This window comes from Colwellia sp. MEBiC06753, from assembly GCF_053470325.1.
Window position 1 is genome coordinate 173015 of sequence record NZ_JBQMTM010000001.1, and the last position, 57671, is coordinate 230685.

59 protein-coding genes and 2 pseudogenes (1 of these 61 cut by a window edge) are annotated in these 57671 nt (G+C 40.9%); 22 read left to right on the top strand and 39 right to left on the bottom strand.

The genetic code is table 11. The features are described from left to right. The first annotated feature begins 209 nt into the window (after positions 1–209). The 4 genes and pseudogenes from ACOB82_RS00825 (at position 210) to ACOB82_RS00840 (ending at position 5600) form a co-directional block, all read left to right on the top strand. Positions 210–1661, top strand: coding sequence for an endonuclease (locus ACOB82_RS00825; RefSeq protein ID WP_448211009.1), 1452 nt, complete (start codon positions 210–212; stop codon positions 1659–1661). An 18-nt stretch (positions 1662–1679) separates the two neighbouring features. Next, positions 1680–3854: pseudogene (locus ACOB82_RS00830) on the top strand (ExeM/NucH family extracellular endonuclease); the annotation flags it as partial. After that, positions 3852–4202, top strand: a complete 351-nt coding sequence (locus ACOB82_RS00835) for a PPC domain-containing protein (protein WP_448211237.1) — start codon at positions 3852–3854, stop codon at positions 4200–4202. The pseudogene ACOB82_RS00830 and the gene ACOB82_RS00835, both read left to right, overlap by 3 nt. 327 nt (positions 4203–4529) lie before the next feature. Further along, entirely contained in the window at positions 4530–5600 is a 1071-nt protein-coding gene (locus ACOB82_RS00840; RefSeq protein WP_448211010.1) for a diguanylate cyclase, read from the top strand. A gap of 236 nt (positions 5601–5836) precedes the next feature. On the opposite strand, the gene ACOB82_RS00845 is transcribed toward ACOB82_RS00840, so the two are convergent. The 7 genes from ACOB82_RS00845 to ACOB82_RS00875 all read right to left on the bottom strand — a co-directional run bounded on the left by ACOB82_RS00845 (position 5837) and on the right by ACOB82_RS00875 (position 11825). Beyond that, positions 5837–6052: a hypothetical protein gene (locus ACOB82_RS00845; protein WP_448211011.1), complete on the bottom strand. Its 216-nt coding sequence runs from the start codon at positions 6050–6052 to the stop codon at positions 5837–5839. A gap of 319 nt (positions 6053–6371) precedes the next feature. Continuing rightward, entirely contained in the window at positions 6372–6827 is a 456-nt protein-coding gene (locus ACOB82_RS00850; protein ID WP_448211012.1) for a PEP-CTERM sorting domain-containing protein, read from the bottom strand. Positions 6828–6940: 113 nt separating this feature from the next. Continuing rightward, entirely contained in the window at positions 6941–7345 is a 405-nt protein-coding gene (locus tag ACOB82_RS00855) for an ExbD/TolR family protein (RefSeq protein WP_448211013.1), read from the bottom strand. Between the two features lie 141 nt (positions 7346–7486). After that, positions 7487–8287: a YggN family protein gene (locus ACOB82_RS00860; protein ID WP_448211014.1), complete on the bottom strand. Its 801-nt coding sequence runs from the start codon at positions 8285–8287 to the stop codon at positions 7487–7489. 10 nt (positions 8288–8297) lie between these two features. Continuing rightward, positions 8298–9992 carry a DUF342 domain-containing protein gene (locus ACOB82_RS00865; RefSeq protein WP_448211015.1) on the bottom strand — a complete coding sequence of 565 codons (1695 nt, stop codon included), beginning with the start codon at positions 9990–9992 and terminating at the stop codon, positions 8298–8300. Positions 9993–10047: 55 nt separating this feature from the next. Further along, positions 10048–10374: a hypothetical protein gene (locus ACOB82_RS00870; protein ID WP_448211016.1), complete on the bottom strand. Its 327-nt coding sequence runs from the start codon at positions 10372–10374 to the stop codon at positions 10048–10050. A 164-nt stretch (positions 10375–10538) separates the two neighbouring features. Further along, a complete protein-coding gene (locus ACOB82_RS00875; protein ID WP_448211017.1) occupies positions 10539–11825 on the bottom strand; it encodes a CinA family nicotinamide mononucleotide deamidase-related protein in 1287 nt (428 codons plus the stop codon). A gap of 89 nt (positions 11826–11914) precedes the next feature. On the opposite strand from ACOB82_RS00875, the gene ACOB82_RS00880 reads away from it, so the two are divergent. The 4 genes from ACOB82_RS00880 to dapA all read left to right on the top strand — a co-directional run bounded on the left by ACOB82_RS00880 (position 11915) and on the right by dapA (position 14927). Then, complete coding sequence (locus tag ACOB82_RS00880) at positions 11915–12673, top strand: DUF4097 family beta strand repeat-containing protein (RefSeq protein ID WP_448211018.1); 759 nt, start codon at positions 11915–11917, stop codon at positions 12671–12673. A 141-nt stretch (positions 12674–12814) separates the two neighbouring features. Further along, the gene (locus ACOB82_RS00885) at positions 12815–13582 is read left to right on the top strand and encodes a hypothetical protein (RefSeq protein ID WP_448211019.1); all 768 of its coding nucleotides are present in this window, start codon (positions 12815–12817) and stop codon (positions 13580–13582) included. Next, on the top strand, positions 13579–13962 hold the full coding sequence (locus ACOB82_RS00890) for a hypothetical protein (RefSeq protein WP_448211020.1): 384 nt from the start codon (positions 13579–13581) through the stop codon (positions 13960–13962). The genes ACOB82_RS00885 and ACOB82_RS00890 overlap by 4 nt, the downstream gene beginning before the upstream one ends. A 56-nt stretch (positions 13963–14018) precedes the next feature. Then, positions 14019–14927, top strand: coding sequence for a 4-hydroxy-tetrahydrodipicolinate synthase (dapA, locus tag ACOB82_RS00895; protein WP_448211021.1), 909 nt, complete (start codon positions 14019–14021; stop codon positions 14925–14927). Positions 14928–14988: 61 nt separating this feature from the next. Here the strand turns inward: dapA and ACOB82_RS00900 are convergent, their stop codons facing one another. Continuing rightward, entirely contained in the window at positions 14989–15909 is a 921-nt protein-coding gene (locus ACOB82_RS00900; protein WP_448211022.1) for an RluA family pseudouridine synthase, read from the bottom strand. 91 nt (positions 15910–16000) lie between these two features. Between ACOB82_RS00900 and ACOB82_RS00905 the strand changes: the two genes are divergently transcribed. The 3 genes from ACOB82_RS00905 to ACOB82_RS00915 are packed head-to-tail and all read left to right on the top strand — an operon-like array spanning position 16001 to position 17227. Further along, complete coding sequence (locus tag ACOB82_RS00905; RefSeq protein WP_448211023.1) at positions 16001–16342, top strand: ribonuclease E inhibitor RraB; 342 nt, start codon at positions 16001–16003, stop codon at positions 16340–16342. Position 16343: 1 nt separating this feature from the next. Further along, a complete protein-coding gene (locus ACOB82_RS00910; protein ID WP_448211024.1) occupies positions 16344–16613 on the top strand; it encodes a hypothetical protein in 270 nt (89 codons plus the stop codon). Positions 16614–16621: 8 nt separating this feature from the next. After that, positions 16622–17227 (top strand): acyl carrier protein phosphodiesterase, encoded by a 606-nt coding sequence (locus tag ACOB82_RS00915; RefSeq protein ID WP_448211025.1) that lies wholly within the window; start codon positions 16622–16624, stop codon positions 17225–17227. A gap of 16 nt (positions 17228–17243) precedes the next feature. On the opposite strand, the gene ACOB82_RS00920 is transcribed toward ACOB82_RS00915, so the two are convergent. From ACOB82_RS00920 to ACOB82_RS00955, 8 genes are all read right to left on the bottom strand, one after another. Beyond that, the gene (locus tag ACOB82_RS00920; protein WP_448211238.1) at positions 17244–17918 is read right to left on the bottom strand and encodes a nitroreductase family protein; all 675 of its coding nucleotides are present in this window, start codon (positions 17916–17918) and stop codon (positions 17244–17246) included. 107 nt (positions 17919–18025) lie between these two features. Then, positions 18026–18469 (bottom strand): YaiI/YqxD family protein, encoded by a 444-nt coding sequence (locus tag ACOB82_RS00925; RefSeq protein ID WP_448211026.1) that lies wholly within the window; start codon positions 18467–18469, stop codon positions 18026–18028. A 24-nt stretch (positions 18470–18493) separates the two neighbouring features. Further along, positions 18494–18865, bottom strand: coding sequence for a DUF3224 domain-containing protein (locus ACOB82_RS00930; protein WP_448211027.1), 372 nt, complete (start codon positions 18863–18865; stop codon positions 18494–18496). A gap of 124 nt (positions 18866–18989) precedes the next feature. After that, positions 18990–19235, bottom strand: a complete 246-nt coding sequence (locus ACOB82_RS00935; RefSeq protein WP_448211028.1) for a DUF6868 family protein — start codon at positions 19233–19235, stop codon at positions 18990–18992. Positions 19236–19476: 241 nt separating this feature from the next. Beyond that, a complete protein-coding gene (locus ACOB82_RS00940; RefSeq protein ID WP_448211029.1) occupies positions 19477–19635 on the bottom strand; it encodes a DUF3012 domain-containing protein in 159 nt (52 codons plus the stop codon). 69 nt (positions 19636–19704) lie between these two features. Further along, on the bottom strand, positions 19705–20082 hold the full coding sequence (locus ACOB82_RS00945) for a VOC family protein (RefSeq protein WP_448211030.1): 378 nt from the start codon (positions 20080–20082) through the stop codon (positions 19705–19707). 24 nt (positions 20083–20106) lie between these two features. Next, entirely contained in the window at positions 20107–21501 is a 1395-nt protein-coding gene (locus tag ACOB82_RS00950; RefSeq protein WP_448211031.1) for a hypothetical protein, read from the bottom strand. A 43-nt stretch (positions 21502–21544) separates the two neighbouring features. Further along, positions 21545–21982, bottom strand: a complete 438-nt coding sequence (locus ACOB82_RS00955) for a hypothetical protein (RefSeq protein WP_448211032.1) — start codon at positions 21980–21982, stop codon at positions 21545–21547. Positions 21983–22195: 213 nt separating this feature from the next. On the opposite strand from ACOB82_RS00955, the gene ACOB82_RS00960 reads away from it, so the two are divergent. After that, the gene (locus ACOB82_RS00960; RefSeq protein ID WP_448211033.1) at positions 22196–22948 is read left to right on the top strand and encodes an EAL domain-containing protein; all 753 of its coding nucleotides are present in this window, start codon (positions 22196–22198) and stop codon (positions 22946–22948) included. Positions 22949–23034: 86 nt separating this feature from the next. Here ACOB82_RS00960 and ACOB82_RS00965 read toward each other — a convergent pair whose 3' ends face one another. Further along, positions 23035–23523: a hypothetical protein gene (locus tag ACOB82_RS00965; protein ID WP_448211034.1), complete on the bottom strand. Its 489-nt coding sequence runs from the start codon at positions 23521–23523 to the stop codon at positions 23035–23037. A 210-nt stretch (positions 23524–23733) separates the two neighbouring features. On the opposite strand from ACOB82_RS00965, the gene ACOB82_RS00970 reads away from it, so the two are divergent. Further along, a complete protein-coding gene (locus ACOB82_RS00970) occupies positions 23734–24978 on the top strand; it encodes a uracil-xanthine permease family protein (RefSeq protein WP_448211035.1) in 1245 nt (414 codons plus the stop codon). A gap of 82 nt (positions 24979–25060) precedes the next feature. On the opposite strand, the pseudogene ACOB82_RS00975 reads toward ACOB82_RS00970, so the two are convergent. The 4 genes and pseudogenes from ACOB82_RS00975 to purL form a co-directional block, all read right to left on the bottom strand. Beyond that, a pseudogene (locus ACOB82_RS00975) lies at positions 25061–25333 on the bottom strand (DUF4242 domain-containing protein). A 157-nt stretch (positions 25334–25490) separates the two neighbouring features. Beyond that, positions 25491–25868: a TonB-dependent receptor gene (locus ACOB82_RS00980; protein WP_448211036.1), complete on the bottom strand. Its 378-nt coding sequence runs from the start codon at positions 25866–25868 to the stop codon at positions 25491–25493. 73 nt (positions 25869–25941) lie between these two features. Then, positions 25942–26148, bottom strand: a complete 207-nt coding sequence (locus ACOB82_RS00985; protein WP_448211037.1) for a DUF1275 family protein — start codon at positions 26146–26148, stop codon at positions 25942–25944. Positions 26149–26228: 80 nt separating this feature from the next. Beyond that, entirely contained in the window at positions 26229–30155 is a 3927-nt protein-coding gene (purL, locus tag ACOB82_RS00990) for a phosphoribosylformylglycinamidine synthase (protein WP_448211038.1), read from the bottom strand. Positions 30156–30396: 241 nt separating this feature from the next. On the opposite strand from purL, the gene mltF reads away from it, so the two are divergent. Then, on the top strand, positions 30397–31803 hold the full coding sequence (gene mltF, locus ACOB82_RS00995) for a membrane-bound lytic murein transglycosylase MltF (protein ID WP_448211039.1): 1407 nt from the start codon (positions 30397–30399) through the stop codon (positions 31801–31803). Between the two features lie 392 nt (positions 31804–32195). Here the strand turns inward: mltF and ACOB82_RS01000 are convergent, their stop codons facing one another. The 5 genes from ACOB82_RS01000 to ACOB82_RS01020 all read right to left on the bottom strand — a co-directional run bounded on the left by ACOB82_RS01000 (position 32196) and on the right by ACOB82_RS01020 (position 35565). Further along, the gene (locus tag ACOB82_RS01000) at positions 32196–32543 is read right to left on the bottom strand and encodes a DUF1428 domain-containing protein (RefSeq protein WP_448211040.1); all 348 of its coding nucleotides are present in this window, start codon (positions 32541–32543) and stop codon (positions 32196–32198) included. An 89-nt stretch (positions 32544–32632) separates the two neighbouring features. After that, complete coding sequence (locus ACOB82_RS01005) at positions 32633–33163, bottom strand: transcriptional regulator ArgR (protein WP_448211041.1); 531 nt, start codon at positions 33161–33163, stop codon at positions 32633–32635. A 54-nt stretch (positions 33164–33217) separates the two neighbouring features. Next, positions 33218–33793, bottom strand: a complete 576-nt coding sequence (tadA, locus tag ACOB82_RS01010) for a tRNA adenosine(34) deaminase TadA (RefSeq protein WP_448211042.1) — start codon at positions 33791–33793, stop codon at positions 33218–33220. Next, positions 33793–34977, bottom strand: a complete 1185-nt coding sequence (gene hemW / locus ACOB82_RS01015) for a radical SAM family heme chaperone HemW (RefSeq protein ID WP_448211043.1) — start codon at positions 34975–34977, stop codon at positions 33793–33795. Before hemW ends, tadA begins: the two co-directional genes overlap by 1 nt. A 3-nt stretch (positions 34978–34980) precedes the next feature. Next, the gene (locus tag ACOB82_RS01020; RefSeq protein WP_448211044.1) at positions 34981–35565 is read right to left on the bottom strand and encodes an XTP/dITP diphosphatase; all 585 of its coding nucleotides are present in this window, start codon (positions 35563–35565) and stop codon (positions 34981–34983) included. A gap of 176 nt (positions 35566–35741) precedes the next feature. Here ACOB82_RS01020 and ACOB82_RS01025 point away from each other — a divergent pair, with 176 nt between their 5' ends. After that, entirely contained in the window at positions 35742–36653 is a 912-nt protein-coding gene (locus tag ACOB82_RS01025) for an EamA family transporter (protein ID WP_448211045.1), read from the top strand. Between the two features lie 286 nt (positions 36654–36939). Here the strand turns inward: ACOB82_RS01025 and ACOB82_RS01030 are convergent, their stop codons facing one another. The 4 genes from ACOB82_RS01030 to ACOB82_RS01045 form a co-directional block, all read right to left on the bottom strand. Next, positions 36940–37389, bottom strand: a complete 450-nt coding sequence (locus tag ACOB82_RS01030; protein WP_448211046.1) for a DUF4426 domain-containing protein — start codon at positions 37387–37389, stop codon at positions 36940–36942. A 96-nt stretch (positions 37390–37485) separates the two neighbouring features. Continuing rightward, positions 37486–38034, bottom strand: coding sequence for a YggT family protein (locus ACOB82_RS01035; protein WP_448211047.1), 549 nt, complete (start codon positions 38032–38034; stop codon positions 37486–37488). 82 nt (positions 38035–38116) lie between these two features. Further along, complete coding sequence (gene proC, locus ACOB82_RS01040) at positions 38117–38929, bottom strand: pyrroline-5-carboxylate reductase (protein ID WP_448211048.1); 813 nt, start codon at positions 38927–38929, stop codon at positions 38117–38119. Between the two features lie 101 nt (positions 38930–39030). After that, entirely contained in the window at positions 39031–39702 is a 672-nt protein-coding gene (locus ACOB82_RS01045; protein WP_448211049.1) for a YggS family pyridoxal phosphate-dependent enzyme, read from the bottom strand. A gap of 40 nt (positions 39703–39742) precedes the next feature. Between ACOB82_RS01045 and ACOB82_RS01050 the strand changes: the two genes are divergently transcribed. The 3 genes from ACOB82_RS01050 (at position 39743) to ACOB82_RS01060 (ending at position 42704) form a co-directional block, all read left to right on the top strand. Beyond that, positions 39743–40786: a type IV pilus twitching motility protein PilT gene (locus ACOB82_RS01050; RefSeq protein WP_448211050.1), complete on the top strand. Its 1044-nt coding sequence runs from the start codon at positions 39743–39745 to the stop codon at positions 40784–40786. Positions 40787–40846: 60 nt separating this feature from the next. After that, on the top strand, positions 40847–41983 hold the full coding sequence (locus tag ACOB82_RS01055) for a PilT/PilU family type 4a pilus ATPase (RefSeq protein ID WP_448211051.1): 1137 nt from the start codon (positions 40847–40849) through the stop codon (positions 41981–41983). 181 nt (positions 41984–42164) lie between these two features. Further along, positions 42165–42704, top strand: coding sequence for a DsrE family protein (locus ACOB82_RS01060; RefSeq protein ID WP_448211052.1), 540 nt, complete (start codon positions 42165–42167; stop codon positions 42702–42704). Positions 42705–42714: 10 nt separating this feature from the next. Here ACOB82_RS01060 and ACOB82_RS01065 read toward each other — a convergent pair whose 3' ends face one another. The 7 genes from ACOB82_RS01065 to ACOB82_RS01095 all read right to left on the bottom strand — a co-directional run bounded on the left by ACOB82_RS01065 (position 42715) and on the right by ACOB82_RS01095 (position 49749). Continuing rightward, a complete protein-coding gene (locus tag ACOB82_RS01065) occupies positions 42715–43659 on the bottom strand; it encodes an AEC family transporter (protein ID WP_448211053.1) in 945 nt (314 codons plus the stop codon). A 13-nt stretch (positions 43660–43672) separates the two neighbouring features. Next, positions 43673–44116 (bottom strand): Holliday junction resolvase RuvX, encoded by a 444-nt coding sequence (gene ruvX / locus ACOB82_RS01070; protein ID WP_448211054.1) that lies wholly within the window; start codon positions 44114–44116, stop codon positions 43673–43675. Between the two features lie 148 nt (positions 44117–44264). Beyond that, positions 44265–44819: a YqgE/AlgH family protein gene (locus tag ACOB82_RS01075; RefSeq protein ID WP_448211055.1), complete on the bottom strand. Its 555-nt coding sequence runs from the start codon at positions 44817–44819 to the stop codon at positions 44265–44267. 18 nt (positions 44820–44837) lie between these two features. Beyond that, positions 44838–45794 carry a glutathione synthase gene (gshB, locus tag ACOB82_RS01080; RefSeq protein WP_448211056.1) on the bottom strand — a complete coding sequence of 319 codons (957 nt, stop codon included), beginning with the start codon at positions 45792–45794 and terminating at the stop codon, positions 44838–44840. 129 nt (positions 45795–45923) lie between these two features. Then, the gene (gene rsmE, locus ACOB82_RS01085; protein ID WP_448211057.1) at positions 45924–46655 is read right to left on the bottom strand and encodes a 16S rRNA (uracil(1498)-N(3))-methyltransferase; all 732 of its coding nucleotides are present in this window, start codon (positions 46653–46655) and stop codon (positions 45924–45926) included. Positions 46656–46763: 108 nt separating this feature from the next. After that, the gene (locus ACOB82_RS01090) at positions 46764–48269 is read right to left on the bottom strand and encodes a sensor histidine kinase (protein WP_448211058.1); all 1506 of its coding nucleotides are present in this window, start codon (positions 48267–48269) and stop codon (positions 46764–46766) included. After that, a complete protein-coding gene (locus tag ACOB82_RS01095; RefSeq protein WP_448211059.1) occupies positions 48259–49749 on the bottom strand; it encodes a sigma-54-dependent transcriptional regulator in 1491 nt (496 codons plus the stop codon). Before ACOB82_RS01095 ends, ACOB82_RS01090 begins: the two co-directional genes overlap by 11 nt. A 285-nt stretch (positions 49750–50034) precedes the next feature. Here ACOB82_RS01095 and ACOB82_RS01100 point away from each other — a divergent pair, with 285 nt between their 5' ends. The 3 genes from ACOB82_RS01100 (at position 50035) to ACOB82_RS01110 (ending at position 54622) form a co-directional block, all read left to right on the top strand. Beyond that, positions 50035–51342, top strand: coding sequence for an efflux RND transporter periplasmic adaptor subunit (locus ACOB82_RS01100; protein WP_448211060.1), 1308 nt, complete (start codon positions 50035–50037; stop codon positions 51340–51342). Positions 51343–51407: 65 nt separating this feature from the next. Further along, a complete protein-coding gene (locus ACOB82_RS01105; protein ID WP_448211061.1) occupies positions 51408–52088 on the top strand; it encodes an ABC transporter ATP-binding protein in 681 nt (226 codons plus the stop codon). Between the two features lie 29 nt (positions 52089–52117). Further along, the gene (locus ACOB82_RS01110) at positions 52118–54622 is read left to right on the top strand and encodes an ABC transporter permease (RefSeq protein ID WP_448211062.1); all 2505 of its coding nucleotides are present in this window, start codon (positions 52118–52120) and stop codon (positions 54620–54622) included. 101 nt (positions 54623–54723) lie between these two features. Here the strand turns inward: ACOB82_RS01110 and metK are convergent, their stop codons facing one another. Both metK and murI read right to left on the bottom strand, forming a co-directional pair. Continuing rightward, complete coding sequence (metK, locus tag ACOB82_RS01115; protein WP_448211063.1) at positions 54724–55911, bottom strand: methionine adenosyltransferase; 1188 nt, start codon at positions 55909–55911, stop codon at positions 54724–54726. 203 nt (positions 55912–56114) lie between these two features. After that, a complete protein-coding gene (gene murI / locus ACOB82_RS01120; protein ID WP_448211064.1) occupies positions 56115–56963 on the bottom strand; it encodes a glutamate racemase in 849 nt (282 codons plus the stop codon). Between the two features lie 90 nt (positions 56964–57053). Here murI and ACOB82_RS01125 point away from each other — a divergent pair, with 90 nt between their 5' ends. Continuing rightward, a protein-coding gene (locus ACOB82_RS01125) for an MDR family MFS transporter (protein ID WP_448211065.1) crosses the window boundary here: on the top strand, positions 57054–57671 show its 5' end (the start). It continues 636 nt past the right edge of the window; 618 of the gene's 1254 nt are visible here — the first part of the coding sequence; it begins with the start codon at positions 57054–57056; its stop codon lies off the right edge, out of view.

Sequence of the window (57671 nt, forward strand, 5' to 3'; positions counted from 1 at the left end):
TAGTTAATTGTTGTTAACGAAACATTAACTTAATTGTTGTTATTTTTATTGGGTTAATTTAGTTTGTGAACGCTGTTTAAATTAGACCAATTGGTTAGCTTTTTTGGGAAAATTTAAAATATCGTCAATATGTCAACAATTTTTCATATAACCGTCACCTAATTTAATAATAATTTCCACGGTATAAAAACAACGATAAAGGACAGACTATGGAACTCAGGTACTGTGCGCTATCACTGGCTATACTCGCTAGTGCAACAAGTGCAGAAACAATAACAGAGGCATGTTTTAACTGCCCACCTTTAACAACTATCGCTGATGCAGGAAGTTTCGAAGATAATCTTTATTATTCAGAAGTATTTGCCGCAATTGATGCCGGCATGTCTGCCAGTGTAATCAAAGACACTCTTTCATCAACTATTCGTCAAAACCAAAAACGCCTAACTTATGCTGAAGTATGGACCGCGTTGACGGAAACCGATGAAGATCCAAATAATCCAAATAATGTTTTATTGATATACAAAGGTAATTCATTATCAAAATTTGCTAACGGAAGTGGTACACAAAGTTCCGATCCTGATAACTGGAACCGCGAGCATGTATGGGCAAAGAGTCATGGCTTTTCCAGTGATAGCTATGAAGCCTATACTGATATTCATCATTTACGCCCAGCCGATATCTCAGTGAATTCTTCGCGTGGTAATTTAGACTTTGATAACGGTGACTCGCCACTAACCGAAGCACCAACTAATCGTTTAGACAATGATTCATTTGAACCGCGTGACGCGGTAAAAGGTGATGTGGCTCGTATGCTGTTTTATATGGATACTCGCTACCAAGGGCTAGATATAACGCCAGACTTAACCTTAGTTGATCGAATTACCAACGTTGGTGAAGCTAATTTAGGCCGTTTGTGCCGCCTAATTGAATGGCACAATAATGATCCAATTGATAGCCAAGAAATAAATCGTAATAACCGTATTTATGAGTTTCAAGGAAACCGTAATCCATTTATCGATCATCCAGAATGGGTGTCGCTATTCTTTAGCGCCGATACTTGCAGCGATTCTGGTAATACAGATCCTGGCGATGGCGGTGACAATGGTGGTGATAACGGTGGAGATAATGGTGAAACACCGGTCAATAATGGCAATTCACTGTTTATTTCAGAATATGTCGAAGGCAGCAGCTATAACAAAGCGCTTGAATTTTATAACCCAAGTGCAGTAGCAATTGATTTAGCCGCTCAAAACTATGTATTAACGCGATTTAGTAATGGTGGAACAACAGGTACTGATATTGCGCTTGAAGGTGTGGTTGGCGCTAATAGCACTTTCGTTATTGCAGAGCCGAGAGCAGCGCAACTAACGGGTGCTTTATCACATAACGGTGACGATGCTTACGTGCTTTATAAAGGCGATACAATAGTTGATTCGTTCGGCAAGGTAGGAGAAGACCCAGGCAGTCAATGGGGAAGTGATAGCTTCAGAACCAAAGATAACTCTCTGCGCCGAAATGCTGATATTACCCAAGGTGATACTGATCCTAGCGATGAATTTGACCCGTCAGTTCAATGGACAGGTTCTACAAATAATGATTTTTCTGACTTAGGGTTACACAGTGTTGTTAGCGCTGAAATATTTATTTCTGAATATATCTAAGGCAGCAGCTATAACAAGGCGATTGAACTTTATAACCCATCGGCTAATGATATTGACTTAGCTAGCAGTAATTATCAATTAGAACGTTTTGCCAATGGCGCAACCACGGGTGCTATCATTGATTTGTCGGGGGTTCTTAGCGCAGGAGACGTTTTTGTTATTGCCGAGCCTCGCGCAAATGCCGAAATCTTAGCGCAAGCTGATCAACTGAGTTCAACAATTAGTCATAATGGTGATGACGCTTATATTCTATATAAAAACGGTATCATTATTGACTCGTTTGGCCGGGTTGGAGAAGATCCAGGTTCACAATGGGGCAGTGGCGAAAGTGCAACCAAAGACAATACGTTAGTGCGTAAAGCCGACGTTACTCAAGGTGATGTTATTGCCGATGATGTATTTGACCCATCATTACAATGGCAAGGGTTAGGTAATAACAATGTCAGTTCATTAGGTCAGCACTCGGTTACCGGTGGCGAAGAGCCTATTGATTTACTGGGTCAATGTTATGAAACTGCAACTATAATTAGCGCTATTCAAGGTAATGGTTTTAGCTCACCAGTTGAAGGGCAAACTCATATTGCTGAAGGCGTGGTTACGGCGACATTTGCTGCCCTTGATGGCTTCTTCTTACAAGAAGAGCTGCACGACCAAGACAGTGAGCAATTAACTTCTGAAGGGCTATTTGTCAGCGCAGCAGGTCAATCATTGCCGGCTGCAGGTGAAATTGTTCGAGTGATTGGTCAAGTTAAGGAAGAGTATGGCAAAACTCAATTAGTGGCAGCACAAGCGCCGCTTGCATGTGGTTACTCTAGCGTAATGCCTATCGAAGTTTCGTTACCGTTTGACTCAGTAGAACAACAAGAATCACTTGAAGGCATGGCAGTAACGTTTAACCAAGCATTAACAGTTACTGATAATTACAGCCTTGGCCGCTACGGTGAAGTCACTTTATCAAATGGTCGCCTTTATGTGCCGACAAACCTTTATTTACCGGGGACACCAGAGGTAACAGAATTAGCTAATAGCAATTTGTTAAATAAATTAACCTCAGATGATGGTGTTAATGGTCAAAACCCTGAGCAAGTGATTTACCCAACAGGTGATTTATCAGCTAATAACAGTTTACGTTTAGGTGATAAGGTAAGTGATCTTTATGGCGTAATTGATTACAGCTTTGGTAAGTACCGTATTATTCCTACGCTAGCACCGACATTTGAACAAGCTAATCCTCGTCAAGAATTTCCGCAGCTTAGTGCTGAAGGTAATTTACGTGTCGCTAGCTTTAATGTGCTTAATTACTTTAATGGTAATGGTTTAGGCGAAGGTTTCCCAACGAGTCGTGGTGCCGATAGTTTTACAGAGTTTACTCGACAACGCGATAAAGTAATTTCGGCTATCACCAATATGGATGCTGATATTATTGGTATTTTAGAAATTGAAAATGACGGTTTTGGTGAACATAGCGCGATTCAAGATTTAGTAAATGGGCTAAATGCTAAAGCAGGTGCTGATACCCATTACAGCTTTGTTAATCCTAGCCTAGAAGCACTTGGTGGTGACCAAGTGATGGTAGCGCTTATATATAACGACAAAGCGGTAACAGAAATGGGCACAGCTGCATATTTGGTTGATTTTCCGTTTGAATACCATAACCGCCCGCCACTCACTCAAACCTTTCGTTCAAGCGAAACGGGTGAGCGCTTAACGGTACCAATTAACCATTTCCGCTCGAAAGGCTGTTCAAGTAGTGGTGGTGTTGAAAATGAAGATAAACTTGATGGTCAAGGCTGTTATAACTTACGTCGCGTACAAGCAGCACAAGCATTAAGCGCTTGGCTGGCAACTCACCCTACTGGAGTAGTTGATGATGATGTCATTGTGCTAGGCGACTTAAATGCCTACAACATGGAAGATCCTATTACGACTATTGAAGCTGCAGGCTTTGTTGATTTAGCTAAAGATCGATTAGGTTCTTCAGCATACTCTTATGCGTATTCAGGAGAAATCGGCGCGCTAGATCATGCGTTAGCATCTAACGCATTAAATGAAAAAGTGGTTGCCGTAACAGAGTGGCACATTAATGCTGATGAACCCGTGATTCTTGATTACAACACCGAGTATAAATCAGAAGACCAACAACTAACTTACTATAGTGACGGACCATTTAGGGCATCTGATCATGATCCTGTGATCGTTGAAATAGCGGGTGTTACACCATTGATTTTGGTTAGTGAAGAATTCACTGGCTTAGGAACTAATGCTCGTTGGACAACCTATGAGTTTGATGTGCCAGCAACTTCGGTAAGCTTTAAAGCATCAATTAGCGGTGGCAGTGGCAATGCTGATTTATATGTTCAGTACGGTAAAAAGCCTAATACTCAGAAATATGATTGCGCCTTAAAGCTTAATGGTAATGAGGAAAGCTGTGAGTTTACCAATCCAATGCCAGGTAAATGGTATATTCGCATAAGAGGTGAGCGTCATTACAACGATGTTACGCTAAATATGGAAGCGTTATATCCAGAGCCACTTTACTAATATTTTTAAAATATTATTGATCCAATTAAAAGCCAGCATTAAATGCTGGCTTTTTTTTATCGGCAAATAGCGCAAATTCAAGCGATCAGATTTTTTCAGAGCCAGTTATTTTATAAAAAGTTCGCTCGATAAATTAAATTGGCAAAATGCTGTCTTATGCCTAATATTTAGAAAGGGTTAAGTCTTTCTCACCTAAAGAATTTTTTATTTAACTCATGGAGAGAGCAAGACAACGAGTAATAAGAAACGGAAAGCTTATTTATCAAATAATGTTGCAAGCATCATTGTGCTTTTATCCGTTTTAGTTGGATGGTAAAGAGAGCGACCATGAGACGTACAGAAACAACACTTCTTGAACAAATGCAAATCAGTGACGTTGAAATCGCTAACCGCATGGAGTTATTAGGGCTTGATCAAGAAGCGTTAAACATACTGGCTAATCATAAGTTATTGATAGAAGACAACATTGATATCATTGTTGACGAGTTTTATGAAAAACAAACGGAAATTGATGAAATATCTTTGTTAATTGGTGATGCTGATACCCTAACACGTTTACGCAATGCCCAGCGTAAATATGTTATCGATTTATTCTCAGGCCATTACGACAGCGAATATGTTAATAACCGCTTACGAATAGGCATGGTTCATAAACGTATTGGTGTTGAACCTAAACTCTACTTATCTGCAGTAAAAACCTTAAAAGAACTCATTGTCAAAGTGCTCAAAGACAATATCGGTAACAGTGAACTACTAGACGAAACATTTTATGCCTTAGACAATCTGTTCTATTTCGACACGACATTAGTTTTTGATACCTACATAGGCAGCTTGTTGGAAGAAATTCAATCGGCAAAAAGAAAAACTGAAGCTTACGCCAAAAGCTTGGAACAAAAAGTTGCAGAGCGTACCCAGCAGTTAGAAGAGCAGGCCAGATTAGATCCGTTAACGGGTATTTATAATCAGCGTGCAATGCAGGATGTGATGCGTCGAGAAATATCAGTAGCCAGACGTCGAGAGTCAAAGCTTTCATTAATTTATTTTGATATTGATAATTTTAAAGAAATTAATGACAGCCAAGGACATATTAAAGGTGATGAAGTACTTAGGTTTATCGGGCAAACTTTATTGGCAACTATTCGAGAAGTGGATGTTGCTTGTCGTTATGGTGGCGATGAATTTTGCATCATTTTACCTGAATGCGATAAAGAAAGCGCGGTAGCGGTTTGCAATAAAATTATCTTAAATTTTACTGAGCGCTATACCTATGTTTCCCTCAGTATGGGGGTCTCGAGCATTGGACCAGGACATTATCAAGATATTGATGCCATGATCCACAGTGCAGATGCCAAAATGTACATGGCAAAAAAAGAAAGTGGTTCGTATGTTTGTGCGTAATTTAGTTTTTTTGGCTGCCGGTAAGTTTTAACTGTTTGATTTTTTTAAAAAAATCAAAAATCCATAACTTTTATTTAGTAGTTCAGATAATCAGAAGTTTTCGCCCAAATCGAAAAGTAAAATGACTGCTTTGAGCGAGGAACGGACTTTAGGGTAGAATTATCAGCTAATTGGTCAGCAGCCCGTTGAGCAATTAAAAAGTGCAGCAGCCTGTTGCACTTTTTCAGGCGTTCGATTTACTCGAAATCGACTGGTTTAAATTTAACGTTACTCTTAGGGGTTACTAACTCATCATTGCTTATCAAGCTACTTTCATAAGCTTCAATCATGAGTGTAAGTGACTCAAGTTCGTCACCTTGAGGGGTGTTTGGTTCTGCTTTACTCCAAAGCTCATCTACACGCTTGAGAGCATTATCAAGATCTTGTTTTGATTTAATTGATTGTATCGTCATCGAGCGACTCCTCGATTAATTGGTTTATATTCTAATTATATCGAATTCGATATAATTAGAAATTGAGGTCGCAAATTGCGACCTCAAGGTCTGCTTTCGCACAACTTCAGACCTTAACTCGATAAAAGCTGATAGGCCGTTTTTGGCACTTTTGCGAAGTTCAGTTAAGAGCGAATAGCAGTCATAAATGGTAGAATTTATGGAATAGGGATAGCCGTTCTAAGGAGACGCAGGAAGGCGCTGACAAAGTGCCTTTTGGGTCAATAGCGAACTAGCGCAAAAAGCCCACCGATGTGGGCCTGTTTGAACCAGCAGGGAACTAGATTTTGCGACGAAGTCTTAGGCCGAAGAGACCTAGGCTGATAAGTGCTATGGAAGCTGGCGCCGGTACAGCGCTCGGCGTAAGCCCAGATATATCGAGCCTATAGTTGAACGCGTCGCTATCTATCCACCCTCCGACCGCAGCACCAAACATGCCAGTTTCAGTCAGCGTTGTAGTGATCCTTGATGCTAAAGAATTAGTGCCTGAGTCGTCATCAAATCCGATTAAAGTCCCCGAAGGGTTGTAGAGGAAAAGCTCGCTGTCGAAGATGGTTATAGCTCCGAGGTTAAAAGTCTCAAGCGTAATGGTATCGCCAATCGTGCCAAAAAACCTGAAAAAATCGTTGGGATTCGGTAAGCCGCCTTCTCGAACACCAGTTATAGAAATACTGCCGTCGTGATCACCGACAAATTGCCCTGTTGCAAATGTGTCGTTTAGTTCTATTTCGTTCACGATCAACGTTGCGTTCACCGTGCATGCAAGCAACCTAAACTGTTGAAAACAAAAAGCCCGACTTAATAGTCGGGCTTTTTTGAATCTATTACTACGTAGAGTTTTAATAAATATTAATCGGTTGATTTACCTATCGCGATTGTTAAATCATCAAAAGTTTTAATTTTATCAATCACTTCAACTACGTCTTTGTGAAAGGTTTCTTTTGACGGGATAACAATAGCTGTGGATATCACATTTTCCGCTCTAAAGTTCTCTATACGGGCAGGAAGGCGTTCGATATCTACGGTTTTTCCGTTAAATAATACTATGCCATTACTTGTGACATTAATAACCATTGACGGGGCGTCACTTGCGGGATTTTTATTAGACTTAGGCTTGGTAATTTCTAAGCCCATTTCTTTTACGAACGATGTGGTTACAATAAAAAATATTAATAATATAAATACGATATCCAACATAGGAGTCATATCTACATCAGCCTCTTGGCTTTCTTCTGCTTTTCTTCTTCTGCTCATACTTAGCGCCTCAGTTTTCTTATAATATAAATGATGTTCTACAAAACAGCTATTTATATAATTTAAACTAGGGTATTTATGCAATACTTTCTGTAACAAAGCATGAAAGTATTGCCTTATTTAGGTTTGAGCGTAACTTGGCTATTCGTTATTTGAGCGGTCAGAAGAGATTAAGTTATATTCAGCTAAGGAAGGTATAGTGAGCTGCATTTCACTTTCGAGTGAGTCAAGCTCTGACAAAGCTTGGCAGAATTGTTCTGCTTTACGTTCTAATTCACTGGCTTTCGTGCCGATCTCTAAGCTTAATTCTTCACCCATATTTTCAAGGTGATCATCAAAGGTGTCGACACGTTGCTCAATAGTATCTTCGTCGCGATTAGCCATTGCTTCACCAACGGCCATTAAAATAGTGCCAATAGACTTAGAAACAATTTCTTCTATTTCTTGTTCAAACTCACCGGCAAATATTTCGTCAAAATCATCAAAGTCTTGTGGCGCAATGTAATAACTTTCATCACTATGGTTAAACTTTTTGCGAAGACGCATCTGCATTTCGTCAAATTTTTCCTGAAGCTTTCTATGAGCATCACTGTTTTCGCCTGTTAAACCACCAATCACCTTATTCACGGCTTTCAGACCAATTTCCACACCTTCGATGGCAATAAATACAATATGAGGAACTTGTTCTCTGATCCCTTTACTGTAATTACTAAGTAGTTGATGCTGCTGTTCATCAAGTGTGATTTCTCGACCTTTGACAAATAGTTGGCTGTCATGATTGATTTGAACGAAAGTGATCCCCCTTTCTAAAATGCGAATATGATTAGGGTCAATAATAACCCCGTAGTTAAAGTTAACATTGCATTGCTCTGCACTTGCTGTTGTAGCAAATAACGATGTCGCTGCAATTACTGAAGCTAATAGGGTTTGAACTTTCTTCAAGGTGAACTCTTTAACTGTTTATTACGGGGTCAATAATGATTTTACGTTCTTTATAACGCATGCGGCTTGGTGGATACTCGCGCTTGGTACGTTCTGTAAAACTGCCAATGGTCATTTCCACACTTTGGTAAAACTTCTCACTAGCTTCAATGTAGACTGATGCCATAAACTCTTGTTGCTCAAGTTCTACCTTCTCTTTCTCATTAAGAATATCAGCCATTAGCTTAGCGTGGTATTGATAAGTCGTAACAATTTTTTGCAACATTGCTTTGTTTTGCGGCTCAGGGGGAAGCTTTTTAATTTTATTGCTTGCCTCTTTGAGCTCAGTTGTTTTAGCGTCTTCTGCTGCTAGTCTTGCTTCAATATCTGCAAGCCTACTTTTAAATACTGCTAACGGCTTGTCAAAGTTAATTAGGGTTTTACTACCAGCGGTAGCACCAATAATGCCAGCGCGAACTGTACTTGATGCGTTAATCAGGCCACCGATAAGTTTACCATTGGCTTTAGCTTCTTCGCCAACCCATAAACTACCATTTAAATCAATTTGGCTATGCATTAATTGGTTTTCAATACGCAAGTTTCCGCCACATGTGATGTCGGCATATTGGCAATATTTGGCAAAAATATTTTTGTCTGCCTTAATAACCGCACTCATTTTTACTTTGCTGATGTCGGCGTCTGAGCTTTCTAAGTCTTGTTTTTTACCAATAATGCCACTGGTTATAGTAATATCGCCACCAGCCTCTAAGTGTGCCGATTCGACAAAACCACCTACGGTGATATCACCACTTGCACATACTCGCATTCCTTCATTAACGTCTCCGTCGATTATGACACTGCCTTGGAAATCAATATGACCGGTACTAACATCAACATTTTTGATTTTATATACTTCATCGACTTCCATACCGTTATCAATAATTTTAGGTAAGCCAACTTTGGTGGATATCAGGATATTTTCATTTTTCGGGCTAATCGCTGTGCCTTCACCTGCGATCATTGGCTTATCTTCACCTGGTTGTGGCTCAAGTGGGCAAGCCGTAACTGTGTAGCCTTTTATTCCTGGCGTTAAGGGGAGTTTTTTTGCAAGGGGATCGCCAATGTCGACACAAATAATATCACCAAGATCGCGCATATCTACACTGCCGTCTTCGCGTTCCTTAGGGCGGAGAATTCGCTCCTGTGCACTTTGCACTAATGGCTTTATTCTTGCGTCTTGGCCATTAATTGCTTCTTTACCCATAGCAATACGGTGTTTAACAATTGTACCTGACTCTGCTTTTGCCGCCATATGAGCAAGGGTAATGATATCTTCTTTGCTAAAGCCTTTTTTGACCCCAGCAGCTTTAGCAGCATCTAGAATAGCTTTGGCTGTAAGGTGTTGACCACCCATAGCCGTGGTAATTTCGGCTTCAGCAGACATTTCATCTTTATCGATACTAATAGAAATTGTCGCATCTTTTCTGATTAATATTTCATAGCGAATTTCACGACCTGTTTTACCAGCCTGAAGTGGTTTTAAAACGGTATTGAGTTCTGCAACTGCGTTTTTTATGTTGGCACTGTTAACAAAAAGGTGGGTGTATTCAGAGTCAGCTATTAAACCTAGAATTACAGCATCATTAACCGTATCTCCACCTTTTATAGGCTCTAAAAGTAAGTCTACATTATTCTTGTCATTTATCGATAAACTTGCTTTTGTCATTGCTTTATATACCTAAATTACTACTTAATTATTTAAAGGTTAAAGATCTTCAGCATCAAATATAGCTATCTTGATGTATTTTTATAAAGTTAGGGGTATTTTCTTTGGTGTAATCAATTTTGTATTCTTTATTGTCCAGCGCCTGAACAAACAGTAGCTTTTTCTCTTCACCAAAGACTTCAATTGAACCTAAATCAATAACTTCTTGGTACGCTTTTTTAGCGTCAGATTTTTTTTGCGGTACGGGGCCGTTATATGGAGCAATGCCTCTGTGGCTGACGATCACGGTTTGGTGTCCACCGTTAACAATAATTAAATCAATTTTTCTTAACTTATGGATAATGGTGTTACGGCCACTTGTAATATAATTTTTGTCTATCAAAATAAATCCCCACTTTGCTATTTTTTAGGCTGATTGCTGGTGATTTCTTCGCCATTGTTATCAACTTTTAATAGTTGTTAACAGGCTGCAACAATCGCTATTCTCTGAATATATTAATTTTTGTCAAAACACGCAAATATTATGCGACTTATTTGTTGTAATTGTTAGGCTTTTTGTCTCTCAATTAAGTACCTTGGAGTCTCATTGCTACCAATTAATAGTCGACGCGCAAGATCTAATGCAATAGCTGCGACGAATTGTTGAAAGTAATAACGTGAACCCGGAATATATAGGCATGCTGTATTCATTACTTGATTGTCGCCCCAGGCAAGCCAAACCGTGCCTACAGGTTTGTCTTCTGTGCCGCCGCTAGGGCCTGCAATGCCTGAAACCGCAATAGCTATATCGGCAGACGTTCGAGCCAAAGCGCCATGCGCCATTTCAATAACAGCTTGCTCTGATACCGCGCCGTAACGATCTAACGTCTCATTTTTGACGCCTACTAACTCGTGTTTCATCTTATTAGAGTAGGTAACAAAGCTGCCGTCAAACACTTGGGACGAACCCGCAACTTTTGTCATTTGGCTTGCTAATAATCCGCCGGTACAAGACTCAGCAAAGGTGATTTTTTTCTGCTGCTGCAATAACAATTGTTGAAGGTGTTCACCAAACGATTTTGGTGTTTGCTGAATTTCTGCAACGAGATGATCACCAACTAGTGTGGAAATTTTATCAAACCATTGTGCTTTTGCTTTTTTAGCGGTTTCCGTTTTAGAGGTGAGTTTTAATTCCAGAAGTGGCATAGACGCTCTAAAGCCGAGTTCGATGTCTTCAGGCCAATCACTGAGGTGTTCATTAACCAGTTTTTGCAAGCTGGATTCACCAATACCAAATACTTGATAGCGGGAAACATGGTGATGCGCGATATCTGGCATAAGCTTGCTAATGGCAGGGATAATTTCGTTTTTAACCATCACTTGCAATTCTTTTGGAACGCCAGGTGTACAATAAATATCGCAGTTATTGATATTTAAATGAAACCCTACGGCACTGCCTAGATCATTGGCGATAATGTTACAGCCCTGCGGCAGCATGGTCTGCTTTAAATTAGGTTCATTAAGCTGAAAATTACGCTGTTTACACCACTGGGTAATGTGCTCAAGTGCTTCGGGGTGTTGAACAATTCCCACATTTGCAACTTGCGCTAATGCCACGGCAGTTAAATCGTCGACAGTTGGCCCTAAGCCACCATTAATAATCAGGATGTCGGCGTTTTGGCTCATCAATTCAATTTCAGTGATAAGGTCAGCTATAGTGTCGGCTACGGTAACTTTGCGTTTTACTGATAATCCAATAAGTGCTAATTCTTGGGCTATCATTGCTGAATTACTATCGACAATATCTCCTGACATTAATTCATTTCCTGTCAGTAGCAATTGAATATTCAACATTATTTATTCCTTATTTAAACCTTTTAAGGTTGGGCTAACGTCTATAACTATAGGTTTACAAAATGTTATCAAATTCAAGGCACAATAAAATGGAAAATTTTCAATTTACAATCAAAACATTAGCATTAACTATCTTACTAGCGGCATCTGCGGTACAAGCCGATGAAACCAAAGTAATTGAGCAAGCCTTTAACGTTGGTGAGGGAGCTTCATTTTCACTGGAAAATATTAATGGTCCAGTGACTATAGGGCGCTCAAATAACGCTAGTATTGAAGTTATCGCGCGTATCACTGCCGATAATGAGACTGAGCTGTCTCGGATTAATGTGGTGATGGTTCAACATGCTAATTCAGTGCATGTAGAAACAAAATATGAAGAATCAAACCGACACAGAAATAATTCCGGTAAAGTCGATTATCAAGTGGCACTTCCTGCACATATTGCCGAAACGGAAATTGATTTAGTTAATGGTTCATTAACTATCAGTGAACTTGCTGGCAAGTTTGATCTTGATTTAGTAAATGGTTCAGTCGAGGCAAACAAGTTAAATGGCAATGGTAAAATTCATTCGGTAAACGGCAGCATTACTGCCAATTACACAGAGTTAGATTCGGTAAGTAAAATTAATTTAGAAACCGTTAATGGCGGAATTAAGCTATTTCTTCCAAGTAATGCCAGCTTTACTGTTGATGCTGAAACTATGCATGGCAGTATGAAAAGTGATTTTTCACTACCTGTTGATAAAAACTTTTTCAGTGGCAGTCATATGAAAGGCACAGTAGGTTCGGGTGACATTAAAGTGAACTTGGAAAGTGTAAACGGCAGTATTGCTGTAAGTTCTCGTTAATCTCCTTACATCGCACCTAAAAGCATCACACTTAACGTTAGGTTAACAATTATCTATAGGCTACAATTAGTCAGATATTAGAGCGTGTTAATTTACGTTAGAGAAAAAGGTTAATAAACCTGATGTTTTTTTAGGTGGGCGATGCTTTTTAGGTGGACAATTCTATGGATACTGCTAATTTCTGGCGCGCTTGGCTGTTATAAAGCTAGAGCCGCTGAATCAAAAGTTTATTTAGTGGGCGTTGAAGATATTAGCTATTACCCTTATTTTGATTTTCGCGCCGATGGCGATCATCAACCAAGCTTTGCCTTAGATTTATTAACGGCATTTTTTAATCATCAACAACTAAAGTTTAAATTTATCCCATTACCTATCAAGCGTTTTGATAGGTGGTACCTTGAGCATAATATCGATTTTAAATTTCCCGATAATTTTAGATGGCGTAATGATCAGTCTAATAGCATGGGGTTAACTTTTTCTGTTGAAATTTTGCAATTGACGGCTGGTACGTATGTCAAAAAAGCTAATGCTGATTTTAGTCGTAAAGATATTAAGTCATTGGCAACGATAACAGGTTTTTACCCAACCTTATGGCTGCAAGAAATTAAGCGTAATAAACTTGAAGTTATTGAAGATAATTCACCGCTTGCCGTTGTGCGTCATGTCTTGGCGGGTAACGCCTCTGGAACGAATATTGATAGCAATGTCATACGGTTAAATCTGGTCAAGTTAAACCAACCGGGGGAGATAGTGTTGGCAGAAGGTATATACCATCAACCTTATTCATATCATATGTCGTCGATTAAGTACCCTGAAGTTATTGAGCAATTCAATCACTTTCTTAAGGAAAATCAACAACTCGTTAATGAGTTAAAACAAAAGTATGATATTAGGGAACCAGTGCTTTGACTGAATTTAACCGCCAAATGTTAATTGGCCAATGGCTAGGTAATAGCACTGACGATCAAGGGAATCCTGTCGTTGAATATGCTGACTTTTTTGACGATGGTTCATTTGAGTTTTGTTTTATGCATGTGGCGGCAGATGGCCAAGTGCTTGAGCAAACTATTGAGCTTGGTGACTGGGGCTTAGTTGGTAATATTCATTTTACCGTGACTAAAAATGACGTGGTTGATGAAAAAATGTATGCCGCCGATCTAACGCATCCAGATAATTATCATGCCTATGAGGTTACCAAATTAACCGCTGAGCGTTTTGAATATTTTCATATTGTCTCTAAAGAAACCTTTATCCTAAAACGGGTAATTGATAACATCGGGTACTGCTGATTTTCAGCACCTTTTTCCCAGACAATTAAGTATTCAGCAACAAAAAAGAGTAGGTCATGAAACCAATTTCAGAAGCTAGCCTGATCACCGCAATCAAAACCCCATTTAACCACAAAGGCGATATTGATTTCGCCACCTATGACAAGCTAATGGAACAGCAAATTAATGCCGGCGTCGACGGTATTATTGTTGGCGGGACCACAGGTGAAGGTCACTTATTAAGTTGGGAAGAGCACTTAATTTTAATTGCCCACAGCGTACATAAGTTTGGTGATAAATTACTAATTGTTGGTAATACCGGCAGCAATAACACCCGAGAAGCAATAAAAGCCACTGAAAACGGTTTTGCCACCGGTATGCATGCCGCGCTGCAGATTAATCCATACTACGGGCGCACCTCGCCAGCCGGTGTTATTGAGCACTTTAAACAAGTGTTAAATATTGGTCCGGCGTTTATTTATAACGTACCGAGTAGAACCGGGCAGGATCTTACGCCTGATATTATCGAATCAATTGCTGATAATAAGCACTTTGTCGGTGTTAAAGAGTGCTCAGGTAACGAGCGCATTGCTTATTATGAAAAGCAAGGTATTGCTTGTTGGTCGGGGAATGATGATGAGAGTTTTGAAGGCCGCCATCTTCATAATTCCCACGGCGTTATTTCGGTTACCTCTAATATTATTCCGGGTATTATGCGTAAATTGATGGATGAAAATAATCCTGAACTTAACCAAAAAGTACAAGCGCTAATGCAGTGGCTATTTTGTGAACCAAATCCTATTGCGATTAATACCGCATTAATGATGACAGGTGCAGTATCGCCAAACTTTAGGTTGCCATATCAGGCGTTAACGTTAGAGCAACGTCAGCAGGGCTTGGCTTTGCTACAGCAGTTAGCCCAAGTGGATTTAGTTGGGGAACAGTGTCAATTGCTGGCTGATTCAGACTTTAATTATCACTGCTAACTTTACCGCCAATAACAGCCGTTAATATTTATCGCTAATATTTACCGCTAGAAAATCAAATTTAAGTGCTCAGTTTGTTGAGCACTTTAGCTACTTCATCAATTGACAACTTTAGGCTGGTATCTAAATAATACTGCTTGTTTTCTTGAGTTATCGGGCAAGTAAACGCTAACTCAACTGCACACAATTGCAAATCCATCACCTGTGAAAATGCAGGATCTGAGTTATATAAACGATCACCGATGATCGGCATAGTTAAATAATCGGCATGTTGGCGAATTTGGTGTTTTCTGCCAGTTTCTATTGTGACTTCATATTCCGCTATACAGTGACTTAACTGCTGCAGTGTCTGTTGGAATTCTTTGTTAACGTTAATCAGGCGAAAATGACTAATGGCTGATTTACCATCTACCGGTTGCTCAACACGAACCGTTGCTGGCGGTTGAGAGTTATTAGCAATGACCATTGCTTGATAGCGTTTGGTTAGCTGGTGCTGCTCAAAAATTTCGCTATATCGCTGCGCGGCTTTTTTAGTATGAGCAATAATTATTAAACCGGAGGTGGCTCTATCTAGCCTGTGCACTAAATAACATTGGCGTTGATCATTTAATTGCGCTTGCACATAGCGGGTGATCGTACAATGATCGCTCCATTTAGAGCCTTGCGATAACATGCCGCTAGGTTTGTACCAAATACTATAGTGGTGTTGATCATCAATTAACGTCGCGGGTTTAGGTTGTTGTGCCAGCACATCTTTATTGTAATAAAAATGCAGCGTTTCACCGGTCTGAATTAATTTTTTAAAGCGACGAAGGCGTTGAACATGTTTGCCTTTTTCAAGCCACAATGCGCCTTTTGTAATTGCTGACTTTAGCTCACTGGTTGTTAGCTCACTAGCTATTATCGATGGCTGCTGTTGTAATAAGTCGATGGCTTTTATCGGGGCTTGTTCATTTAAGGCATGAATTTCAAAAATATTCACAAAATGTCAGTCGCTGCTTGTTTAAAATCTGTAATAATGCCCAATAATAACATGTATCAGTTAACTAACCGAATTAGCAGTGGATAGACTAATGAGAGATGAACACCTATTTCCCCAAGACGATATTGGCAATGCCTTGTGGCAGTTAAAAGAGCAGGGCGTGGATTTATCGCTTGAACAAGAAGTGGCATTTTCAGTGATTTTCCCAACTCAAGAGCAAGCATTAAAGTTTGGTCATTTGCTGCTAGAGAACGGTCAAAAGCTATCTTTTTGTAGTTATGAAGCAAACCCAGAGTTGCCATGGGAGATCACCGCTTATCCATATATGCCATTAACGTACGATAATATTATTGCTTATCAAGCACTGTTAACAGAGCATTGTCCAGTATTTGGCGGTCAATATGATGGCTGGTATTGCCAAGCGGTAAATTAATATGGATTTATCATCCCTGAGCCAATTACAAAATCAAAGTAAGGAATCATTTAATCAGCAAAGGCTGGTTATCAAGCAAGTGCTTGCAGGTAAAGTAGTTAAATGTCAGCAATGTCATCAAGAGTTGGTATTTCACCCAAAGCAGCAAGCGAGTCAGACAGTAAACTATGCAGATAACTATGCAGATAACTATGCAAATAAACATGCTGATAAACCGGCGGCAATACGTTGTGCTAACGGCTGTACCGACATCGAACTTGATATTGGCTAACTTGTATTGTGAATTATCTAGCCCATTTATATTTATCCCCTGAAAACCCAGCTATTCGCGTTGGCAATTTGATGGGGGATTTCGTTAAGGGTAATCAAATTAATTTATTACCGCCCGAGATAGTACAAGGTGTTTATTTGCATCGGGCGATTGATAAATTCACCGATCATCATCCAGAAGTGTTGCAGCTTAAAACATTGTTATCAAATAAACGACGACGTTTTTCTGGGATTATTACTGATATTGTTTTTGATCATTTATTGGCGAAAAACTGGCTGGAATATCATCCCGATGCTTTAGCATGTTTTGCTCAAGACTGTTACCAAGAACTTAACGGTTATCAATCTGTTATGCCAGAGAAAATGGCGCAAATGGTGTCGCGCATGATTGAGTATAATTGGTTGGAAGATTATCAGTATGACTGGGCAATTGATAGTGCGCTAAATGGTATTAGCCGACGCATACGTTTTGATAACCATTTAGCAGGCGCTGCCGATGAAGTTTTGCCAGCACTTGAACACTATCAGTTAGCTTTTACTAAGTTCTTTCCTGAGCTGCAACAGTTTGTCGAACAACAAATTAAACAGCAAAGATCAACATACCCTAATCATTAAACAGTCAAATAAAGTGCTAGATAAAAGTCGCAATATCTTCCAGTGATTTTTTCACCTGAGCATGAGCTGGAATCGTAGCGTCGTCAGCAGGGTAACCAACAATTAACAGTATATAAGCTCGTTCGTTATCGCTACGCTGACAAATTTTATTTAAAAATGACATTGGCTTAGGTGTGTGAGTTAACGTGGCTAGGCCGGCGTTATGTAAGGCATTAATTAAAAAACCAGTGGCAATACCGACGGACTCGTGAACGTAATAATTAGTATTTTGTTCTTGCGCGCTGATACCACCTTTTTTCTGGCTGAAAATAGCAATCAGCCAAGGCGCTGTTTCTAAATACGGCTTGTTAGCATCGGTACCTAAAGGCTTTAGCGCATCTAGCCATTCTTCACCAGCACGGCCACTGTAAAAACCGCGCTCATGATTTTCTGCTTGTTCTCTTACTTGGCGTTTAACGTCGGGATCTCTGATGGCAACAAACTGCCATGGTTGATGGTTCGCTCCACTGGGCGCTGTCCCCGCTGCTTTAATACAGTTTTCAATAATAGCCTGTGCCACCGGCCTGTCGCTAAATTGCCTGATGCTGTGGCGACGTTTACTTTCTTGATAAAAACGTGCTGAGCGCTCTAACATTTCTTCGGGGGGATATTCGATAAAGTCAGTTAACGGTGAGCAATCATGTGCTTGCATTATCATCAGGCCTCTATAGGTTTTTAAAAAGTATTCAATGAAAACTTGATAGTTGCAAGTGAATATTTGATTGCAAGTTTATACGAACAAACCTTAAGCTTTATATGCTAGCGGCTGGCTAAAATTTTATCGAGATGATTGGCAAACTGCTGCCGATCACTTTGGCTTAGTGGCGGTGGTCCACCTGTGGCAACGCCACTGGCGCGCATGGTATCCATAAAGTCACGAATATTAAGGCGAGATTTGATATTGGCTTGGGTAAATAATTCGCCGCGCGGACTTAATGCTTGACCGCCTAAGGTAATAACTTCATCGGCCAATGGTATATCGCTGGTGATCACTAAATCACCACTGCTTAGCCGTTTAACGATTTCATTGTCGGCGACATCAAAACCGCTAGCTACTTGCATGCTACGGATAAATTTAGAGATTGGTACGCGAATAGCGTGATTTGCCACTAACGTGGTTTCAATGGAGGCTCTGTCTGCTGCTCGAAAAATAATTTCTTTAATAGCAACAGGGCAGGCGTCGGCATCTACCCAAATTTTCATGAGGTTATCGTCATCCTTTAGCTGTTAAAGCTGGTAGTCAAAATGGTAGTGATGAACGCCATTTTCTTGCTGAATATCACATGAACCGCTAATGGTGCTTAGGGCTTTAGTGCCAGAATTCGGCATAATTTCGATGGATAGGGTTTGACCTTGCGGCGTCATTTTACCTGAATGTAATAGGGTAAAGCTGCCTGAGTGTCCGGCAATGGTCGCTGTGACTTCTTCTATGGCAAAATAAACGGCATGACCATTTTCCATGCGTTTACTGATCATTTGGCCGCTGCCGGTTCCCGTAATATCACCCGAGTAAACTTTATTAAGCAGCATTCTACCTGCAGGACAATTAGTGTCATGTTGAGGAGTCACGTTGACTTCAAATGTACCAGTCGCTTTCATAAATTATCCTTTTATTATTGTTTTTGTTTTCTATGAGCTCTTATGATTCAAGTGAACGGCTCAAGTGTTTATTAGCCAGTGCCCCGTCAATTAGAGCATCGTCAGCCTTAGTTTATGGTAATCGTTAGCTCATTAATTTTAAAGCTAGATAAGGAACGACAGAAAACACTATCGTTAGCACTTTATAACCAGCTAAGAACTGAAAGTAAATTTTAGGAAGTAGCGCTGATTCAATATCAGCTAATTGACTGTGTAATTTGATAATAACTGGTTGGAATAGAAAGATAAGCAGGGTTGAGAACGTTAATATTGTCAGATTCAATATTGAACACCAGCCAAAAAAGCTTATTAGTTCATTGATATTAGTCATAATTTACCCTCTTTTGGACTTCATTCCTTTCTTCCCTAATTCAGGTTACCTAGATTACTTAGTCGCTCGCCAACGTTAATGGCTAAGTCACTTTTACCGTTAAATTAGACACCTAATAACTTAAACCTCATAGCGAAGCATACTTGGCTTAAGTCATTAGGTTTAAGTTACTTGGTGTCTATTGCTATCTGAAAGCTTTATCTCAAGAAAATTAGCTGATAAACAAAAAACTTAACCGTAATTATAAAATGCAGTGTTTGGTGAAATCGGCTGTTTCGTTGGCAGTCCATTCACCTTTTGGCTTTTCTTTCATTGCTTCACACCAGTCTTCACTACCCACTTCTGGTGCACACGCTGAAATAAGAACGAGTAATGCCAAACTGCTTAATACTTTTTTCATTTTAATTCCTAATATGTTGGTTATCGATGGGATTAGTTTAAATGGAACGGACAATTATTGTTAGCTAATTTAAACTTCACCTTTAAAGGTTAGCTCTATTTTATTGCCGGCAGGATCGGTGGTAAATAATTGAGTTAGCTGTAAATCATTCACTTGGCTTTGATGAAAGTCGATACCATTATCGCTTAAGTGTTGTTTTACCTTAATTAAATTGCTTGAGCGAAACGCAATATGATCTAAATATGGCAACTCACTTGCCTTTTTATTATCTTTTACCGAAAGGTGGATAACAGGTTGTTGCTTGGCATACAGCCAATAGCCTTGATGATTAAACTTTGGCCGTTTTCCTATGGTTAAACCTAACACTTGTACGTAAAAATTAAGGCAATCATTAATTAACTGTTCAGGGCCGGCAATATTAATGTGATCAATATATTCAATGGTCATGTTAATTCTCTGGTTATTAGAATTTTAGTTACTACGCTTGTCGGTTATTTTCTTTAACATCGCTTGCGCGTCAAAAATCATTTGTTCACCAAGGCCAGGAGCTACTGAAATACTGTCAGGTGAGGCGCCATAACCGCCAATTGCAGCGGCTGCGAGAGTTGGCACGTAGCCAATATTGCCATTAGTGTAGCCAATCAGAAAGTTAAATTTAGCGTGATTTGCGGCTTTAAGTTGATTGGCAAAGTCACTAAAGAACTCCCCTGAAAATGTGCTAAAGGCGATGTCAGAAGTCAGTTGAATAACATTAACTTGTGCTGTTCTAGCTGGCGAAGTATCTGATTCAACAGCTGTAATTAAAGGGATGTTGTAATACTTGCTGGCAAAACTTATTGTGCCTTCAGCACGATAAGATAGCGTTTGATTAAGTTGCTTAGCAATTGGCTGGAATAGGGCAATTGCGAGTTCTTGAGCTTTTATTTGTGCTTTGGATATTGGTGTTGTGCCCGCATCGTAAGGATTAATATCGCCCGCCGCGCCTGTTAAAAAAAGAGTTTTGCGGTTAAGGCCATTCATTTGCTTAGCTAAATAAGCTGGGTAATCGCCTGAAACTACAGGATGAAATCTGTCCATGCTGATAACGGGATGGGCATTGTAGTTAATTAAGGTAACGCCATTGCTCATATTATTGTTTGTTCGCGCTTTGTTTATCGCCTTTTTGTGCTCTTTATTATAAGTGTTTGAATCACCAATAAATTTAATGTCGATAACATTGAGGTCGCTATTACTGGCTGGCGAAGGAATATGATCTGGGTTAGTCCAAAGCATTTGTGCTTGATTATTGTTAACTTGAATTCGATTGTAGCCCTGATCAATGGTTTGGCTAAATGCGGCAATTTCCACAGGTTTTAAATTATTTGATAATTTGTTGAATTGCTGAATAAATTCATCGTTGTACTCGAGAACCTTGCTTGGACCAATAAAGCCCGAATGACTATGAGTGCTATGCATTAAAACCAAGTCGAATTGAGTTTGTTTTAAAATTTTTGAGGTGATGGTATTCCAGGTTGCAGGCGGAAGATTAATCACATCAAGCGCGATAATACCAATTTGTTTTTGGCCATCGCTGATTACCAATAATTTTGCCAATAAAGGATCTGTGATGGTAAATGATGACGTAGGATTGCTTGCCAGCAAATAAACCTTATCTTGGTTAGGTACCGGGGAAATATCAAATTCCGTGTATGCAGCTTTATACTGACCAGCTAATGTTTGACTGACTAATGTTTGGCTTAGGAAAAGCACTAAACTAATAATCGTGAAAAATTTTTTAGTTATTCGCAACTTGGTTTGCTGTAGGTCTAGGTTTAGCTGCATGTGTAATTGTTGATTAAACTGAATTCGTTGTTTTGAGCGCTCCACTTTTATCCTTTTATTCAGCTTAAAGCTTTAGGGCTATCATTTGCTATAGAAAAGATTTTACCCAATCTGTGGCTGTTTTATTGTCTTCAAATACGGCAAAGTTTATCCCTGCATTTTCGTAGCTCGCTTTGAACTTATCTTTCATAATAAAAGCGCCTTCAATGTCATCTGGCAGTATATATGCGGTAGCCGCTGCATTTAAGCTATTGGATTTAAGCTCTTGTAAAAATAAGGCAAACTGCTCAATAAAATCATTTGGAGCTAAACAAGACTCTTGAAAAATTACTATCTCAGCCCATTTGTTGTGTTGTTTATGCATCTCAAGGTTAGGCTGAACCTGTTGAAATGCCATTAGTAGTTCAAGATTAAACGGTCCTGTTGCTTGGTAGAGAATAATATTGTCGTCGATGACCTTATATCTAACACGGCCATGTGCTTGGTAACCACTGGCTTTAACAGAATCTGTGCACTTTGCTTTCAATGTTTATCCTTTAAATTAATAGCCTATGCCGCCTACGCTAATTGTAGGGTATTAGCGTTCAACATTAAAACTGAAATTGATAACAAGGTAACTAATCATTAACGAAATTTGAAGTTTTAGCTATTTATATGTTTAATTTAGAGGATGCTTGCTAAGATGTAAGTTAGAAAAGCGCTTTAAAAACAAGCAGTAAATTAAAAGTATGTGAGTGTAATGACTGGACTATCTAACAAACCAAGCTGTAATCAATGCGCAGACCTATCGGCACTAGGTTTCGACTTTACTATGGCATTCCAACCAATTTTTAACGCAGAGTCTAATCAAGTGTTTGGTTATGAAGCCTTGGTTCGAGGAATAAATAATGAATCAGCGTATTCAGTTATTTCTCAAGTTAACGATGACAACCGTTACCTGTTCGACCAGCATTGTCGAATTAAAGCGATAGCGTTAGCGGCTAAATTAAATATTGACTCAATGTTGAGCATTAACTTTTTACCTAATGCGGTTTATAAGCCAGAGCGCTGTATTCGAACAACATTGGAAGCAGCCCAAACTCATAATTTTCCTGTTGAGCAGATAATGTTTGAGTTTACAGAAGTTGAAAAAATTGATGATAGTGAGCATGTAAAGCGTATTGTTCATTATTATCAATCATTAGGCTTTAAAACAGCCATTGATGACTTTGGTGCTGGCTATTCAGGGCTCAATTTACTGGCAGATTTTCAAACTAATATCATTAAGTTTGATATGGGATTAATTAGAGGGATAGCCTCTGATCATGTTCGCCAAGTGATTATTCGGCATAATTTAGCAATGTTAAAAGAGCTTAATATTACACCATTAGTAGAAGGTGTTGAAACTGAGGAAGAATACCGCTGGCTAAAAGCCGCAGGTGTAGCGTTAATGCAGGGCTATTATATCGCTAAACCTGGCTTTGAATGTTTACCGGAAATTACCGTTAACTAGCTTTCCTACTAAGTATCCAAAGCCCTTTACGTATACAATTTGGCGCCGACAGTTACAAGAGGCGTGATGACTGGCCGGTTATTAGGCTAATTATCATCATCTTTTTTCTTGGATTTTTTGGCGTTTTGATCATCATCGCTCTCCCAGAATTTCCACCACTTCTTGCTGTTTTGCTCTCTAGCCGCTTGACCTTTTTCTGAGCCTTTACCTAACTCTTTTCGTTCTTGCTCCGCTTTTTTATCGCGCTGCTTAGCTAAGCCCTTTTCTTTATCAAGGTCGTCAGCATCATCATCCTTGTTTGGCTTGTTATGATGTTTGTCTTTATTTTTGTCTTTATTTTTGTGTTTATCTTTTTTCGACTTTTTATCTTTGTTGTCACCTTTGCCTTTTTCTTTATCAAGGTCGTCAGCGTCATCCTTGTCTTCGTCATCATCTTCCTTGGCGTTCATTTGTGCTTTATGTTCTGCTTTTTGTTCGGCGGTAGGCTTGCCTTTACCTGCCCAGCTAGGTTTTTCGGCTAATGTCGGGGTGATGAAACCAATCAAAAGTAACAAGGTAACTAATGCTTTGATCATTGTTTTTCTCCAAGTTTAAAATGTCGTGCTTATAGTTATAGTAGCTAATAAGCGACTAATAGCTCAATTTAACATAATGTATTTACTCGTGACTTTGCTTTATTGAGTTATCCACGCTTATAGTTAGAAAGAGTAAAAACAACACTTAATAATCTAAGAGTTAGCTTTAATACTGGGAAAAGGTACTGCCAGCATACAGGGGAATTTATTGTGAATTTATCTAGTTTAAAAACGCCAATTATTGGCGCGCAAATGCTGTTTGTCGCATTTGGTGCCTTGGTTTTAGTGCCTCTTTTAACGGGATTAGATCCTAATGTCGCACTATTTACCGCAGGCCTTGGTACGTTAATCTTTCAGTTAGTAACAAAGCGCAGTGTACCAATATTTTTAGCTTCGTCATTCGCGTTTATTGCGCCGATTAGTTATGGTGCGGCTACTTGGGGGATTCCTGCAACTATGTCTGGCTTAGCCGCCGCAGGATTGTTCTATGTATTACTAAGCGGCCTAGTGGCTTGGCGAGGTAATGATATTATTCATAAATTACTGCCACCTGTTGTGGTAGCGCCAGTGATTATTGTGATTGGTTTAAGTCTGGCGCCAGTTGCGGTGAATATGGCGCAAGGAAAAACAGGTGATGGCGCTGCGCAATTAGTGGCTGAGCCAACCGCTTTAATTATTTCATTTACCGCACTAATTGTAACTATGCTGGTATCAATTCTCGCCAGAGGTTTATTAAAACTGATACCTATTTTGGTTGGGTTGGTGGCTGGTTATTCGATGGCGTTATTTTATGGCATCGTCGACTTTAGCCCAGTAGGCGCTGCTCCTTGGTTTGCTATACCGAATTTTGTTGTGCCTGAATTTAATTGGCAGGCAATTTTATTAATATTGCCCATAGCGTTGGCATCGTCTGTTGAACATATTGGTGATGTGATGGCGATCTCTAATGTTACAGGTAAAGACTTCTTAGAAAAGCCAGGCTTAAAGCGCACGCTAATGGGGGATGGTTTAGCAACCTCTGCTGCATCTTTGCTTGGCGGCCCACCGAATACTACTTATTCAGAAGTAACAGGTGCGGTAGCGTTAACCAAAGCGTTTAATCCGGTGATTATGACTTGGACGTCTATTTTCGCAATATTACTGTCATTTTCCGGTAAAAGTGGTGCGGTATTAAGCACTATTCCTGTACCTGTTATGGGGGGGATTATGATGCTGCTGTTCGGCACAATCGCCGCAGTTGGTTTGAAAACTTTAGTAAATGCGCAAGTTAATTTAAATGAAAGTAAGAATATGGCGATTATTTCAGTTTCTTTAGTATTCGGTATTGGCGGCATGAGCCTAGATTTAGGCGGTGTTCAATTGCAAGGTATTGCCTTGGCCGCGGTAACAGCTATTTTGTTAAACTGGCTACTACCCAGTGAGAAAAAAGAAAATGAAGCGGGCGATGGGATATAAAGCTTTAATTGGAGGTAAAAAGTGATAAGAGAGCCTAAGGCTCTCTTATCACGGCGTTTTATTAACGGTATAGCGGTGTCAGTTACTCAGCAGTAGTTGGATCAATAATCGTATGCACTTGTGAGATCTTATTCGCTGGAAAGCCGCCCATATCGGCATGTTTTTGCACAGATGCGACATCGGGCGCTATGTAAACACAATACACTTTATCGTCAGTTACGTAACTCTGCTACCACTGCACTAGTGGCCCAAGTTCAGACAAAACACCACATGACTTTTGTGAAATTCCTTGAAGTTCTTCGGCGGTTAACTTGCCTGCACCGGGTATCTCTCGTTCTATGACATATTTTGGCATTTTTGGTCTCCCTTTACCTGAATTGAATTAACGCCTTCATCAATTAATTAGCGGTATTGATTAAGTGCGTTAACCGTTCAGTATAGTCGACTCACGAGTATACTTTGCCTCTATTTTGCAGCATTAATAGAGTGGTATTTTTCGTTAATGATTTGCGTTAATGTTTTGCGGTGGTCTTAATGAATTCAATTTTCATTAAAATGACGCCAATAAACACGGTAATTGAGCCTAACGCTAATATCGGATCTATGGTTTCAAGCGCGACAAATTGACCATAAAACAAGAACAAGCCAATTAACACAACAGCAGAGCCAGCTTGATGCACATAAAATTGAGCTAAAGCTAATTTTGACTGTGAATTATTCAGCCATAGTTTATGGCAAAGCCCGTAGATAAATGACAAAACAAAGCCAATTAACATAATATGCGCATGGGTGACATGTTGGCCGTGGTTCTTTGATGCAGCCATATAAATACCTAAGGCCAAGCCTAAAATTGCATAGCCAAACGCAGTTAAAATAAACTTTCTATCCATTTTATTATTCCTCAAAACTTGTCATCGGCGGTGTTAGCGTGTTGCCGTTAGCCGTAATAACAACCAAAAAGAACTACTGAAAACGCTTTAAATATAGGCGATAAAGTATGGCACTGCTTAAGCAAATAGTGGCAGGAATAATCAATGCGTAAAATTGAACTTGCAGAAAAAGCCAGGCACCGAAGGTGCCACCGAGAATGAAACTACAAATAATTAATGTAAATAGCTGTGCTTTACGTTTATCAAGCGCTTCACCTCTAAAGACACCACCAATCATCATAATAAGCGAGGAAAGAGGAGTATTACGAGGGCAATAAAAAACGCCCCGAAGGGCGTTTAATTAAAAGTTAAGCCTCGCGATTAACCAATAAATTTACGAGCATTGCGGAACATGCGAACCCAAGGAGAGTCCTCTTGCCATTCTTCTGGGTGCCAAGAGTTAGCAACCGTACGGAATACACGCTCTGGGTGTGGCATCATAATAGTTACGCGGCCATCAGTGGTGGTTAAAGCAGTAATACCGTCTGGAGAACCATTCGGGTTCGCAGGGTATGTTTCAGTAACATCACCATAGTTATTCACATAACGCATTGAGACAGTGCCTGAATTATTCGCAGCATCAATGGCTTCATCAGAAGCAAATTCAGTGCGACCTTCACCGTGAGAAACCGCGATTGGCATACGTGAACCTTCCATGCCTTTGAAGAAGATTGACGGACTTTCTTGAATTTCTACTAATGAGAAACGTGCTTCAAAACGCTCTGATTCGTTCTGAACAAAGCGCGGCCATGCTTCACTGCCTGGAATGATTTCTTTTAAGTTAGAAAGCATCTGACAGCCGTTACACACACCTAATGAGAACGTACCTTCGCGGTGGAAGAACGCTTTGAACATTTCACGTGCTTTTGCGTTAAATAAAATTGATTTTGCCCAGCCTTCACCTGCGCCAAGTACGTCACCGTAACTAAAACCACCACAAGCAACTAAGCCGTTAAAGTCAGCTAAGTCAACGCGATCTGCTAAGATATCTGACATGTGAACGTCAATCGCTTTAAAGCCTGCTCGGTCAAAAGCCGCTGCCATTTCAACGTGCGAGTTAACACCTTGCTCACGTAAAATAGCGATTTTCGGATTAGTGCCGTTTTGTGCATCTTTAGCAATTAAATCAGCAACGATATCTTCATTAATATCGAAAGTTAATGAAGCATTTAAACCTGGATCTTCAGTATCGAATTTAACGTCAAATTCTTCTTGTGCACACTCTGGGTTATCACGCATTGCTTGCATTTTCAGCGTAGTTTCCGCCCAAACTGTGCGGAAGTAGGTACGTGAGTTTTCTAATACCACTCGTTCATCACGAGTAAAGGTGATCATGTCTGTATCATTGATACGAGCAACATCTGCGCAGTAATCTAAAATACCGTACTCAGAGAATATGGTATGAATTGCATCAACATCTTGTTCGCGAATTTGAATAACCGCACCTAATTCTTCGTGGAATAGTACTTCTAAATCGCTACCTTCAAATACGCTTAAATCAACGGTTACACCAGTGTGACCAGCAAATGCCATTTCGGCGATAGTGGTAAATAAACCACCGTCACTGCGATCGTGGTACGCTAATAACTTACCTTCGGCAACTAATGTTTGCATCGCATTAAAGAAGCCACGTAATACATAAGCTTCATCAACGTCTGGCGTTTCTTTACCAAGTTGTTTGTACACTTGCGCTAAACATGAACCACCTAAACGGTTTTTACCGCCTGATAAATCAATAGCAACAATACGCGTTTCGCCAAGGTCAGTGCGAAGCTGCGGGGTTACCGTTTTGCGAATATCTTCAACACGACCAAAGGCTGTGATAATTAGTGACATTGGCGCAGTAACGGCTTTGTCTTCACCATTTTCTTGCCACTGAGTTTTCATCGACATTGAGTCTTTACCCACAGGAATGGTTAAGCCAAGCTCAGGGCACAGCTCTTCACCCACGGCTTTTACTGCTTCGTAAAGACCGGCATCTTCACCTGGGTGACCTGCTGGCGACATCCAGTTAGCTGAAAGCTTAATACGGTTTAAATCACCAATATCAGCACCCGCAATGTTGGTTAACGCTTCGGCAACAGCTAAACGGGCAGATGCGCCGTAGTTTAATAGAGCAACTGGTGTACGCTCACCCATAGACATAGCTTCACCATGGTACGAATCAAGCGCTGCTGCGGTTACGCCGCAATCAGCTACTGGTACTTGCCAAGGGCCTACCATTTGGTCGCGCGCAACCATACCCGTAACTGAGCGGTCACCAATGGTTACTAAGAAAGTTTTCTCAGCAATGGTTGGTAAGCGTAATAAGCGATCTGCTGCTTCTGCAACATCAACACCCGCAAAGTCTAATTCGTTACCTGCAGTTGGTACTGATTTCACATCTTTAATGATTTTTGGCGTTTTACCTAAAAGTACATCAAGTGGTAAATCGATTGGCGTGTCTTTATCAGTACCGGCAAAGTGTGAGTCAGTAACGGTTAAGTGCTCTTCTTCTGTTGCCTTACCAACCACAGCAAATGGCGCACGTTCACGCTGACAAATTTCTGCAAATAATGGTAATTGCTCATCTGATACCGCTAATACATAACGCTCTTGAGATTCATTACACCAAATTTCGTGTGGTGCCATGCTACGTTCATCGTTTGGTACGTTACGTAGTTCAAAGTTACCACCTCGGCCGCCGTCTGATACTAATTCAGGGAAGGCGTTTGATAAGCCACCGGCACCAACATCATGGATAAATAAAATAGGGTTGTTTTCGCCTAGCTGCCAACAACGGTCAATAACTTCCTGACAACGACGCTCCATTTCTGGGTTTTCACGTTGTACTGACGCAAAATCTAAATTCTCAGCCGATTGACCAGACGCCATACTTGATGCAGCGCCGCCGCCAAGGCCAATGTTCATTGCTGGGCCACCTAACACAATTAAGTTAGCGCCAACATTGATTTCGCCTTTTTGCACGTGCTCTTCACGAATATTACCTAAACCACCAGCGATCATAATTGGCTTGTGGTAACCACGTACTTCAACGCCGTTAAATGAGTTCACTTGCTCTTCGTAAGTACGGAAGTAACCTAAAATTGCCGGACGACCAAATTCGTTGTTAAATGCCGCGCCACCTAGCGGGCCTTCAATCATAATATCAAGGGCAGTCACAATGCGATCTGGCTTGCCGAAATCAGTTTCCCATGGCTGTTCAAAACCTGGGATGCGTAAGTTAGATACTGAGAAACCGACTAAGCCCGCTTTAGGTTTTGAACCAACACCGGTTGCGCCTTCATCACGAATTTCACCACCAGAACCGGTCGCCGCACCTGGGTAAGGTGAGATAGCCGTAGGGTGGTTATGAGTTTCCACTTTCATTAAAATATGGATATTTTCGTGGTTGTAACCGTATTCTTTCGTTTCAGGGTGTGGGAAGAAACGTCCACCTTCTGAGCCCACCATAACCGCAGCGTTATCTTTATAGGCTGATAACACGTAAGCTGGGTTAACTTCATGGGTGTTGCGGATCATTTTAAATAATGATTTTTCTTGTTTTACCCCGTCAATAGTCCAGTCAGCATTGAATATTTTGTGGCGACAATGCTCTGAGTTTGCCTGGGCAAACATATAAAGTTCGATGTCATGTGGGTTGCGACCTAGTTTAGCAAAGTTGTCAGCAAGGTATGTAATTTCATCATCTGCTAGTGCTAAACCTAAATCAACATTGGCTTTAACTAAGGCTTCACGGCCACCTGCCATGACATCTACTGATGAAAACTCACCCGGCTCTGCTGTGGCAAATAACGCTTGCGCATCGTTAAATTCTGAAAATACCGACTCCATCATGCGATCGTGGATCAGATTATTTAATTGTTTTTCCTGCTCAGTCGTTAACTTATCGCCCGTTACGTAATAAGCGATACCGCGCTCTAAGCGGATAACTTTAGCTAAACCACAGTTGTGAGCGATGTCGGTTGATTTTGAAGACCAAGGAGAAATAGTGCCTGGACGAGGAGTAACAAGTAACAAAGTGCCTGCTGGCTCATGCTCTTCAATGGTTGGACCGTATGTTAACAGCTTAGCTAATACTGCTGATTCATCAGCTGTTAGCTCTGCTGACAAGTGCGCAAAGTGGGTAAACTCTGCATAAATGTCGGTTACAGGAAGGTCAGCTTCAGCACACTGAGTCAGGAGTTTTTGAATTCTAAAATCTGATAGTGCCGGAGCGCCACGAAGGGTTTGGATCAACATCGCCATTTGTTTACTCACTAGTAAATTTAGTTATTTTCACCTAGTAATTTAGTCTGTATCTTCATTTGTAATAAGATGATTAATTAATAGGTGATAAACATGGGGTAAAAATCGCGCGTATTATAGAGGAAAGAGAAGCTTTTGATAAGCAAAACATTTATTAATAGTAGGGGCTGGCTAGCGAGTTAACTCAGTATTAACAAAAAAACCTTTATCTATGTATTATTTCACGACACAATGACTTGGTATGAATGAAAAATTTATAAAAACCAACCAGATGTTCAAGTTTTTTAAGCTGTTAAGCCTATCGCTTATTGTAGTGCTTTTTGGCTGTCAGCAAGAAGCTGACCAGCCGAGTTTACAGCGCATTTTAGAGCGTGGTTATGTTGCTGTCGGTACGCTTTATGGCCCTAATTCCTACTATATTGGCGCAGAAGGCCCAGCAGGTTTTGAATATGAATTAGCGGAAAAATATGCACAATCGTTAGGTGTCGATTTAAAAATTTTACCCAGTTATAGCCTAGAAGAGCTATTTCCTCGTTTAAATTCTGGTGAAGTGGATTTTGTTGCAGCGGGCCTTGCGGTTACCCCTCAACGTTTAAACCAATATGATTTTGCACCAAGCTATGATTCAGTCAGTCAAAAATTGGTGTTCCTTCAAGGGGAAAAACGGCCACGAACTCTTGATGACTTAACAGGCACCTTGATGGTGTCGACAAATTCCAGTCATCAGGAAAACCTTCAGCAGCTAGCGCAAACAAATGAAGCGTTGGTGTGGCAAGAAACCGCAGAATTTGACAGTGAAGAATTGTTATTGAAAGTACTGGCGGGGGAAATTGATTACACTGTCGTAGATAGCCATGTGCTGGCAATTAATCGTCGCTATTACCCCGATATTAGCATTGGCTTTACCATTAAAGATCCTGAGCCATTGGCGTGGCTAGTTAATAAACAAAGTGATGATTCAATACTGGGTAGCCTAATTGAGTTTTTCGGTCAGGTGCATCATGACGGTACGCTTTTGGCACTTGACGATAAATACTATGGTCATGTCGAACAATTTAATTATGTTGATACCCAAGCATTTCTTGCGGCAATAGAGCAAACATTACCAACCTATCAACCGGTGTTTGAAAAGTACGGTCAGGATATTGACTGGAAATTATTGGCGGCAATTAGCTATCAGGAATCTCATTGGAACCCCAAGGCGCGATCACATACCGGTGTGCGCGGCATGATGATGTTAACCTTGCCAACTGCCAAGCAAATGGGGGTTAAAAGTCGTTTAGATCCCGAACAAAGCATTGCTGGTGGTGCGAAATATTTTCATAATCTGATTGAGCGTATTCCTGATCGTATTCCGTTTCCTGATCGCATGTGGTTTGCGTTAGCTTCCTATAATGTTGGTTTTGGTCATGTGAACGATGCTCGAATTTTAACTCAGCGCCAAGGCGGTGATGCTGATCGGTGGGTAGATGTAAAGTCGCGACTACCGCTACTTAAGCAGAAAAAATATTATAAAACCCTTAAATATGGTTATGCTCGTGGCGATGAGCCAGTCAATTATGTCGAGAACATTCGTCGCTATTATCACACCCTTAGTTACTTTGATGAAAAAGTGAAAAAACAACCTGTTACAAATATTAGTGAGTAACCAGTCAAAAAATCTTGACTAACTAGTCAAGCTTTGTCATAAATTCGTCACAAAGTTTCGGTATTCTTTGTGTGGTATACCGATATACTTTAATGAGTTGGTAATAATGAGTTGGTAATTCGTTAACCGAAGGTTTAACCGAGTCATTCAACTGAAATGATGAGTTATGACACTTGCTATTGGCAGGAAAAGTAACTCGAGTAATAGACAGTCAAATTAACTAGGAGAAAGTTGATGTTGCGTAAAAGTCGCAAAATTCAACTCAGTATTCAACGAAAAAAGATGCTGAGAGATAATCAACGCAAAATCTGTAATCGCAGACATGCGTACTTCAAACAAAGCCTGATGGACTAAGCCTCAGGCTTTTTTGTTTGGGTTAACGTTGGGCGTAATTATTCATTCACTATCATTTCAAAGCCACCATAAATCATTCTTTTTGCATCAAATGGCATTGGGTTTTGCTCTGCATCGTATTCTGCCATCACCGCTTTCATTCCACTTTCTCTAACCGCTTTTGATGGCCAAGTAACCCAAGAAAATACCACCGTTTCGTCAGGCTGACAGTTAACTGCCATAGGAAAAGACGTTAGTTCTCCATCTGGTACATCGTCGCCCCAACATTCAACATAGTTTAATGCGCCGTGCTTTTTAAACAACGGCACTACTTGTTGACAATGGGCTAGGTATTTTTCTTTGTTTTCAGTGGGAACTGCACTAACAAAACCTTCAACGTAATGCATAATTTGTCCTTATTAAACAGGCTTTATACCAAATTCAATAAATATAGCGTATAGGTTAATTAGCTGCTGTGGTATTTATGGTGTTAGTGCTATTTTCGCTGAATTGGAATGCCCAGTAGCGAGATGATTGCTTGTGAAAGTTGTTCAATATTATTGATATCTTCCGGAATAATGAGCACGGTATCATCACCGGCAATGGTGCCTAAAATACCAATAGATTCTTCGAGTGAATCTAACACTCTCGCCATTAGAGGAGCACCGCCAGTACCGGTTTTTAAGACGATTTGATAGTTGTTGTGTTTTAAATCGAGGGCGATAGTTTCAATAGGATGCTTAGTTTTAGGAATAATCAGTGCATCAGGCAGGTTGTAACATATTTCATTTTGGCTATTACGAGTTTTGACCGCGCCAAGCTTTGCCAGCATTCGAGACACTTTTGACTGTGAGACACTATTAAAACCTTGCCCGGCAAGTGCAGCAGCTAATTCTTCTTGTGAACGATAACTACCTTGTTTTAACAGCGCTTTAAATACTTGTAGTAGCGCTTGTTCGTCTTTTTGATTTTTCTTGGTCATACGCAGTTCTTCAATCGTGTGATCAATGGTGTTGGCAATGATCAAATTTTTCCGAGGTTTTATTTGTTGTTTTTATTTTTAGCTATTTTAGTTTTTTAATTACTTTAAGGCGTTAGCTTGATTGTCAGCCAATTGCTTTGCCTGCTTCATTGCTTTTTTTTCTTGGCGGCGACGCTTAAAAAAGTTTGACAACAGGTTGGCGCATTCTTGCTGCATTAAACCATGTTTTACGCCAATTTGGTGATTTAATTTATCATTATTTACTAAATCAAATACCGAGCCTGCAGCACCGGTTTTTTCATCGGCTGTGGCAAAAACTATTCGAGAAATTCTGCTGTGAACCAGTAACCCTGCACACATTGGGCAGGGCTCAAGAGTTACATAAAGTGTGCAGTCTAGTAATCGGTAATTATTCAGGTGTTTTCCGGCTGCCCGTATTGCCAACATTTCAGCATGAGCTGATGGGTCATTGTCCATGATTGAACGATTATAACCTTCACCAATAATTTCACCGTTGTACACAATAACTGCGCCAACGGGAATTTCATTTAAACTCTCCGCGATTGCTGCCAACTCGAAAGCGCGTGCCATAAATTGACGGTCAGTTTCGGTAAACAGCTCACCAGCTTCGGTAAATGGCTGATTAGTCTCAGATATTGGCGTTTCGTTAGCCATTATAAAAACAGCTCCAATAAGTCATTTAAATAACGATGACCCAGAGGCGTGACTTGCCACAGATTACCGCTTGCTGATAGCAATTTTTTGCTGGTGGCAATCTCAAGCGGCTTAGCAATACTTGATAGCGCTAATCCGGTGGTTTGGCTAAAGCGGTTAATATCGAATGTCTCGCGCAGCCTTAACTGGTTCATCATAAACTCAAAGGGCAGTTCATCGGTCGTCACTTCGTTGAGGTGATCAAGAGCAGGTCGATTCGCTTCTAAATAACCCTTAGGATGTTTTACTTTTACCGTGCGGTAAATTTTATTGGCATTGATGTCAGTGATCTTGCCATGAGCGCCACAGCCAATACCTAAGTAATCGCCAAAGCGCCAATAATTCAGGTTATGCTGGCTTTGGACACTAGGTTTACTGTAGGCGGAAATTTCATATTGCTGGTAACCCGCGGCATTTAATAGGGCAACACCTTGCTCTTGAATTGACCACAATGTTTCATCTTCCGGCAATTTTGGCGGTTTTGAAGCAAAAGCTGTGTTTGGCTCTATGGTTAATTGATACCAAGAAAGGTGATCAGGATTTAATGCTATGGCTTGCTTAAGATCATCGAGAGCATTTTCTAAACTTTGGTTGGGCAAGCCGTGCATTAAATCTAAGTTAAAACTTTTTACGCCACAGCTTTTAGCAAGCTCAGCGGCTCGTATTGCTTGGGCATTGTTATGAATGCGCCCAAGTTTAATTAGCTTATCTGACTCAAAGCTTTGTACACCGATAGATAAACGGCTAACACCAGCACTGGCAAATCCGCTAAATTTATCTGCTTCTACCGTGCCTGGGTTAGCTTCTAACGTGACTTCAATATCATCATCTTTATCAAAGCGTTCAAACACTTGCGACAACAGGCTGGCAATTGCATCAGGCGAGAATAAACTTGGCGTACCGCCACCAATAAAAATACTGTGGAGTTTTCTATTGGTTAAGCTAAAGCGGGCGATATCATCATCAAGATCTTGGATCAGCGCAGTAACATAAGCTTGCTCTGGTGGCTCAGCTTTTAAGGCATGAGAGTTAAAATCGCAATAGGGACACTTTTCCACACACCAAGGAATATGGATATACAGCGATAGAGGTTGCTGAATTAATTGTGTTTGCTGAGATAGTTGTGCTTGCTGAATTAACGCCATTAGTTAAAAGTGCTCAGCCAGTAATGTCAATGCTTTGCCGCGGTGACTTACGCTATTTTTTTGCGCTCGGGTAAGCTGTGCGGAACTACACTGGTGTGACTCAACCCAAAAGAGTGGATCGTAACCAAAGCCTTGTTCGCCGTGCAGTTCAGTTAAAATACTGCCTTCCCAGACGCCGTGGCAAATTACCGGGGTTGGATCATCCGCATGACGCATATACACCAGCACACAATGGAAACGGGCGCTGCGCTGCTCAGCAGGTACATCAGCCATCGCGGTTAGTAACTTTTGATTATTGCTGGCATCGGTTGCATCCTCGCCACTATAACGGGCAGATTTAACCCCCGGCGCGCCATTTAACGCGTCAACTTCCAAGCCTGAGTCATCAGCAATGGCAGGTAAGCCGGTAATTTTCGCCGCATGTCGAGCCTTGATGATGGCATTTTCAACAAACGTGGTGCCAGTTTCAGCAACATCAGGCACATCAAATTCACTTTGCGGCACAATATTAATTTGGTGTTTGGCCAGTAAAGTAGCCAGCTCTGCGACTTTACCCTTGTTGCCTGTGGCTAAAACGATAGTTGACATAAAATATGCATTTAAAAGCTAATAAAAATTGCTGCGCATTATATCAATTGCTTTGGCAAATTGTTAATTTAAGCCTGATTTTTTCGCCGAATTTTATATTAGGTCGTGTGGCTTGTTTGCACTTGGCAGGATTAATCTCATCACTACTTTATATCTGTTTTTGCTAAGGAAAAGCCATGTCACTTAAAGACAGTTTGCTTGCGCTAGTTATTATTTGTATTTGGGGATTTAACTTTATTATTATCGCCTGGGGCGTAGAGCAAATGCCGCCATTGATGCTAGGTGCGGCTCGCTTTCTTTTTGTTGCCGGTATCGGTAGTTTATTTATGAAAAAGCCGAATATTCCGTGGCGTTGGATGGCTTTGTATGCCATTACCTTATGTTTTGGTCAATTTGCTTTGCTCTTTTCCGCACTAGCCTTCGGTATGCCGGCTGGGCTGGCCTCTTTGGTACTACAATCTCAAGCGTTATTTACCATTATTTTCTCTGCCTTGGCGTTAAAAGAGGCGATTAAACCAAGTCAGTTATTAGCCATGCTAGTTGCCGGAATTGGCTTAACCATTATTGCCGGTAGTGAACAAGCTACCGAGATGACAGCAATCGGTTTTGGTTTAACCATTGCCGCAGCGATTTCTTGGGGCATAGGTAATGTGGTTAATCGCACGATAAATCAACGAGGCTATCGCGCTGACTTAGGACTAGTTGTATGGTCGGCGTGGTTTGCCATTATTCCTTTTGCCATCAGCAGTGTCGTTTTTGAAGGTACAGATGCTATCAGTCAAAGCTTAATGAATTTTAATTGGATTGGTTTAGGTGTATTACTGTATTTAGCGTTTGCTGCATCAATGTTAGGTTACGGTTTGTGGGGATATTTGCTGGCGCATTATCCTGCAGGCCATGTGGCACCAATGACATTGGCTGTGCCTGTGGTTGGTTTAATTTGTGCGATGTTTTTCCTTGATGAACATATCAGTAATAGTCAGGCAATTGGCATTTTGGTTGTAATGCTTGGTTTGCTGATTAATGTTAGAGGGGAGTGGTTGTTTCGGAAATTGTTTCGTAAATCGAACGTCTATTTGCCTAAATAGTTTAGTAATTAAGCTCGCTGAATTAGTGAGAGCTACTTTTATCGTCATTCCTGCGAAAGCAGGAATCTTTTAAGTGTTTGCCTAAATAGCATTTGTGAAGATCCCGCATCAAGTGCGGAATGACGGCAAGGTTGAAAGTGCGGAATGACGGCAGCTTTGAATGAGCCTTAAATTCAACTTCTTTCCCATTGAAGCGGGCTAATACATAATCCCGCAACTAGTGCGGGATTATTCAAATTTCCATATGGAAAATTAATATCAACTGATAAAAGTAAAGCGTTGAAAATTACTCAACGTAAAACGTTTGTTCAAAATTTAACGTATGGCTTTCTTTACCATCAGTTACTGTTATCTCAAATTTCACTTTTTCTTTATCGCGATAATTTAGCTGGGCTAAATAATAAATCGCATCGCCTTCTTTGACCTCTTCAAAGTCTAGGCGTTTAAATTGGCCAGTGATATTTTCAGCAGTGCCACTAATAGAAACGGCTTTTGCTTTTCTTTGTGGCAAACTGTTATCAAGTACGGAAATATTAATTAAGGCATTATATTTACTGCGTTCAATGCCATATGCTTTGGCTACTTGTGGGGTTAAAAATGTTGCACCTATGGCCATATAATGGATATCCATTGTGCCCATAGATTTCATGTTTTCTGCGCGAAGCGCATGGCTAGTGACGACGGTTGTTAACACTAGTAATGCACAGGCCCACCATTTGTTGATTAATTTATTCATCTGGATGTCCTTCATTAAAAGTCACTTACATTGTTAATTGTAGTCAAATATTGACTGAACCACTGGCTAATATTGCAAAGCAATAGACTTACCCTGCTACAACATTGCCCAATAAGGAATTGCGCCAGAAAGTAATATATTGATTACATTTAAGATTAAAAACGCCACTAATATTGATAAGTCTAAACCACCAATCACCGGCACTACGCGGCGAATGGGTCGTAAAAAGGGTTCAGTTAATTGCTGGAAGATCACCATAGTTGGGTTATAACCTTGTACCACCCAGCTCATAATCGCCATCACCAACATAATCAGGAATAATAAAAAGCCAACCTGTTTAATTAATGCTAAAACGCCAAAATATGAGGCAGCTAATAAGTCAAATGGCCCGCCGTTAAGCATTGGAATTACAATAAATTCTAGCGTTTGGAAAATAAATGCTAGCAACACTGTGGCTAAATCTATACCGCCAAGCCCAGGTATCAAGCGACGAACGGGTACGACAACTGGGTTGGTTACTTTGACAATAAATTGGCTTAACGGGTTATAAAAATCCGCTTTAACTAACTGAAGCCAGACGCGTAGAATAAGCACCATAACCATGGCATCAAAGAAAAATCTAAGCAAATAGTTAATTGCTTCCATTTAATTACTCCTAAAAAGATTCGGCTCAATCATAGGCGAGCATCGAGGCAGAATCGAGCACAAATCTATAAAAACTGTAAATTTATTTGTTCGCCATTTCTTTTGCACGACTAATTGCCGCTTGCATGGCTTTGCTAACTAATTCTGGTAAGCCACCGTCAATAAATGTGGTAACTGCTTCATGGGTGGTACCACCTTTTGAGGTAACGTTGGCCCGTAATTGTGCAATAGAAGTATCGCTATTTTCAATGACCATTTGCGCGGCACCAAGTGCCGTTTGTTGTACCATGGCACGTGCATCTTGTTCACTAAAGCCTAAACGTACAGCTTCATCGGCAATGGCTTCCATAAATAAGAAAAAGTAAGCTGGGGCAGACCCAGTTACCGCAATAATATGATCTATTTCAGCTTCAGAGTTTAGCCATTTGGCAATACCGGTTGCCTGTATTAGTTTATCGACAAATGCTTTTTGCTCACTACTGACTTCTGGTGATGGAAATGCACCTGAAACACCTAAACCAAGTTGTGACGGAGTATTTGGCATAGTGCGAATAACGGCTTTGTTACCACCTAATGCCGCTTGAATTTGTGACATAGTGGTACCGGCGGCTACCGAGATAAAACACTTGTCATCAATAGTGAGCTTTTCGGCAATATCTTGGCAAACTTGTTCAATAAAATGCGGCTTTACCCCAAGTACCACGTAATCGGCAAAACCTGCCGCTTCAATATTCGATGAAGTTTGACCAATGCCAAATTCGTTTGCCAGAGCAATACGTTTACCTTCTGACGGATTCGACACTATGATGTCGTTAGGGTTAAAACCACTTTTAACTAAACCTTGAATGATGGCACGGTTCATATTGCCGGCGCCAATAAATGCAACTTTGCTCATATAACTCTCTTGATTCGTGTGAAAAGTATTGGGTGAAATAATGATGAGTTGTTATCCGCTATTTTAAGTCATAATCCTTAGCTATACTCATTGCCAATAAATTAATTGCGCTCACCAAAAATAGCGGTGCCGATTCTGACCATAGTTGATCCTGATAAAATGGCTTGTGTTAAATCATTAGACATCCCCATTGATAAGGTATCTACAGTATCATATTGCGCATGCAGTTGGCTAAATAGCTCAGCCATTTGTTGATAAACCACTACTGGCGCATTTTTTTGTGGGATCGCCATTAGCCCGCGCAACGTTAAATGAGTGCAATTGTTAACATATTGAGCTAAATCAGAAATTTCTTCTAGACTGATGCCTGATTTCGAGTGTTCCTGACTAATATTCACTTGTAAACAGATGTTGAGCGGGGTATCTTGACCCGACCTTTGTTCATTCAAGCGAGCGGCAACTTTAATTCGGTCAACGCTATGCACCCAGCTAAAATTTTCGGCAATCAGTCGGGTTTTATTCGATTGTATAGGACCAATAAAGTGCCAACAAATCTCCGGCAAATGAGACAATAATGCAATTTTATCAACGGCTTCTTGAACATAATTTTCGCCAAAATGACGTTGGCCAGCCTGATAGGCTTCAAGTACCAACTCAGACGGTTTAGTTTTGCTGACGGCAAGTAGTTGTACATCAGTGTCATTGCGATGTGCTTGTTGGCAAGCTTGAGAGATTTGTTGGTGAATTTGCGCTAAATTGTCTTTAATGTTCATGGTTGCTTTAAAAAATTATTACCCAGAGTAAGAGGTTCTTATGGATATTACCGAATTATTAGCCTTTAGTGTTGATCATAATGCATCTGACTTGCATTTATCGACAGGTACGCCACCGTCAATTCGTGTTGATGGTGATGTTCGTAAACTAAATATTCCATCCTTTGATGCTAAAGATGTTAATGCCTTAGTGTATGACATTATGAGCGATCGTCAGCGAAAAGAGTACGAACAAAATCTCGAAGTGGATTTTTCATTTGAAGTACCAAACCTTGCACGTTTCAGGGTAAATGCCTTTAATCAGGCACGTGGGCCAGCTGCAGTATTTCGTACCATTCCAAGTAAAGTATTAACGTTAGAAGATTTAGGCTGTCCTGATATTTTCCGCACCATTGCCGATAATCCGCGTGGTTTAGTGTTAGTGACAGGACCAACTGGTTCGGGTAAATCAACCACGCTTGCTGCCATGGTCGATTATATTAATGCCAATAAATATCACCATATTCTGACCATTGAAGATCCGATTGAATTCGTCCACGAAAACAAAATGTGTTTGATTAACCAGCGGGAAGTGCACCGTGATACTTTAAGCTTTGATGCTGCGCTGCGCTCAGCACTTCGTGAAGATCCGGATGTTATTCTAGTGGGTGAGATGCGTGACTTAGAAACTATTCGCCTTGCTATGACTGCCGCGGAAACGGGTCACTTAGTATTTGGCACGCTACATACGACCTCGGCACCTAAAACCATTGACCGTATTATTGATGTATTCCCAGCCGAAGAAAAATCTATGGTGCGTTCAATGTTATCTGAATCGTTACGTGCGGTAATTTCACAAACACTAGTGAAGAAAGTTGGTGGTGGCCGAGTCGCTGCCCACGAAATTATGATTGGTGTACCAGCTATTCGTAACCTTATTCGTGAAGATAAAGTGGCACAAATGTACTCGGCAATCCAAACCGGTATGTCGCATGGTATGCAAACCATGGATCAGTGTTTGTTAAACTTGGTTAACCGTGGTTTGATTTCACGTCAAGATGCCGCTGGTAAAGCACAAGATAAAAATCAATTCCAAAGCTATTAAGCAGTAAGTTATAGGAAATGGTGCCGCTGCGATATTGAGTGGCATCAAAAGGAGTGAAGCATGAACTTTCATCAGTTATTGCAAAAAATGGTTGAAGAACAAGCCTCTGATATGTTCGTTACCGCAAAATTGCCGGTAAGTTGTAAGATAAATGGTGAGTTGCAACCGATAGACAGTGAAGTGTTAAGCCCTGAACAAGCATTAGGACTTGTGCACGATGCTATGAACGATAAGCAAAAAGCCGAGTTTGAAAAAGACAAAGAATGTAACTTTGCGATATCAATTGATGGCATTGGTCGTTTCCGTGTTTCGGCATTTTGGCAACGCGATATGGCGGGTATGGTTATTCGCCGTATTGTCACTGATATTCCTGATGCCGATGATTTAGGCTTACCGCCGGTATTAAAAGATGTGGTGATGTCTAAGCGCGGCCTAGTGTTATTCGTTGGTGGTACAGGTACCGGTAAATCAACGTCAATGGCGGCGCTTATTGGCTACCGTAATAAAAATTCTCGCGGCCACATCTTAACCATCGAAGATCCGGTGGAGTTTGTTCACGAGCATGGCAAAAGTATGATCACCCAACGTGAAGTGGGCTTAGATACTGAAAGTTTTGATGCGGCGCTAAAAAGTTCGCTACGTCAGGCGCCTGATGTCATCCTTATTGGTGAGATCCGTTCTCAAGAAATTATGGAACATGCGCTGTCGTTTGCTGAAACTGGTCACTTATGTATTGCTACGCTGCATGCGAACAACGCTAACCAAGCCATTGACCGTATCATGCACTTAGTACCAGCAGAGCAACATCAGAAACTACAGTTTGATTTAGCGCTAAACTTACGCGGTATTATTGCTCAGCAATTAGTACCAACTAAGGATGGCCATGGCCGAGTTGCAGCCATTGAGATCTTATTAAATTCGCCATATATCGCTGAGCTAATCAAAAAAGGCGATGTTGGTAGCATTAAAGAGGTGATGGAAAAATCGACTGAGCTTGGCATGCAAACCTTCGATCAGGCTTTGTTTAATTTGTATCAGCAAGGGTTAATTAACTACGCTGACGCCTTACATCATGCTGATTCACCAAATGATTTACGCTTAATGATCAAATTACGTTCTAATGATCAAGGTGGCGTTGGTGGCTTGCATGGGGTAACACTTGCTGGCATGGAAGATAAACAAGGCGATGACTTTTAGTCATTAAGTTACTTAAAATAAAAGGCCAATAAACTGGCCTTTTTTATTTTAACGCAACTATTTAACTTTGTGATAAATTTACAAAAAGTGAGTTTTAAGGCACTTTGTTTTCAAGGTGATTTTTATCAAGGTAGTTTTTTATCAACATAGCTTTTATCAAGAGAAGTGCGCAAGGAGATGTATGAATAAATTACAACAAGCAACGTTGGCCTTAGCATGCTTAATGCTAATACCAAATAGTTTTGGTGCTGAGTTTAAAGAAGGCCCTGTTATTACGGGCTTTGGCAGTCACACGGCAGTAGTTCAAACAACACCGATTAGCAGCGACACTCAGCTAAAAGTGATATTTGATGTTTCCAAGCAAACAGGTGAGGGTGAAGTTAATCGCCAGTTCAATTCTTTAGCGCGCTTTATTAATATGCATGTCGCCAATGGTCTTAAGCTAGAAAATATTCATTTAGCCCTGGTTGTTCATGGTAAAGCGGGTTTTGACATTTTATCGGATGACGCCTACCAACAACAATTTTCGATGAAAAACCCAAACACGCCCTTGTTAGCTCAATTAATGCAAGCGAATACCCAAGTGTATATTTGTGGCCAATCGGCGGCATATTACAAAATTAAAAATGAAGACTTAGCCAAAGGCGTAAATGTGTCGTTATCCGCGATGACAGCTAATGCCTTATTGCAACAGCAAGGCTATACAATAAACCCATTTTAATGATTAGCTGCTAAAGTCCCAAAAAGATTAACCAGCAAGGTAGCGTGATAATTGACGCTACTGTGCTGGCAACCACAGTACTAGCAACTGCTTTACGATGAACTTCATGCACCTGAGCAATTAAATAGGCATTCACTCCTGTTGGACACGCGCTCATGATCACTAAGACCTTAACGACAAATGGCTCAACATTAAGTAAATAGCTAGTTGTTAGATAAACGATTGCCGGTAATATTGCTAATTTTAAAATACAGGCTATTGCAATAAAGGTACGTTCACCTTTAATTGAGTATTTAGCTATTGAAGTGCCTAAGGCAATTAACGCTAATGGTATTGCCGGTTTGGATAACATTTCAAGCGTTGTCGCCACTGGCTGTGGAAAGCTCAGCCCTGTTAAATTGATTGATAATCCAGTTAATATCGCTAGCACCAATGGGTTTTTAATCGTGTGCTTAATAAAGCCTAAACCACCTAATCGCGACGGCTTGTCATCATTCGTCTTTTGGACGCAGGCAATGGCACTAGTTATGGTAAAAAGCATTGCGCTATGAAAAGCGACAATCATAAAAACAATGGGCAGCGCTTGATCGCCCATCACTAATAACAGCAGCGGTAATCCAACAATAATGATATTGGAATAGCAGCCGCCTAAGGCAAAGGTCGCAGAGGCTGCATAGTTTTGTCGATATTGTTTATGCCACAAAAAGTTCGCCACAAAGCCAATAGCAAAGGTGACTAACACCGGCAGATAGAAAGACATAAATAGCTGAGGCTGAAGTTGACCATCTAAATCTGCTGTTGCCATGCGATAAAACAGAAATGCTGGTAAAAAAACAGCAAAGGTTAGCTTACTTAATCCTGCAATTTGCGTTTGATTAAGCCACTGTTTTTTATCGATGATATAACCCAATAACGCGAGTAACAGAAGTGGCGAAACGATAGTGAAAATATTCATTTAAAGGGAAGGTCTAGTCGTAGAGTTGTTCAAAATAACTTTCGATTATTAATTTCGCAGATTCGGCATCGACATTATCTTTACTTAAATTACGATAGCCACCGCGAGAAAATAACTGTTCTTTGGCTGAAGCTGTGGTTAAGCGTTCATCTTGAAATTCAACGGTAATGCCATAGCGGCCGAACAAGCGGTTGCCAAATTTCTTTGCATCTTTGGTGAGTTGTTGTTCGCTGCCGTCCATATTTAATGGTAAACCTACAACAATATAATCTGGCTGCCATTCGCTAAGGTATTGCTCAATGAACTGCCAGTTAGGAATGCCATCTTTAGCCTTTACCGAGCCAAGTGGTGAGGCGGTGCCAGTAATTTCCTGACCAACGGCAACGCCAATATATTTTTTACCGAAATCAAAACCAATGGCAGTACGTTCACCCAATGATTTTTGTATTTTTGTCATACCGCATAGCTCTAATTAATAATGAGAGGGATTGAGTGCTTGTTAAGCAGTGGTTAACTTAAGCCTTATTAACTTGCGCCCTATGAATCTAAACCCTATTAACCTAAACCCTACGGACCTAAGCCCTATGAACCAAAGCATGGTCAACTTAAGCATGACCAACATCTTGTGATAAATGAACTAAATCAATGCCGAGTTTTTCGGTGGCTTTTTGCCAACGCTGCTCAATCGGGGTTTCAAATAAAATTTCATTATCTGCCGGCAGCGTGAGCCAAGCGTTTTCACTCAGCTCTTGTTCTAATTGCCCAGGACCCCAGCCAGCATAACCTAAGGTTACCATAAACTGTGGCGGTGCTTGCTCAGTACCCAGTGCCATCAAAATATCTTTTGAGGTGGTGATCATCACATCTTTACTGAGGGCTAAAGAACTGCTCCAGCAATCTTGGGGGCTATGTAACACAAAACCTCGCTCCTGAGCAACTGGGCCACCAGTTAAGACTTGTTGCTCTAATGAGGGCATTTTGGGTTTATGGGCATCAATTTGCTCAAGTAACTCATTGAGGGTTAAGTTGACGGGTAAATTAATAATCAAGCCCATGGCACCGTCATCATTATGTTCACAAATATAGGTAACAGTGCGGCTAAAATAAGGGTCGCCCATGGCTGGCATGGCGATTAATAATTGATTCTCTAAACTATCCATCAACTAACTCCTTACCGATTAATTACGAGATGCTATCTGCTGTTCGATGGCATCCATTAATTTGCCCGAAATATTAATGCTAAACGCTGCTTCAATTTCACGTATACAGGTTGGGCTAGTAACATTAATTTCAGTGACTTTATCACCAATTACATCAAGACCTACAAAAATTAAACCACGTTTTTTAAGCTCAGGAGCAATAGTTTCAGCGACTAATTTATCGCTTGCTGAAAGTGGGCGAGGTTCGCCACTGCCGCCTGCGGCTAAATTACCACGCGTTTCACCTTGTGCAGGAATACGCGCTAAGCAATAAGGCATGACTTCACCATTCACAATTAAAATGCGCTTATCACCGTCTTTAATTGCCGGCATATATTCTTGTACCATAGCATATTGACTGCCATGTGCGGTTAAGGTTTCAATAATTACCCCAACATTGGCATCATCTTCTTTAATTCGGAAAATTGAAGAGCCACCCATGCCATCAAGCGGCTTAATAATTACATCTTTATTGGCTTGGTGAAATGCGCGAATACGTTTATCACTGCGAGTAACTAAGGTTTTCGGGGTTAATTCAGGGAACCACGAGGTAAATAATTTTTCGTTGCAGTCACGTAAGCTTTGCGGTTTATTGACAATTAAAGTGCCGGCAACTTCAGCGCGCTCAAGCATATAAGTGGCGTAGATATACTCGGTATCAAACGGTGGATCTTTACGCATCAACACAGCGTCTAATTCGCTTAAGGCGATATCTTGCTCGGCGCCTAAGTCGTACCAATGCTCTGCATTATCGTAAACTTTGACCGGATGCACCGAGGCACGACATTCGCCTTGCTCGATATATAAGTCTTTCATTTCGATATAAAACAGTTCATAACCACGTTGCTGAGCTTCCAGCATCATCGCCATTGAAGAGTCTTTATGTACTTTGACTGTTGAAATAGGATCCATTACGACCCCAAGTTTAATTGTCATCTTTTTTCCTAAAAACTAAGTCTTGAAAAAGCCCTAAATCAATTCATGAAAATCAATTGCTGCAAGCCAATTGTTGTCAATGAGCTGTTATAAGTCAGCCGTTATAAATCAGCTCTTATAAATTAGCCGTTATAAATCACCGAAGCGACATTGAAGCGCGGTGATCGCGGTCAATGCTGCAGTTTCAGTTCGTAACACTCTTGGCCCAAGTAAGACATCGGTAAACTCTGCTTGCGCGGCACGCTCAATTTCGTCATCACTTAAGCCACCTTCCGGGCCAATAAGTAACCTAACACGATTAGTTTCTACTGGCAGTGTCATAATTGAGTGCTGCGCTCTTGGGTGCAAATTTAGTTTAATGGCATCAGTTTGCTGCGTTAGCCAATCATCTAACTGTATCGCCGGTTTGACTTCTGGCACCCGAGTACGACCACTTTGCTCACAGGCACTGATGACAATTTTTTGCCATTGTTCAACTTTTTTCGCCAAGCGATCGCCGGTTAGCTTGACACCACAGCGTTCAGTAAACAAAGGCGTAATTGTATTTACGCCAAGTTCCACTGATTTTTGTAAGGTAAAGTCCATGCGGTCGCCACGAGAAATACCTTGCCCTAAATGAATATTCAGTGGTGATTCATTATTCACTTCTTGAGCTTCGGTGATCGTGACATTGGCCGATTTTTTACTGACATCAACCAGTAGACCGGTATATTCGATATTCGACTCACCATTAAACAAGGTGATTACATCATTATTTTGTAAACGTAATACACGAATTACATGACCAAAAGCGTCGTCAGATAATGAAACGGTATCACCACATGCAAGTGGCTGAGCAAGGTAAATTCTAGGGTTGCGCATTACGCCTTAACTACCAGAAAATCAGTTTGTTAGATAATTTAGAACATAGGGGCTTGCCGTTAAAAAAACAAGGCTAAGGGCTAAATTAAACTATATTCACCAATGAAATTAAAACACTAAACTAAACTTTGTTCCTACGCCTTGCTGGGTCCCAACGTTTTGTTGGGTTCCGGCGCCTTGCTGGCTTTGCAATGTCACATAGCCGCCGTGAGCCAACATCACTTGCCGAGTTAGCGCCAGGCCAACACCAGAGCCTTCTTTTTTTGTGGTAAAAAATGGCACAAATACCTTCTCGGCAATATCGGCATTAATGCCTGGGCCGTTGTCAAAAACTTCAATAACGACATGGCCTCGGCTATTAATAAAGGCACTTAATGTTACTTTTAGTGCAGTGTATTCTTGGTGCTGGTCATCTTGCTGCTGCTTATCTTGCTGAAGATCGCCTTGCTGAAGATTGCCTTGTTCAAGTTTTGGCAGTGAGCGCAGCGCCTGTTCGGCATTGCGCAGCAGGTTTATCAACACTTGCTCAATCATTTCAGCATCGGCTTGTACCGTTAAACTTGATGGCGTTACCGTCGATGCCAGCGAAATACCATATTCTGGCCATTGCTGACAGGCAATACGTTCCACTTGAGACAATAAATTTGCTAACGATACCTGACGTTTATTGGGCGGCGGTAATCTGGTCAATCGGCGATAACTAGTAACAAACTGCATTAAATTATCGCTGCGCCTAGCAACTGTCGTAACCGCATCATTAACATCGTTAAGCTCAGCAATTATCTCATGGTATTGGTCAGGGTACTGCTCAGAGTATTGCTTAGAGTGCTGGCTAACTTGTTCGGTAACATCATTAACTAAATCAACCGCGGTTTGAGCTAGTGAGGCAACTGGAGTGATGCTATTCATAATTTCATGGGTCAATACTTTAACTAGGTCTTGCCAAGCCTCTAATTGCGCGGTGTCGAGCTCTGATTGAATATCTTGCAAGCTGATCAATAGCTCTTGTTTTTGGGCAACAATTACCTGTGTTGCTGAAATGCTGAGCTGGTGCTGCATACCGTCTATGGTAATAGTCACTAACGAGCGCTCTCCGGGCATTAACGTGGTTAATTGTTTGGCAAAGCTTGGGTGAAACTGATCCAAATCGCTCAGTTTAGTGACGCCATGAGTGCCAAAAAGCCTTCTGGCGCTATTATTCCAAAGGGTAATTTGTTGGTCAGATTGAATACTAATTAATGGCACAGGCACATGCTCAATCACTGCTTTAACATGGCGCAAATGTTCTTCTTGCTGATTACGGGCTTTTTGTAATTGCGACAAAATATCGCTAAAGGCTTTTCCTAACTCATCAAAACCGGCACCAAGTTTTGATAAATCAAAACGCTGAGAATAATCAGCATGGCGAGCGGCATCGAAAAATCGGACAATTTCATTATTGGTGCGAGTGATCAAACGAATTAGCGAAAATAGCTGGCCACCCAGTGCCAATAGCAACAATATACTCATTGCATGATAGCCCGGCTGCATTAAACACCATGCCAGTGCCGTTAACGTGACCATAGCGGCAATGGTGCGAATAACAATGGCGAGGGTAAAACGTTTAAAGCCCATGCTTTTCCATCCTGCGATAAAGCGCTGCGCGCGTTAAACCGAGCTCTTTGGCGGTGTGACTAATATTGTAGCGATGTTTTTTCAACGCTTGCGCAATAGCTAATTTCTCAATTGCCTCTAAATTTAGCTCTGTAGGTAAGGTTATTGAGTTATCTGATTGCTCGGCAGCGTTCTTAGTTGTTAGGTTTTCATCAAATCCGCTACCACTTATACCAATGCCAGCAGCGGTACCACTGTCAGTAGTGCTAGCGGGCGGTTGTGATGCTGGCGCTGAAAACGAGTCAGTTAATTGAAAGTCTTGTGGGCTTAATGCTTGGTTATCAGTGAGTATCACTGCTCTTTCTATGGCATGGCGTAGCGCGCGAATATTGCCCGGCCAATGATAATTAAGCAGCGCTTGCTGGGTTAATGGTGGCAGGGTCAAGTGAGGTTTTTGGTATTTTTTGCCGTATAAGCCGATAAAATGCTCGGCAATAGCAATAATATCTTCACCGCGCTCGCGCAGCGCTGGCAGGGTTATTTCAACAGTATTTAGCCTAAACAATAAGTCCTGTCGAAAGTACTGCTCATTGGTTAATTGCAGCTTATTGGCATTAGTTGCTGCGACCACTCTGACATTAAACGGCTCAGACGTATTTGAGCCAAGGGGCGTAACTTTTCGCTGCGCTAGCACGGTCAGTAGCTTTGCTTGCAAATGCAGCGGTAAATTGCCTATTTCATCTAGAAATAAAGTGCCACCGTCAGCTGCTTTTATCTTGCCAACACGATCATGTTGGGCACCAGTAAATGCGCCTTTTTTATGGCCAAACAGTTCACTTTCAAACAAGGTTTCTGATAGCGCGCCTAAATCCACCGATAAAAATACCTGATCGCAGCGCAAACTCTGTTGGTGAATCGCTTTAGCGATTAATTCTTTACCCGTACCATTTTCACCTAAAATCAGTACATTAGCATCTGTTGGTGCGGCGCGCGCTACTAAGTCATACACAGCTTGCATGGCAGGGGATTGACCAATAATTTGCTCACTAAAATTTGTGCTGGCCTGAACCAGCGCTTGATTGGTTGATTTTAGGTGTTGGGCCTCTTGGCGCGAGCGGTTAAGCTCTAGTGCTGTGGTGACCGTAGCAATAACTTTTTCATTGTGCCAAGGCTTAGCAATAAAATCTGTTGCTCCTTGTTTAATTGCCTCTACCGCAATATCAACGCCACCATGGGCGGTGATCATAATAACAATCGCATTAGGGTTAATGGTTAGAATTTGTTTAAGCCAATAAAAACCTTGTTCGCCTGAGCTTTCGCCGGGACCAAAATTCATATCAAGTAAAATGACATCATAGGCATTTGCCGCTAATAAAGTTGGCAGTTGCTCTGGGCGATTACATATTTGCACATCAGAAAACTGCCGTTTTAATAACAATTTACCCGCGACCAAAATGTCTTCATCGTCGTCAACAATCAGAATATGTGCATCTTTTTTCATTTGGGTACTTTACTCGCCATTCGCTTGCTATTCACTTGCCAATAACTTTCTCTAGTGTTCATTAACGTACACCTAGTGTTCATAAACGTACAGTATTTTTTATTAATAATTATTTCAAAATATTAATTATTAATAAAAACAATAAGATAACACTTGGCTCGATAATTGTAATCTTATTGTTAACTTAACTGTGAAATAGAAATACTTTGGCTGCTTAGCATTGAAAACAGCCTGTTTAAAACAGCTAAAGTGTTAACCAATAAATTAAGAGATACGAGAAATAACATGATGAATAAAGCTGCACTTAAAACCGTTGATAACGCTTCCAGCGCTGTTAGTGGTGCAGGCATGGATCGCAAGGTTGTTCGCCAAAGTGTCAATTATAAAAAGTGGCTGGCAGTTATGGTCGGTGCACTGATATTGCTTTGGTTGGCAGTGAAAATCACCGAGCAATCAACTGGGAAAGTGTTAGCGGTTAATAGCAATCGCATTATTGTTTCAACGGTGAGTAAAGGGGTATTCGAAGACTTTATTCCTGTGCGAGGCCGAGTTGCACCGGCAAAAACCGTGTACTTAGACGCGATTGAGGGCGGCCGAGTTGAACGCATTCTTGTTGAAGATGGTGTTGAACTGCAAGCGGGCGATTTAATTGTTGAGCTGTCAAATGCATCACTGCAACTTAATGTTCTAGGCAATGAAGCAAGAGTTGCCGAGCAGCTTAACAATATGCGCTCGATTGAACTTAATTTAGAGCAAAATCGCTTACGTCATAAAAGCAACCTGATCGATATTGAATATCAAATCAAACTGCTGACTCGCCAATTAGCACGCGAGCAATCGTTGCTTGACCGCGGCGCTATTACTCAATCTAAATATGATGACACCGCTGATACCTTAGCTTGGTATAAAAGTCAGCGTGAAGTGACATTAGAAAGCCAAAGCTCAGATGCCAAAATGCAAGAAGCGCAATTGGCATTTTTAAAAGAAACCAGCGAGCGCTTAGAGCATAACTTAGCAATTTCCCGTAAAAATTTAGAAAACATGAATGTTAGAGCGCCGGTTGCCGGCAAGCTGTCTGGGTTTAATGTTGAGATTGGTCAAAGTATTGGCCGTGGCGAACGTCTTGGCCAAATCGATACCCCAAATGATTATAAGGTAACGGCGTTTATTGATGAGTTTTATTTAGGACGAGTTGATATTGGCCAAAACGCGCAATTTGATCAGTACCCACTGAAAATCAGCAAAATTTACCCACAAGTACAAAATGGTCAGTTTGAAGTCGACTTTACCTTTGTTGAACACCAACCACGTGATATCCGCCGTGGTCAAACCGTGCAAACCAAATTGACCTTAGGTGATGCTTCACAGGCTGTACTTATTCCTAATGGCGCATTTTATCAAGATACCGGTGGTAATTGGATATTTGTCGTCAGTGCTGATGGCACTGAGGCAGTAAGACGACCTGTGCGCCTTGGCCGACGCAACAACCAGTTCATTGAAGTGATTGAAGGCCTAGAAGTAGGGGAGCAGGTGGTGACTAGTCCTTACACAAGTTACAAAGAGATGCAACGTTTAGCGCTTGATAAGTCATAGCTATTTACCAAAAGCGCAAATTAAAAAACTTTAAAAGAACCAAATTTTTACAAGGAATTAGCACTATGTTGAAATTACATAATTTATCACGCATTTACCAAACGCAAGATGTCGAAACTTTAGCGTTAAACCAAGTCAATATTGAAATAGCTCAAGGTGAGTTTGTCGCGATTATGGGACCATCAGGCTGCGGTAAATCTACCTTGCTAAACACCATTGGCATGTTGGATTCGCCAACATCTGGCCAATATATTTTTAATGATGAAGATATTTCCGGCTATTCCGAGCAACAACTTGCGGCCATTCGAAAGAAAAATATTGGGTTTATTTTTCAGAACTTTAACTTAATTGATGAGTTAACTGTAGAAGAAAACATTGAGCTGGCGCTGCTATACCACAATATTCCAGCCACAGAGCGTAAGGCGCGGGTGGCGAAAGTCATGGACAAAGTCGGCATAGCTCATCGCGCTAAACATATGCCAAGCCAATTATCGGGTGGTCAACAGCAACGGGTAGCGGTAGCACGTGCAGTGGTTGGCGATCAAAAAATGATTTTAGCTGATGAACCAACAGGGAATTTAGACAGTGCACATGGCCAAGAAGTAATGGAAATGCTGCAAACACTCAATGACAGCGGTACTACCATAGTGATGGTTACTCACAGCCCTGCACATGCAGACTACGCCAAACGCACGATTAATCTTTTCGATGGTCATGTGGTAACTGAAAACATCAAAGCCGCATAGCTTGCTTAGCTCGGTAAAAGGATAAGATTATGTTTAAAAACTATTTGGTTACCGCTTGGCGTAACATACTAAAAAACGGCATTTTTTCGATAATTAATATATTTGGTTTAGCCGTTGGCTTAATGAGCTGTATTTTGATCATGCTGTTTGTCAAAGATGAGTCGGGCTATGATCAATGGCTACCTGACAGCGACCGACTCGCCAGAATTCATTCCGCATTTACTATGCCTGGGCAACCAGCATTTTTAACCGTGCGCTCTGCTGGGCGTATGATGGAAGCAATTAGAGACTATGCCAAAAACGAAGTAGAAACCGGCGTGCGGATTATTCAGTATGGCACCACCGTTCAGCACAATGGTGAGGGCTTTGCAGAACAGGCATCGATGGTTGATCCAAGCTTTTTTAATGTCTTTGATTTACCTTTTTTGCACGGCGATAAAGCCAGTTCGTTTGCAAAACCCATGGATTTAATTGTCACCAAAGAAATGGCGCAGAAGTATTTTGGTCGTGATGATGTGATTGGCGAAACCATGACGTTTTCAATAGGACCTGATGTTGTCAGCTTAACCGTGACAGGGGTGTTAGATAAATTCCCCAGTGCCACTCATTTAGACATTAATTTTATTGTTTACTTAAACCCTGCACTTTTCGAAAACGACACTAACGTGCTTCACACCTGGAACAGCGTTAATGTTTATACCTATTTTAAATTAAACCCTGAGATAACTATTGCCCAATTCCAAGAGCGCATTAATTATTGGATAAATAATGAAAGCCCATTTATTGAAATGGGTAAGCAATTTTTAGGGGATAAATGGCAAGGGAAGCAGGTGACTGATTTCTTCAACCTACACGCAATGTCTGTACCCAATATTCACCTTAATGCTAAAGCTGACGCTGGTAATATGGGCGATTTAACCCCGATGGGGGATAAGCGTATGATCCAAACCTTTACTGTGGTTGCTGGGTTATTATTGATTATTGCTTGTATAAACTTTATGAACCTTGCTACGGCCAAAGCCAGTAAACGTGCGAAAGAAGTGGCGATGCGCAAAGTACTTGGTGCTACTCGTTCTCAAGTTGCTACCCAGTTTTTAAGTGAAGCGATTACTTTAGTGTTTATTGCACTGTTGTTTGCGGTAGCTGCCGCCGAATTAGTCTTGCCCATGTATAACCAAATTCTTGGGAAAGAGTTACAACTGCAGCTATTTGATGATCCCAGCTTATTATTACAACTGATTTTAGTGGCGATAGCTGTTGGTCTTGCAGCTGGCATTTATCCTGCGCTTTATTTATCAAAGTTTTTACCTGGTCATATTTTAAAAGCCAGTAAAAGCTCTGAGTCTCAAGGTTCAAGTCAATTACGTAATATTTTAGTGGTGCTGCAATTTGCAACCTCAGTGATTTTGGTGGTGGCAACCATTGTCGTTTACGGGCAAACCTTGTATTCAAATGCTGCTGACGTTGGTTATCGCTATAACGATAAGTTAGTGTTAAACGTAAGGGCTGCGCGTGAAAATAGCGAAAGCTTAAAGCAAGAACTGTTAAACTTACCTGAAGTCACCTCGGTCAGTTTTTCTTCAGAAGCGCCAACCCAGGATAACGAAAATAACAATCAATTCACTTTGCTGGAATTAAACCCACAAGGGGAAAAAGTTGAGCCGCTGATGCTTAATTATCATCATATGGATTACGGCTTTTTTGAAAGCTATGGGGTTAAACCGCTAGCGGGGCGATTATTCGATGAAAGCTTCGGCTCTGATCCCATTATTCCATTACCAGAAGATAGTAATGAAATTGGTCAGGCAAGTGTGATTTTAAATCAGTTAGCAGCAAGTAAATTGGGCTTTACTGACCCATCACAGGCAATTGGTAAAACACTAGCACTTGGTAAACATCATCTACGTATTATCGGTGTTATTCCTAATCTTCATTTTCGCTCAATTAAGTTTGGCATTCGCGCCAGTGCTTATATGCTAAACCCTGCGCGTTTTAGTGTCGCAAGTATTGCCTTTAGTACCAATGACGTCCCTGCGCTAATGGCAAAGATTGAAGCAGTTTGGAAGCAAAATGTGCCAATGCAGCCGATTAGTTTACAATTTTTGTCTGAAATGATGGCGGCGCAGTATCAAGATGAAACCACGATGGCGCGGTTATTCTTAGCGTTTTCTGTATTGGCGATTATTGTTGCCTGCCTAGGGCTTTATGGCTTGTCAGCTTATACCGTAGAGCGCAGAACCAAAGAAATTGGTATTCGAAAAGTCATGGGGGCAACAGTAACCGATGTGGTGAAATTACTGATTTGGCAATTCTCTAAACCGGTATTAATAGCCAATCTTATTGCTTGGCCAGTGGCGAGTTATCTAATGCTAGATTGGCTGCAATCATTCCCATACCGAATCGAGAACTGGTATTTAGTGCCAATTTGTATTGCGGTTGGCACTACCTCGCTGTTAATTGCTTGGTTGACTGTTGGTGGAAATGCCGCGCGCGTTGCCAAACGTAATCCAGTACATGCGCTGCGTTATGAGTAGAAAGCGTTGCGAATAAAAAGCGTATGAAAATATAAAATAACTAAAACAAGAAGCCGCTCAATCGAGCGGCTTCTTAATAGCTAAAAGCGGAAAAACTTTGGTTATAAACCAGCAGCTTGGCGTAAGGCTTCTGCTTTATCAGTTTTTTCCCAGCTAAATGCGGTGAAGGTTTCGCCGTCTACCGTCATTTCATAAGGCTCACGACCAAAGTGACCATAAGCCGCGGTTTGCTGATACATAGGATGCAACAAGTCTAACATTTTAGTAATGCCGTAAGGGCGTAGATCAAAATGCTCACGTACTAATTCAGTAAGTTTTTCTTCACTTACTTTGCCTGTACCGAATGTTTCAACGGTAATTGATGTTGGCTCTGCAACACCAATGGCGTAAGACACTTGAATTTCACAGCGATCAGCAAGACCAGCTGCCACAATGTTTTTCGCTACATAACGACCCGCATAAGCGGCACTGCGATCTACTTTTGATGGATCTTTACCAGAGAATGCGCCGCCACCGTGACGCGCCATACCGCCGTAGGTATCAACAATAATTTTACGACCGGTTAAGCCACAGTCACCAACTGGACCACCAATCACGAAACTACCGGTAGGGTTGATAAAATACTTTGTGTTTTCTGTTAAAAGCTCAGCAGGTAATACGTGTTTGATAATGTTTTCCATTACCGCATCGTGTAATTTATCTTGTGAAATATCAGGGTTGTGTTGAGTCGATAATACCACAGCGTCAATAGCTACTGGTTTATCGTCTTCATAAACAAAGGTAACCTGACTTTTAGCATCTGGACGTAACCAAGGTAACACGCCTGATTTGCGAACTTCTGCTTGACGCTCAACTAATAAGTGAGAGTAATAAAGTGGTGCCGGCATTAAAGTTTCGGTTTCATTGGTGGCATAACCAAACATTAAACCTTGGTCGCCAGCGCCTTGCTCTTCTGGTTTAGCGCGGTCAACACCTTGTGCTATTTCAGAAGACTGCTGACCAATTAAATTCATAATGCCGCAAGTTTCACCGTCGAAACCAACATCAGAAGAAGTGTAACCAATATCGCAAATCACTTTACGAGTAATACGTTCAAGATCAACCCAAGCATTGGTTGATATTTCACCCGAAATAATGGCTACGCCAGTTTTTACCATAGTTTCACAAGCCACGCGCGCGTGTTTGTCTTGGGCAATAATAGCGTCTAAAACTGCATCAGAAATTTGATCGGCAATTTTATCTGGATGACCTTCTGAAACTGATTCAGAGGTGAATAAATGTCTAGACATAAAACCTCAATAATTTTGTATAGATATCGCAAATAAATTACAGCTAATTTTTCCCAGCTAACTGTAGTACGCGACAAATTTTTCGCCATTCTAACCTAAGCGTTTTTTAAAATAAAGGTTTTTACGTCTAGACGTCTAAAACGTTTTTTGGCATTGATAGCTATGGTTTTGGAAAAGTAGGTGTTTTAAGCGTCAGCAATTTATTAATGATCTAATGACTGATAAACAAATGGCTCTGCCCAGAAATGTTGGATGATACTTTGCTGTTTTTTATCTATTTTAGATGAAAGCACTAAATGAGAGGCTTGGCGGCTAGTTACTGACAAAAGTTGTTGTTCAGATAATCGACGGACTAGTTCTTTGGTTACGGGTTCTGCGGTTTCAAGTAAGGTAATACTATTGTCAATTAACGCGCTAATTTGCTGGGCAATTAATGGGTAATGGGTACAGCCTAATACTAAAGTGTCTATTCCTTGCGCCAGTAATGGCGTTAAATATTCTTGCAGTAATTGCGAACATTGTGCTGATTCTTGGCTTCCTTGTTCAATTAGCTGAACTAAGCCAGGGCAAGGTTGAATAAATACTTCAGCTTGCTGCTTATGGGTCGCCACTAAATCAAGAAAACGCTGATTGTTGGCAGTAGCGCTGGTAACTAAAATTCCTACTCTTTGGTTCTTGCTATGTAACACAGCAGGTTTAATTGCTGGTTCAACGCCAATAATTGGAATATCAACGCGCTGGCGCAGTTGTTCAATGGCATTAACTGTTGCAGTATTACAAGCTACCACAATCGCTTTGACTTGTTGCTTGATTAAGGCATCGGCAACTTGATTTACTCTAACTTCAATCTCTTCTGGGCTTTTTTCTCCATAAGGCGCATATAAACTATCAGCAACATAGATTAGCCGTTCATTAGGCAACTGTTTGGCAATACAACGGGCGATGGAAATGCCGCCAATGCCAGAGTCAAATACGCCAATAGCTTGGGAATTGAGCGAATTTTGCTCTGTGCTTGTAGTTGATGAATTTGAAGTTGAAAAAAGTTGAGTCATAAACGTCAAAATGATTAATAAAACGTTGCCGTTATAGGGGCTTTTCTATTTAATGTAAAGCCCGTTTCATATTTATCTTTATTGCAGTACATGGAAAGTAACGTCTCCTTTTCCACGGTAAAAAAATTCCCTCGCCTAATGTGGATAATTTTATTTGGTGATTTTATCACGCGTGGTAGCTATTACATGGTGTGGCCATTTTTAGCGGTGATCTTGTATCAAAAATTTAACTTAGCAGCGACCGAAGTCGGATTGATTTTATCAGTAGCGGCAGTAATTTCAGTGTGTATTGGTTTTTTTGGTGGCGCGCTTTCCGATTTACTTGGTCGAAAAAAGGTGATGTTCTCCAGCGGCATTGTTTATGTTCTGTCATTTGTGATGTTGGCGTTTGTTGATAGCGTGCCTGGATATGTGCTGGTAATAACCTTATGTTCAATGTCTAAGGCGATTTGGGATCCACCGACGCAAGCGTTAGTTGCTGATATTTTGCCTGATGTACAAGTGCGGGAATTAGCGCTGCAAGCTAGATATTTTATCGTAAATGTTGGCTGTGCTATTGGCCCAATGATTGGGGTTTATTATGGCGTAACTGGCCAGCAATCAACGTTTTTATTGACCGCGGCAACGTTTGCGCTGTGGTTGATGTTGCTGGTGTTTGGCATGGCGCAGCATGGCGATATTGAAGAGCATAAACAAGCGACTCAGCAT

Coding starts and splice junctions, on each gene's coding strand:
- ACOB82_RS00825 (WP_448211009.1), top strand. CDS start 210: ATGGAACTCAGGTACTGTGCGCTATCACTGGCTATACTCGCTAGTGCA.
- ACOB82_RS00840 (WP_448211010.1), top strand. CDS start 4,530: ATGAGACGTACAGAAACAACACTTCTTGAACAAATGCAAATCAGTGAC.
- ACOB82_RS00845 (WP_448211011.1), bottom strand. CDS start 6,052: ATGACGATACAATCAATTAAATCAAAACAAGATCTTGATAATGCTCTC.
- ACOB82_RS00855 (WP_448211013.1), bottom strand. CDS start 7,345: ATGAGCAGAAGAAGAAAAGCAGAAGAAAGCCAAGAGGCTGATGTAGAT.
- ACOB82_RS00865 (WP_448211015.1), bottom strand. CDS start 9,992: ATGACAAAAGCAAGTTTATCGATAAATGACAAGAATAATGTAGACTTA.
- ACOB82_RS00875 (WP_448211017.1), bottom strand. CDS start 11,825: ATGTTGAATATTCAATTGCTACTGACAGGAAATGAATTAATGTCAGGA.
- ACOB82_RS00880 (WP_448211018.1), top strand. CDS start 11,915: ATGGAAAATTTTCAATTTACAATCAAAACATTAGCATTAACTATCTTA.
- ACOB82_RS00885 (WP_448211019.1), top strand. CDS start 12,815: ATGCTTTTTAGGTGGACAATTCTATGGATACTGCTAATTTCTGGCGCG.
- dapA (WP_448211021.1), top strand. CDS start 14,019: ATGAAACCAATTTCAGAAGCTAGCCTGATCACCGCAATCAAAACCCCA.
- ACOB82_RS00905 (WP_448211023.1), top strand. CDS start 16,001: ATGAGAGATGAACACCTATTTCCCCAAGACGATATTGGCAATGCCTTG.
- ACOB82_RS00910 (WP_448211024.1), top strand. CDS start 16,344: ATGGATTTATCATCCCTGAGCCAATTACAAAATCAAAGTAAGGAATCA.
- ACOB82_RS00920 (WP_448211238.1), bottom strand. CDS start 17,918: ATGCAAGCACATGATTGCTCACCGTTAACTGACTTTATCGAATATCCC.
- ACOB82_RS00925 (WP_448211026.1), bottom strand. CDS start 18,469: ATGAAAATTTGGGTAGATGCCGACGCCTGCCCTGTTGCTATTAAAGAA.
- ACOB82_RS00930 (WP_448211027.1), bottom strand. CDS start 18,865: ATGAAAGCGACTGGTACATTTGAAGTCAACGTGACTCCTCAACATGAC.
- ACOB82_RS00935 (WP_448211028.1), bottom strand. CDS start 19,235: ATGACTAATATCAATGAACTAATAAGCTTTTTTGGCTGGTGTTCAATA.
- ACOB82_RS00940 (WP_448211029.1), bottom strand. CDS start 19,635: ATGAAAAAAGTATTAAGCAGTTTGGCATTACTCGTTCTTATTTCAGCG.
- ACOB82_RS00945 (WP_448211030.1), bottom strand. CDS start 20,082: ATGACCATTGAATATATTGATCACATTAATATTGCCGGCCCTGAACAG.
- ACOB82_RS00960 (WP_448211033.1), top strand. CDS start 22,196: ATGACTGGACTATCTAACAAACCAAGCTGTAATCAATGCGCAGACCTA.
- ACOB82_RS00965 (WP_448211034.1), bottom strand. CDS start 23,523: ATGATCAAAGCATTAGTTACCTTGTTACTTTTGATTGGTTTCATCACC.
- ACOB82_RS00980 (WP_448211036.1), bottom strand. CDS start 25,868: ATGGATAGAAAGTTTATTTTAACTGCGTTTGGCTATGCAATTTTAGGC.
- ACOB82_RS00985 (WP_448211037.1), bottom strand. CDS start 26,148: ATGATGATTGGTGGTGTCTTTAGAGGTGAAGCGCTTGATAAACGTAAA.
- purL (WP_448211038.1), bottom strand. CDS start 30,155: ATGGCGATGTTGATCCAAACCCTTCGTGGCGCTCCGGCACTATCAGAT.
- mltF (WP_448211039.1), top strand. CDS start 30,397: ATGAATGAAAAATTTATAAAAACCAACCAGATGTTCAAGTTTTTTAAG.
- ACOB82_RS01000 (WP_448211040.1), bottom strand. CDS start 32,543: ATGCATTACGTTGAAGGTTTTGTTAGTGCAGTTCCCACTGAAAACAAA.
- tadA (WP_448211042.1), bottom strand. CDS start 33,793: ATGGCTAACGAAACGCCAATATCTGAGACTAATCAGCCATTTACCGAA.
- hemW (WP_448211043.1), bottom strand. CDS start 34,977: ATGGCGTTAATTCAGCAAGCACAACTATCTCAGCAAACACAATTAATT.
- ACOB82_RS01020 (WP_448211044.1), bottom strand. CDS start 35,565: ATGTCAACTATCGTTTTAGCCACAGGCAACAAGGGTAAAGTCGCAGAG.
- ACOB82_RS01025 (WP_448211045.1), top strand. CDS start 35,742: ATGTCACTTAAAGACAGTTTGCTTGCGCTAGTTATTATTTGTATTTGG.
- ACOB82_RS01030 (WP_448211046.1), bottom strand. CDS start 37,389: ATGAATAAATTAATCAACAAATGGTGGGCCTGTGCATTACTAGTGTTA.
- ACOB82_RS01035 (WP_448211047.1), bottom strand. CDS start 38,034: ATGGAAGCAATTAACTATTTGCTTAGATTTTTCTTTGATGCCATGGTT.
- proC (WP_448211048.1), bottom strand. CDS start 38,929: ATGAGCAAAGTTGCATTTATTGGCGCCGGCAATATGAACCGTGCCATC.
- ACOB82_RS01045 (WP_448211049.1), bottom strand. CDS start 39,702: ATGAACATTAAAGACAATTTAGCGCAAATTCACCAACAAATCTCTCAA.
- ACOB82_RS01050 (WP_448211050.1), top strand. CDS start 39,743: ATGGATATTACCGAATTATTAGCCTTTAGTGTTGATCATAATGCATCT.
- ACOB82_RS01055 (WP_448211051.1), top strand. CDS start 40,847: ATGAACTTTCATCAGTTATTGCAAAAAATGGTTGAAGAACAAGCCTCT.
- ACOB82_RS01060 (WP_448211052.1), top strand. CDS start 42,165: ATGAATAAATTACAACAAGCAACGTTGGCCTTAGCATGCTTAATGCTA.
- ACOB82_RS01065 (WP_448211053.1), bottom strand. CDS start 43,659: ATGAATATTTTCACTATCGTTTCGCCACTTCTGTTACTCGCGTTATTG.
- ruvX (WP_448211054.1), bottom strand. CDS start 44,116: ATGACAAAAATACAAAAATCATTGGGTGAACGTACTGCCATTGGTTTT.
- ACOB82_RS01075 (WP_448211055.1), bottom strand. CDS start 44,819: ATGGATAGTTTAGAGAATCAATTATTAATCGCCATGCCAGCCATGGGC.
- gshB (WP_448211056.1), bottom strand. CDS start 45,794: ATGACAATTAAACTTGGGGTCGTAATGGATCCTATTTCAACAGTCAAA.
- rsmE (WP_448211057.1), bottom strand. CDS start 46,655: ATGCGCAACCCTAGAATTTACCTTGCTCAGCCACTTGCATGTGGTGAT.
- ACOB82_RS01090 (WP_448211058.1), bottom strand. CDS start 48,269: ATGGGCTTTAAACGTTTTACCCTCGCCATTGTTATTCGCACCATTGCC.
- ACOB82_RS01095 (WP_448211059.1), bottom strand. CDS start 49,749: ATGAAAAAAGATGCACATATTCTGATTGTTGACGACGATGAAGACATT.
- ACOB82_RS01100 (WP_448211060.1), top strand. CDS start 50,035: ATGATGAATAAAGCTGCACTTAAAACCGTTGATAACGCTTCCAGCGCT.
- ACOB82_RS01105 (WP_448211061.1), top strand. CDS start 51,408: ATGTTGAAATTACATAATTTATCACGCATTTACCAAACGCAAGATGTC.
- ACOB82_RS01110 (WP_448211062.1), top strand. CDS start 52,118: ATGTTTAAAAACTATTTGGTTACCGCTTGGCGTAACATACTAAAAAAC.
- metK (WP_448211063.1), bottom strand. CDS start 55,911: ATGTCTAGACATTTATTCACCTCTGAATCAGTTTCAGAAGGTCATCCA.
- murI (WP_448211064.1), bottom strand. CDS start 56,963: ATGACTCAACTTTTTTCAACTTCAAATTCATCAACTACAAGCACAGAG.